Origin of the sequence: Arthrobacter sp. MYb229 (genome assembly GCF_002975405.1) — a bacterium.
Taxonomy (GTDB): domain Bacteria; phylum Actinomycetota; class Actinomycetes; order Actinomycetales; family Micrococcaceae; genus Glutamicibacter.
Map to the genome: position 1 here is coordinate 862,113 of NZ_PCPS01000002.1, position 56,465 is coordinate 918,577.

The 56,465-nt window shown below is 62.1% G+C and carries 51 protein-coding genes and 1 tRNA gene (2 of these 52 cut by a window edge); 30 read left to right on the forward strand and 22 right to left on the reverse strand.

Going from position 1 to position 56,465, the window contains the following annotated elements; all coding sequences use genetic code 11:
* Nucleotides 1–372 carry the 5' portion of an Lrp/AsnC family transcriptional regulator gene (locus CQ019_RS10310; protein ID WP_105552906.1) on the reverse strand. Its footprint begins 117 nt before the window's first position, so 372 of the gene's 489 nt are visible here — the first part of the coding sequence; it begins with the start codon at nt 370–372; its stop codon lies off the left edge, out of view.
* Nucleotides 373–614: 242 nt separating this feature from the next.
* Here CQ019_RS10310 and CQ019_RS10315 point away from each other — a divergent pair, with 242 nt between their 5' ends.
* A complete protein-coding gene (locus CQ019_RS10315) occupies nt 615–809 on the forward strand; it encodes a helix-turn-helix domain-containing protein (RefSeq protein WP_105552907.1) in 195 nt (64 codons plus the stop codon).
* A 73-nt stretch (nt 810–882) separates the two neighbouring features.
* On the opposite strand, the gene CQ019_RS10320 is transcribed toward CQ019_RS10315, so the two are convergent.
* Nucleotides 883–1,659 (reverse strand): MerR family transcriptional regulator, encoded by a 777-nt coding sequence (locus CQ019_RS10320; protein WP_105569628.1) that lies wholly within the window; start codon nt 1,657–1,659, stop codon nt 883–885.
* A 146-nt stretch (nt 1,660–1,805) separates the two neighbouring features.
* On the opposite strand from CQ019_RS10320, the gene CQ019_RS10325 reads away from it, so the two are divergent.
* The 3 genes from CQ019_RS10325 (at nt 1,806) to CQ019_RS10335 (ending at nt 4,790) form a co-directional block, all read left to right on the forward strand.
* Nucleotides 1,806–3,029 (forward strand): MFS transporter, encoded by a 1,224-nt coding sequence (locus CQ019_RS10325; protein ID WP_258133510.1) that lies wholly within the window; start codon nt 1,806–1,808, stop codon nt 3,027–3,029.
* A gap of 446 nt (nt 3,030–3,475) precedes the next feature.
* Nucleotides 3,476–4,330 carry a hypothetical protein gene (locus tag CQ019_RS10330; RefSeq protein ID WP_146113357.1) on the forward strand — a complete coding sequence of 285 codons (855 nt, stop codon included), beginning with the start codon at nt 3,476–3,478 and terminating at the stop codon, nt 4,328–4,330.
* 112 nt (nt 4,331–4,442) lie between these two features.
* Complete coding sequence (locus CQ019_RS10335; protein ID WP_105552911.1) at nt 4,443–4,790, forward strand: cupin domain-containing protein; 348 nt, start codon at nt 4,443–4,445, stop codon at nt 4,788–4,790.
* On the opposite strand, the gene CQ019_RS10340 is transcribed toward CQ019_RS10335, so the two are convergent.
* Nucleotides 4,787–5,554, reverse strand: a complete 768-nt coding sequence (locus tag CQ019_RS10340; protein WP_105569630.1) for a 4'-phosphopantetheinyl transferase superfamily protein — start codon at nt 5,552–5,554, stop codon at nt 4,787–4,789. The two genes, CQ019_RS10335 and CQ019_RS10340, sit on opposite strands and share 4 nt — an antisense overlap.
* Before the next feature lie 324 nt (nt 5,555–5,878).
* Between CQ019_RS10340 and CQ019_RS10345 the strand changes: the two genes are divergently transcribed.
* Together CQ019_RS10345 and CQ019_RS10350 are read left to right on the forward strand one after the other, a co-directional pair.
* Entirely contained in the window at nt 5,879–7,717 is a 1,839-nt protein-coding gene (locus CQ019_RS10345; RefSeq protein ID WP_105552913.1) for an SH3 domain-containing protein, read from the forward strand.
* 377 nt (nt 7,718–8,094) lie between these two features.
* Nucleotides 8,095–9,657, forward strand: coding sequence for an arylsulfotransferase family protein (locus tag CQ019_RS10350; RefSeq protein ID WP_105569631.1), 1,563 nt, complete (start codon nt 8,095–8,097; stop codon nt 9,655–9,657).
* Nucleotides 9,658–9,974: 317 nt separating this feature from the next.
* Here the strand turns inward: CQ019_RS10350 and CQ019_RS10360 are convergent, their stop codons facing one another.
* From CQ019_RS10360 to CQ019_RS10380, 5 genes are all read right to left on the reverse strand, one after another.
* A complete protein-coding gene (locus tag CQ019_RS10360; protein ID WP_105569632.1) occupies nt 9,975–12,086 on the reverse strand; it encodes a S8 family serine peptidase in 2,112 nt (703 codons plus the stop codon).
* A gap of 105 nt (nt 12,087–12,191) precedes the next feature.
* The gene (locus tag CQ019_RS10365) at nt 12,192–14,684 is read right to left on the reverse strand and encodes a CHAT domain-containing tetratricopeptide repeat protein (protein ID WP_105569633.1); all 2,493 of its coding nucleotides are present in this window, start codon (nt 14,682–14,684) and stop codon (nt 12,192–12,194) included.
* 2 nt (nt 14,685–14,686) lie between these two features.
* Nucleotides 14,687–15,169 (reverse strand): hypothetical protein, encoded by a 483-nt coding sequence (locus CQ019_RS10370; RefSeq protein WP_105569634.1) that lies wholly within the window; start codon nt 15,167–15,169, stop codon nt 14,687–14,689.
* Nucleotides 15,166–15,753 carry an RNA polymerase sigma factor gene (locus CQ019_RS10375; protein ID WP_105569635.1) on the reverse strand — a complete coding sequence of 196 codons (588 nt, stop codon included), beginning with the start codon at nt 15,751–15,753 and terminating at the stop codon, nt 15,166–15,168. Before CQ019_RS10375 ends, CQ019_RS10370 begins: the two co-directional genes overlap by 4 nt.
* Entirely contained in the window at nt 15,750–17,219 is a 1,470-nt protein-coding gene (locus CQ019_RS10380; protein WP_105569636.1) for a S8 family serine peptidase, read from the reverse strand. Before CQ019_RS10380 ends, CQ019_RS10375 begins: the two co-directional genes overlap by 4 nt.
* 220 nt (nt 17,220–17,439) lie before the next feature.
* Between CQ019_RS10380 and CQ019_RS10385 the strand changes: the two genes are divergently transcribed.
* From CQ019_RS10385 to CQ019_RS10410, 6 genes are all read left to right on the forward strand, one after another.
* Nucleotides 17,440–18,093: a peptidyl-tRNA hydrolase gene (locus CQ019_RS10385; protein WP_105552919.1), complete on the forward strand. Its 654-nt coding sequence runs from the start codon at nt 17,440–17,442 to the stop codon at nt 18,091–18,093.
* Between the two features lie 152 nt (nt 18,094–18,245).
* Nucleotides 18,246–20,408 carry an SH3 domain-containing protein gene (locus CQ019_RS10390; protein WP_105569637.1) on the forward strand — a complete coding sequence of 721 codons (2,163 nt, stop codon included), beginning with the start codon at nt 18,246–18,248 and terminating at the stop codon, nt 20,406–20,408.
* Between the two features lie 156 nt (nt 20,409–20,564).
* Nucleotides 20,565–21,545, forward strand: coding sequence for a formimidoylglutamase (hutG, locus tag CQ019_RS10395; protein ID WP_105569638.1), 981 nt, complete (start codon nt 20,565–20,567; stop codon nt 21,543–21,545).
* A gap of 104 nt (nt 21,546–21,649) precedes the next feature.
* Nucleotides 21,650–22,618, forward strand: a complete 969-nt coding sequence (locus CQ019_RS10400; RefSeq protein ID WP_105552993.1) for a metal ABC transporter substrate-binding protein — start codon at nt 21,650–21,652, stop codon at nt 22,616–22,618.
* A complete protein-coding gene (locus CQ019_RS10405; protein ID WP_105552922.1) occupies nt 22,615–23,355 on the forward strand; it encodes a metal ABC transporter ATP-binding protein in 741 nt (246 codons plus the stop codon). Before CQ019_RS10400 ends, CQ019_RS10405 begins: the two co-directional genes overlap by 4 nt.
* The gene (locus tag CQ019_RS10410) at nt 23,352–24,230 is read left to right on the forward strand and encodes a metal ABC transporter permease (protein WP_105552923.1); all 879 of its coding nucleotides are present in this window, start codon (nt 23,352–23,354) and stop codon (nt 24,228–24,230) included. Before CQ019_RS10405 ends, CQ019_RS10410 begins: the two co-directional genes overlap by 4 nt.
* Nucleotides 24,231–24,249: 19 nt before the next feature.
* Here CQ019_RS10410 and CQ019_RS10415 read toward each other — a convergent pair whose 3' ends face one another.
* Nucleotides 24,250–24,927, reverse strand: a complete 678-nt coding sequence (locus tag CQ019_RS10415) for a metal-dependent transcriptional regulator (protein ID WP_105552994.1) — start codon at nt 24,925–24,927, stop codon at nt 24,250–24,252.
* A 225-nt stretch (nt 24,928–25,152) separates the two neighbouring features.
* Between CQ019_RS10415 and CQ019_RS10420 the strand changes: the two genes are divergently transcribed.
* The 8 genes from CQ019_RS10420 to CQ019_RS10455 all read left to right on the forward strand — a co-directional run bounded on the left by CQ019_RS10420 (nt 25,153) and on the right by CQ019_RS10455 (nt 32,491).
* A complete protein-coding gene (locus CQ019_RS10420; RefSeq protein WP_105552924.1) occupies nt 25,153–26,229 on the forward strand; it encodes a LacI family DNA-binding transcriptional regulator in 1,077 nt (358 codons plus the stop codon).
* Nucleotides 26,226–27,740: a sugar ABC transporter ATP-binding protein gene (locus tag CQ019_RS10425; protein WP_105552925.1), complete on the forward strand. Its 1,515-nt coding sequence runs from the start codon at nt 26,226–26,228 to the stop codon at nt 27,738–27,740. Before CQ019_RS10420 ends, CQ019_RS10425 begins: the two co-directional genes overlap by 4 nt.
* Entirely contained in the window at nt 27,740–28,708 is a 969-nt protein-coding gene (locus tag CQ019_RS10430; protein WP_105552926.1) for an ABC transporter permease, read from the forward strand. Before CQ019_RS10425 ends, CQ019_RS10430 begins: the two co-directional genes overlap by 1 nt.
* 47 nt (nt 28,709–28,755) lie before the next feature.
* Nucleotides 28,756–29,694: a substrate-binding domain-containing protein gene (locus CQ019_RS10435; RefSeq protein ID WP_105552927.1), complete on the forward strand. Its 939-nt coding sequence runs from the start codon at nt 28,756–28,758 to the stop codon at nt 29,692–29,694.
* Between the two features lie 64 nt (nt 29,695–29,758).
* Complete coding sequence (locus CQ019_RS10440) at nt 29,759–30,682, forward strand: ribokinase (RefSeq protein WP_105569639.1); 924 nt, start codon at nt 29,759–29,761, stop codon at nt 30,680–30,682.
* A 32-nt stretch (nt 30,683–30,714) separates the two neighbouring features.
* Entirely contained in the window at nt 30,715–31,098 is a 384-nt protein-coding gene (gene rbsD / locus CQ019_RS10445; protein ID WP_096283090.1) for a D-ribose pyranase, read from the forward strand.
* A 290-nt stretch (nt 31,099–31,388) separates the two neighbouring features.
* Nucleotides 31,389–31,580, forward strand: a complete 192-nt coding sequence (locus tag CQ019_RS10450) for a hypothetical protein (protein WP_105552929.1) — start codon at nt 31,389–31,391, stop codon at nt 31,578–31,580.
* A 101-nt stretch (nt 31,581–31,681) separates the two neighbouring features.
* Nucleotides 31,682–32,491: an oxygenase MpaB family protein gene (locus CQ019_RS10455; protein WP_105552930.1), complete on the forward strand. Its 810-nt coding sequence runs from the start codon at nt 31,682–31,684 to the stop codon at nt 32,489–32,491.
* Here CQ019_RS10455 and CQ019_RS10460 read toward each other — a convergent pair.
* Nucleotides 32,488–32,985 (reverse strand): DUF6328 family protein, encoded by a 498-nt coding sequence (locus CQ019_RS10460; protein ID WP_096283087.1) that lies wholly within the window; start codon nt 32,983–32,985, stop codon nt 32,488–32,490. The genes CQ019_RS10455 and CQ019_RS10460 overlap by 4 nt on opposite strands.
* A 165-nt stretch (nt 32,986–33,150) precedes the next feature.
* Between CQ019_RS10460 and CQ019_RS10465 the strand changes: the two genes are divergently transcribed.
* Together CQ019_RS10465 and CQ019_RS10470 are read left to right on the forward strand one after the other, a co-directional pair.
* Nucleotides 33,151–33,519, forward strand: coding sequence for a hypothetical protein (locus tag CQ019_RS10465; protein WP_105552931.1), 369 nt, complete (start codon nt 33,151–33,153; stop codon nt 33,517–33,519).
* Nucleotides 33,520–33,619: 100 nt separating this feature from the next.
* Nucleotides 33,620–36,085, forward strand: coding sequence for an excinuclease ABC subunit UvrA (locus CQ019_RS10470; protein ID WP_105569640.1), 2,466 nt, complete (start codon nt 33,620–33,622; stop codon nt 36,083–36,085).
* Here CQ019_RS10470 and panD read toward each other — a convergent pair whose 3' ends face one another.
* Nucleotides 36,086–36,508 carry an aspartate 1-decarboxylase gene (gene panD, locus CQ019_RS10475; RefSeq protein WP_096283085.1) on the reverse strand — a complete coding sequence of 141 codons (423 nt, stop codon included), beginning with the start codon at nt 36,506–36,508 and terminating at the stop codon, nt 36,086–36,088.
* 72 nt (nt 36,509–36,580) lie between these two features.
* Nucleotides 36,581–38,125 carry a histidine ammonia-lyase gene (gene hutH, locus CQ019_RS10480; RefSeq protein ID WP_105552932.1) on the reverse strand — a complete coding sequence of 515 codons (1,545 nt, stop codon included), beginning with the start codon at nt 38,123–38,125 and terminating at the stop codon, nt 36,581–36,583.
* 388 nt (nt 38,126–38,513) lie between these two features.
* Between hutH and CQ019_RS10485 the strand changes: the two genes are divergently transcribed.
* The 4 genes from CQ019_RS10485 to CQ019_RS18505 all read left to right on the forward strand — a co-directional run bounded on the left by CQ019_RS10485 (nt 38,514) and on the right by CQ019_RS18505 (nt 42,610).
* On the forward strand, nt 38,514–41,249 hold the full coding sequence (locus tag CQ019_RS10485) for an aminotransferase class I/II-fold pyridoxal phosphate-dependent enzyme (protein ID WP_258133512.1): 2,736 nt from the start codon (nt 38,514–38,516) through the stop codon (nt 41,247–41,249).
* A 235-nt stretch (nt 41,250–41,484) separates the two neighbouring features.
* On the forward strand, nt 41,485–41,994 hold the full coding sequence (locus tag CQ019_RS10490; protein ID WP_105552934.1) for a Dps family protein: 510 nt from the start codon (nt 41,485–41,487) through the stop codon (nt 41,992–41,994).
* A 173-nt stretch (nt 41,995–42,167) separates the two neighbouring features.
* Nucleotides 42,168–42,437 (forward strand): Rho termination factor, encoded by a 270-nt coding sequence (locus CQ019_RS10495; RefSeq protein ID WP_105552935.1) that lies wholly within the window; start codon nt 42,168–42,170, stop codon nt 42,435–42,437.
* A 20-nt stretch (nt 42,438–42,457) separates the two neighbouring features.
* Nucleotides 42,458–42,610 carry a hypothetical protein gene (locus CQ019_RS18505; protein ID WP_181148400.1) on the forward strand — a complete coding sequence of 51 codons (153 nt, stop codon included), beginning with the start codon at nt 42,458–42,460 and terminating at the stop codon, nt 42,608–42,610.
* Nucleotides 42,611–44,079: 1,469 nt separating this feature from the next.
* Here CQ019_RS18505 and hutU read toward each other — a convergent pair.
* The 6 genes from hutU to CQ019_RS18510 all read right to left on the reverse strand — a co-directional run bounded on the left by hutU (nt 44,080) and on the right by CQ019_RS18510 (nt 50,461).
* On the reverse strand, nt 44,080–45,750 hold the full coding sequence (hutU, locus tag CQ019_RS10505) for a urocanate hydratase (protein WP_105552938.1): 1,671 nt from the start codon (nt 45,748–45,750) through the stop codon (nt 44,080–44,082).
* A gap of 101 nt (nt 45,751–45,851) precedes the next feature.
* Nucleotides 45,852–46,640 carry an IclR family transcriptional regulator gene (locus CQ019_RS10510; protein ID WP_105552939.1) on the reverse strand — a complete coding sequence of 263 codons (789 nt, stop codon included), beginning with the start codon at nt 46,638–46,640 and terminating at the stop codon, nt 45,852–45,854.
* A gap of 76 nt (nt 46,641–46,716) precedes the next feature.
* The gene (locus CQ019_RS10515) at nt 46,717–47,631 is read right to left on the reverse strand and encodes a carbohydrate kinase (protein ID WP_105569641.1); all 915 of its coding nucleotides are present in this window, start codon (nt 47,629–47,631) and stop codon (nt 46,717–46,719) included.
* 242 nt (nt 47,632–47,873) lie between these two features.
* The gene (locus tag CQ019_RS10520; protein WP_105569642.1) at nt 47,874–48,995 is read right to left on the reverse strand and encodes a uroporphyrinogen-III synthase; all 1,122 of its coding nucleotides are present in this window, start codon (nt 48,993–48,995) and stop codon (nt 47,874–47,876) included.
* Nucleotides 48,992–50,005 carry a uroporphyrinogen-III C-methyltransferase gene (gene cobA / locus CQ019_RS10525; protein WP_105569643.1) on the reverse strand — a complete coding sequence of 338 codons (1,014 nt, stop codon included), beginning with the start codon at nt 50,003–50,005 and terminating at the stop codon, nt 48,992–48,994. Before cobA ends, CQ019_RS10520 begins: the two co-directional genes overlap by 4 nt.
* Nucleotides 50,006–50,212: 207 nt before the next feature.
* Nucleotides 50,213–50,461, reverse strand: coding sequence for a hypothetical protein (locus CQ019_RS18510; protein ID WP_181148402.1), 249 nt, complete (start codon nt 50,459–50,461; stop codon nt 50,213–50,215).
* 45 nt (nt 50,462–50,506) lie between these two features.
* Here CQ019_RS18510 and CQ019_RS10530 point away from each other — a divergent pair, with 45 nt between their 5' ends.
* Nucleotides 50,507–51,229 carry a sirohydrochlorin chelatase gene (locus tag CQ019_RS10530; protein ID WP_105552943.1) on the forward strand — a complete coding sequence of 241 codons (723 nt, stop codon included), beginning with the start codon at nt 50,507–50,509 and terminating at the stop codon, nt 51,227–51,229.
* Between the two features lie 56 nt (nt 51,230–51,285).
* Nucleotides 51,286–51,954, forward strand: a complete 669-nt coding sequence (locus CQ019_RS10535) for an alpha-ketoglutarate-dependent dioxygenase AlkB (protein ID WP_105552944.1) — start codon at nt 51,286–51,288, stop codon at nt 51,952–51,954.
* A 4-nt stretch (nt 51,955–51,958) separates the two neighbouring features.
* Here CQ019_RS10535 and CQ019_RS10540 read toward each other — a convergent pair whose 3' ends face one another.
* Complete coding sequence (locus tag CQ019_RS10540) at nt 51,959–52,903, reverse strand: endonuclease/exonuclease/phosphatase family protein (RefSeq protein WP_181148404.1); 945 nt, start codon at nt 52,901–52,903, stop codon at nt 51,959–51,961.
* A 170-nt stretch (nt 52,904–53,073) separates the two neighbouring features.
* Here CQ019_RS10540 and CQ019_RS10545 point away from each other — a divergent pair, with 170 nt between their 5' ends.
* Complete coding sequence (locus CQ019_RS10545; protein ID WP_105552946.1) at nt 53,074–54,318, forward strand: MFS transporter; 1,245 nt, start codon at nt 53,074–53,076, stop codon at nt 54,316–54,318.
* 67 nt (nt 54,319–54,385) lie between these two features.
* On the opposite strand, the gene CQ019_RS10550 is transcribed toward CQ019_RS10545, so the two are convergent.
* Complete coding sequence (locus CQ019_RS10550) at nt 54,386–54,820, reverse strand: VOC family protein (protein WP_105552947.1); 435 nt, start codon at nt 54,818–54,820, stop codon at nt 54,386–54,388.
* Between the two features lie 193 nt (nt 54,821–55,013).
* On the opposite strand from CQ019_RS10550, the gene CQ019_RS10555 reads away from it, so the two are divergent.
* Nucleotides 55,014–55,086: transfer RNA gene (locus tag CQ019_RS10555), tRNA-Ala, on the forward strand.
* Nucleotides 55,087–55,145: 59 nt separating this feature from the next.
* Here the strand turns inward: CQ019_RS10555 and CQ019_RS10560 are convergent.
* Nucleotides 55,146–56,036: an integrase core domain-containing protein gene (locus tag CQ019_RS10560; RefSeq protein WP_105569645.1), complete on the reverse strand. Its 891-nt coding sequence runs from the start codon at nt 56,034–56,036 to the stop codon at nt 55,146–55,148.
* Nucleotides 56,037–56,168: 132 nt separating this feature from the next.
* Nucleotides 56,169–56,465 carry the 3' portion of an NADPH-dependent FMN reductase gene (locus CQ019_RS10565; protein WP_105552948.1) on the reverse strand. Its footprint extends 303 nt past the window's final position, so 297 of the gene's 600 nt are visible here — the last part of the coding sequence; its start codon lies off the right edge, out of view — the gene reads right to left on this strand; it ends in the stop codon at nt 56,169–56,171.

Sequence of the window (56,465 nt, forward strand, 5' to 3'; positions counted from 1 at the left end):
GGAGACTCGATATAGATCATCTGGATCGGTGGCCGAGACGCGGATCAACAAGTCGGTTTCACCGGCCGGTGCAACACATTCGAGTACCTCTGGGATGCCGCGAAGTGCCTCGATGGCTTCATTCAAACTTGACTGGTTGAGCTCTGCACTGACGAACGCGCTGACTCCGCGCCCCATCGAGCTTGGCAGGATCCGTGCGGTATTTGGACGCAACGCGCCAGAGTGGGCCAGCCGTTCCAGCCGGGTCTGCACGGTGCCGCGGGCCAAACCCAGCTGCTGTGCCAGCATCATGATCGGCACTCGGGGATCGGCATCCAGGGCCAACAGGATTCGGCGGTCGGTCTCATCGAGCTGATACGTTTCCGAATGCATATGGAGTTTCTCCTGTGCTGGCAAGTTGGGTGGGCGGCGGCGTAAGTGCCTTCATAGGATTTTAGTCAAAATGACCAGCCGCACCCAAGTGTGTTGCACGGTCTGACCGGTTTTGTTGCGTCTAACTCATTATGTGTCATCGCCCGGATGCAGTCGAATCTTCGAACACCGACTTATCCACAACTTGCCTATTCCCACACCAAATAACCGCAAATAACAGTAACCTATCAAGTATGAGGTTTATGAGATTGGAAGACGTCGCCGAAGAGTTGAACGTCAAGCTTCCGCAGGTACGCGCACTGGTGAAAAGCGGCGAGCTTCCGGCGATACAGATTGGTGGACGTGGCATGTGGCGGGTCGAAAGGGTCGAATTGGAAAACTACATTCAGCACCGCTATGCCCAAGCCCGCGACGAAATCAGCGACGGCAGCGAATAGCGCATGTGTAGGCGACAGCAGTAAATCCCGACCGAGGGACAGCCCCGGACGGGATTTACCTCTAGGAGTGCAACTACCCCTGCATAAAACGTTCCAAAGATGCCTTCACAAAGGGAGCTTGGTCTACGTAGTTCTTCGCGAATCGTTCATCGGCCACGTACATCTCGGCCAACCCCAATACATATTGCCTAAGCTGTGCTTCATCTCCCTCATGGCCCGGGGTTCCGGGGATGCTATTGAGCCAAGCTACATGCTCCGCAGCAATTTGTTGGGCTCGGTCACCAGTTGGGTCTATGCCTGAACGCCCAGCCTGTATCCACTTTTCATTTAGGTCTTTCACCTGCTGCAGCTGTGCGGCCTGTTGGTCCTTCGACTGTCCGCGCCACCACTGATCCGACTTTACGTAGCTCTCTTGGCCCCAACGGGCGACTACCTCGTCTTTGTATTGTTCGTTGAAGCCGTCGAAGGCTTGATCTACATTCATGCTCTCTCCTGATCTTAGCGATTGGATGGTGTGCCTCAGGGCGTTGATTTGGGCATCTAAAGCAGTGCGTTGGTTCCACAACTCGGTGATATGGGTTTGGAGGGCAGAAATCTCATCTTGATGCTCATCAATGATTTCGCCAATGGTTTCCAGCTTCAGTCCCAACTGACGCATTAGAAGAATGCGCTGCAGGCGCACCAACTCATGCCGGGTGTAAAAACGGTACCCATTGTCTGCGGTCCAGCTCGGATGGAGTAGACCGATATGGTCGTAGTGGCGCAGGGTTCGACTGCTCACACCTGCGGCCCGTGCCACTTCACTGATCGAGTGCGCACCACCGGGATTGGTCGACAGAAAATCGTTCATGGCTACCACGCTAAGGGTTGACGCAGCGTCAAGGTCAAGGCGTAATGATGTTTCTGCAGACAAAGTTGTCCTGCAAATGCCAACCTTGTGTAGATTTACTATGAATGCCGATTTCGGCACCGACTGCACCCGCACCAGGAGCGGACTTGGCACCGACCATTACCCAACGCCGTTGGGCGCTGTATACGCTGTTTTTCCTCCCCGGGCTGACGATGTCCTCTTGGGTAACCCGTACACCGGCCATTCGCGATCTGCTCGAAGCTACCCCCGCCAAGATGGGGCTTGTGCTCTTCGGCTTATCCGTAGGATCGATGCTTGGAATTATCTTCTCCGGAAAGCTCGTTGCGCGTTTCGCGGCCCGTCCGGTGATCCAAGCAGGCTCATCCGCCGTGGTTATCTCTATGCCGCTGATTGGAATAAGCGCCCACTTCCAATTGGAATGGTGCGTCGCCGCGGGTCTATTCATCTTCGGCGCCGGAATGGGCAGTGCAGAAGTTGGCATGAACGTGGAAGGCGCCGAGGTGGAACGAATCACCAAGAAGCCATTCCTTGCGAGCCTGCACGGCTTCTTCTCGCTCGGTACCGTCATTGGGGCGAGCCTCGGGATAGTCTTCACGTCGCTGGCCTTCCCTGTAATTTGGCACTTGGTGCTCAGCGGCCTGCTTTCCCTCGCGCTATTCCTCTACGTCAATCGCTATCTTCCGCAGGGAACCGGAAAAATCGATACGCACAGGCAGGATGGAGAAGTGCCGCAGCGCACCGCGCGGTTGTGGCTGGATCCTCGCTTGTTGCTGATCGGCTTCATCGTCTTGGCGATGGCGCTCGCCGAAGGGTCCGCCAATGATTGGCTCCCGCTGGTCATGGTGGACGGCCACGGGTTTGACCCGGCCGCGGGCTCCCTGATTTTCACCGGCTTCGCGTTGGCGATGACCATTGGCAGGTTCTGCGGCGGCTGGTTCATCGCACGTTTCGGCGCGAGCCGGACCTTTGCCGTGAGCGCCTTCCTCGGTGCGTCCGGCCTGTCCGGCGTCATCTTTCTCGATAACCCGGTTCTTGCAGGCAGCGCAGTCATTCTGTGGGGAATCGGCACCTCGCTCGCATTTCCGCTGGCGATTTCTGCCGCTGGAGCCTCAGGAAATGATCCTGCAGGACGCGTCGCCGTAGCAGCAACTATTGGATACATCGCATTCCTGGTCGGCCCGCCACTCCTCGGATTCGTGGGTGATGAATTTGGGCTGCGTCAGGCATTGATCCTGCCTTTGGGGTTTGTCATCGTGGCGATGTTCTTGTCCTCCGCGGTGTCCGAGCGAAAGATCAAGATTGAAAGAGTCCATAGCGAAGCCGTTGAAGACAGTGATCCACGACACTAAATTCAGTGGATTCGGCAGAATGTCGACTCTAAGGTACCTCAAAGTATTAGGACTGATCATATTGATCACTCATCAACAGGTCGGTTGCACACAGTGATTGATTTGGTATTTACTGGTTTCAGTTGAAGTCATCGGGTTACCACCTGGCATGGCTTACGCCGGTCACCGTAAAGATCACCCACATCTTCGCGGGCGCATCTAGACACGGGACAAATACACCGTCGTCGGGCATCAAAAGGTCTGATCAAGAGACCCGTACACGCTTCCCCGTTTGAGGGGAAACGTGTACGGGTCTCTTTGGCGTTGTGCCGCGGGGCAGTGCAGCCCAAAACGATCCGAACCGCCGTATGCGGTGAACTTGTCGACGCTGTGACACCGGTGGCCGACGCGCTGAAATAGCTCCTGAGGTCCTAGAATCAGACTCGCTCCTCTGACAGAATGAGCCCGTGGGAGCACATACGTTGAATATGAGAAGCAGCCGGAACTTCTGGAGTCCCTGGTGGGCCCAGATCGTTGCGGGGTTATTCGTTGTACTTCTTGCGGTTGCTCCTTGGCTTTGGTTGTGGCTTGGCCAACGAGACGAGTCGCTGTTGCCTGCTCCGGATTCCGACGCAGCGGGCCTGATTATTGTTTTGTCCCTTGTCGCTCTGCTCGGTGGTTGGTTTGCCCGAGCCATAGGGCGGCGCGCGACGAGCTTCGCGATTCTGACCGATGTGGGCATGATGCTCTTCCTCTTGGGACTAGCGGCGCATTGGATATTGGGCGGCGAGCCGAATTTTCTGCAGGGGGGTGCCAGCCCCGAAACTCAAAGGGAGCTATGGGTTTTCGGAACGCTGCTGGTGATTTCCCAGATCCTCTATTTTGTCATCGCAAAATTGCGGCTGAGCGTGGTGGCCCTGCTGGTCGCAGTGCTCGCATTCAGCGTGGGGCAATGGATGCAAATGGTGGCGACGTATACTCCGGCCGATCCAAACATCTATTCCTCGCTGACCTATGCCGGCCCGTTGCTGCTCGGATTCGTGCTGGGATTCCTTGGTTTTCTCCGAGCCTGGCATCTGGTTCTCTGGATTATTGCCTTGGCAATTCAATGGATCATGCCCGCGGTGATCTCCGCGGTGGTCACGATCTTGGAAAACCCTGAGGGGTCATGGGGCGCATCCTTGAGCAGATTCGGCGAGCTGACCGTAGCTGCCGTACGGCAATCCGACTGGATCATTCCGGCGTTGGTGACGCTTGCGACGGCGATGCTGGTGAGCGTCATTCTGCTAATTGTCCGCAAGGTCAGGCGGCGCTCCTACTAGCCCCGCTGCGGCCAATGCGCTCGCAGCCTTGGAATGCAGGCAAATTCTGGAATACTCGAAGGAGATTGGACCTCCAGCACCGGGCACCACCTGACGTAAAGGAAGATTCGTGATGGACAAGAACTACACCAAGGTAGCAAGTTCCCTGTTGGCTCAGGAATTGGGCGATCTTGAATTAGCGAATCCGATTAAGCCAGGGAGCTACTCGGCCCAGCGGATCAGTTCCGCTTCCGGCGCCACGCTCGTGCAGATCGCTTTTGACGCAGATGTCGAATTGGCCGAGCATAAGGCAGCCACTCCCATCATCGTGCAGGTTCTCGACGGGCAAGTGGACTTCAGCGTCGGTGATCAGACCCATCAACTGAGCTATGGCGGAATGATCCAGTTGGAGGCCGGTGTGGTCCACGCCGTTTATGCGGAAAACCCTGCCCGCATTTTGATTACCTTCATCGACGTTTAGCGCTGTAGTAGCTGGCCGTTCCCATCTCCGAATAATTCTGCGCTGAGTTCCACGACCGGCAGCGACACAGAAGCGGCCAATGCCGAGACATGGGTGGCAGGCACGGGCAGCCAGCGCAATTGGTATTCGGCCGGGCGCTTCACCTCGGTCCACTGACCTTTACGCTCGGCGCGAAGCGCACGCGCCGATAGCACCGGGACGGCGGACGGCTCTTGGCGTAGCCCCGTGCCGGAGGCTTTGAGCAGAGCCTCCTTGGCCGACCATGCGATGAGGCGCACCCTATCCGCATTGGCCTCTCGACGAACCAGTCTGCGTTCCGCGGCGGTGAGCGCCACGTCATCAAAACCGGCAAAGACGCCTTCGGGAGAAAAGCCGGGCCCCCGCTCAATGTCGACTCCAAGGTCGATCCTCTTCGGGCCGACTGCCGCGATGAACATTTTGCGGGTGCGCGAAAGCGAGATGGAATGCTCTGGGGATGCAGGTTTCCCATGCTCTACAGAACCGCACGAAGTGCAGCGACGTGAGATCCGCAGCTGCGCGGCCATCGCCAGATCGCCGTGCTGGACATGCGCCAGCAGTAAGCGCAGCAGCGTGCGTGCCCCGAGGAAGGCCTCGCGGTCTTCGGCCTGCAGGAAGTCGGTTGCGCGCCTCGCTTCGGTGCCAAGAATCTGCTCTGGACCGCCAAAGTTCTCCGCCGCCAGCTCGACCTCGCGGGCGGTAGCCACCGCGTAGAAAATCTGTGACTGAGAATTATCGATGCCCATGTGCTCAAGCCTACGTGCTGGAATTCTGGAGGGGACGCACAACGGGTCACGCCGGTCGAGGACCGGCGGAGCGCCTAGTGCATCGGAAAAGTAAGCCACCTTACCTCTGCGTGTTTTAAGACGTCGATCTGGGAAAATGATGTGCGAGTCGGGCCCGATTGTGGGAGGGTGTTGCGTAGAAGTACTTTCGGTGGCGAGCTTGGGGCGGCTCTCCTTGTGGGGTGGGTGCCGATTGAACGAACTAGCACAAGCCGCTCGGACATTGCCAGATGCCTTATGAACCGTGATGGATGAGCGTCGCCGACTGATATCAGGTAGGGACTTATGAGGAATCCGGGACGCACCGCAGCACTGGCCTTGGCCGTGACCATGACAATCGGAACCGGCGCTCAGGCAGCCGCAGCGCCACCGGCATCCGCAGATGTGCCGAACTCCTTGCCGACGGCGAAGCTCACCGTCCAATCCGCCAAATCGGCAACAATCAAGCGCACCACGGCAAACCTGCGGTTGCGCGAACGGGCCACAACCTCCTCAGCCACGTTGCTGGTGATCCCGATGGGCACCAAAGTCAGCGTGCTGGCGACCAGCCATGGTTGGAACAAGATCAAGTACGGCGGGAAAACCGGGTGGTCCGCTGGCTCATACCTGGAAAAAGACTCGTCCACCACGGATTCCAAGGGCGGTTCGGTGCGCTATACGACGGCGAACCTCAACCTGCGCACCGGGGCCGGGACCGGCTACCGTTCGCTCGGTGTGATCCCCAAGGGGGAGAAGGTCACGGTTTCGAAGACGTCCAGGGGATGGGCCAAGGTGACCTCGTCAAAGGGGACCGGTTGGTCCAGCGCCAGCTACCTGACCTCGAAGGGTTCTTCGTCGAAGCCGAGCATCCCGAAAACGGAATCTTCGGAGGGCTCGCGCTATACGACCGCCAACTTGAATCTGCGCACCGGGGCCGGAACCGGCTACCGCTCGCTTGGGGTGATCCCGGAGGGCGAAAAGGTCAATGTCCTGCGCACCTCGGGCAACTGGGCCCAGGTCTCGTCCTCGAAGGGGACCGGTTGGGTCAGCCGGACCTACCTGGGCGGTGGCGCCTCCAATTCCGGACCAGAGACCCCGCCCACCGCCAAAAAGTCAGCGTACACCACGGCAAACCTGAACGTGCGCTCCGGGGCCGGAACCAACCACCGTTCGCTCGGCGTGATCCCCAAGGGCGAGAAGGTCACTATCCACACGACCTCCAGCGGCTGGTCGAAGGTAAGCTCCTCTCAAGGCACCGGTTGGGCCAGCAGCGCGTATTTGTCCACGAGCGCCAAGAGCGACAGCCAGCCCAAGGATGACGACGACAGCGTCCGCCCTATCGGGGGCAGCACCCAGTGGACCACCGCGAACCTCAACCTGCGCAGTGGGGCCGGCACCAGCCATCGTTCGCTCGGCGTGATCCCGAAGGGGGAAAAGCTCACCGTCCACCTGACTACGGCGGGCTGGTCGAAGGTGACCTCCTCGGAGGGGACCGGCTACGTCAGCGCCGACTACCTGAGCGACGAAAAACCGTCCAGCGCGCAATACCGCTGGACAACCGGCAGCTTGCATCTGCGCACCGGCCCGGGGACCAATTATGCAAGCAAGGGAATTCTCCCGGCCTATGGGCGAGTGCAGCTGATCAGCGCGCAGAACGGCTGGGCCAAGGTGACCAGCGGCGTCGGCACCGGATACGTCAGCTCCCGCTACTTGAGCACCGCCGAGCTGCACCCGGTGCGCAGCGATACCCAAGGGGTCATCAAGCAGCTGCGGCAGCTGTTCGCCGGTGACTTCACCTCGCTGGGCACGGTGCGTCCCGGATCCGTTGGCCACAGCTCCGGCAAAGCCGTGGACGCGATGATCGGCAATTACCACAGCGCCGCCGGAATCGCCGCCGGAGACCGCATTTCCCAGTTCCTGCTGGACAACCGCAAGCAGCTGGGAGTCCACTACCTGATCTGGCAGGACAAGATCTGGCTATCTGAGGCGAAGGGCTGGGAGCCGTACTCGACCTCTGGCAAGTACGGCACCCAGTTCACCGACAACTGGAATGACACCACCCGGCATATGGACCACGTCCACGTGGAAACCTACGGCGATTCCGCCACCGGAGGCGCTCTGGATTACAGCGCGCTGAACGGCTAGGCAAGTAGAGGGCTGCGGATCCTGTCCCCTGAGGGCAGGGCCGCAGCCCTTGCGTTTCCCTGCAGGGGTATTGTGTCTCACCGCACGCGCAAGGACAGACTCTGCTGCGCTTCAGCCGCGGAATACGGCATGTTGGATCTCCACCGAGATCCTGTATTTCTTATTGCTTCGAGGAATGGAATGACCTGAAGCGATCATCCGGAAAAAGCGCCAATCGGTAAATCAGCAGTCCGGGCTCCGACCGGTGCCTGGCATGGGCGCTCTTAGCCGGGCGCAGCAATGGTAGTTGATAGCTGCCCGCGGTTACCTATCCAGCCATGACGGTGCCGCAGCGCTCAGCCCTTGTTATCCTCGGCCCAACGGTGTCATTCTGAGGTATGGGTGCGAACATCACTTGGTATCAACCTCGCCGCCGCCGGGCGTCGGCTGCAGCCATCGTGGCGGCGCTCGCCGTGCTGCTCTCCGGCTGTGCTCCCACCGAAGGGGCCGAGGACTACCCCGTGCCGCATCACAGCTTCGTCAGTCGCCCGGATCTGACGCCGCCGAAATTGGCAACTTCGCACGGCGAAACCGCGGCCGCGAAGCACGGGGGAATGACCGAGTATATTTTCTTGACCCCCGGCTACGAGACCGGCATTCCCTCATCCGGGGCGATGATCTTCGACGCCCAAGGCGAACTTGTCTGGATGGAACCGATCGACCCGGAGGACCCTAAGGACAACTATTTTGACCTTCGCCCGCAGGAATACCGCGGCGAAACGGTATTGACGGTCTATCAGGGCACCAGAGACGGAGGCCGCGGCAATGGCGAGATCCTCGTCCTCAACGCCGCCTACGAACAGATTGCCAGTGTCACCACCGGCGGTTCTCTAGGTCCGGGCAAAGCAGATTTCCACGACTCGACCATCACCGCAGCCGGCACCATGCTGATCGCTTCCTATGTGCCCACCCCGGCCGATCTGTCTGCCGTGGGAGGCCCGGAGGATGGAAACATCGAAGATGCGGTGATCCAAGAGGTCGACATTGCCAGCGGCGAGGTGATCTTCGAATGGAGCGCGCTGGATCATGTTCCGCTGACGCAGACGATGCTGGATTTCGACTCCGAACGGGCCGCGCAGACGGAGGACGAGGACGAACTGGGCACCGCGGAAAAGCCTTTTGACTACTTCCACATTAATTCGATAACAGAAGACCACGACGGCGCAATTCTCGTCTCGGCCCGGCATACTTCTGCGGTCTACCGGCTGGACCGCACCACCGGGGAGGTGGCCTGGACGTTGGGTGGATCGGCCAGCGACTTCGATCTCGATGAGGATGCCGTGTTCGCCTGGCAGCATGACGCGCAGCGAGCACCCGACGGGACGCTGACGCTGCTGGACAACCACGCCAAAGGAGATGAGAGCGAACGGTCCTCCCGGGGGCTGCGGCTGTCACTGGACGAGCGGGCAATGACCGCCTCGGTGGTCACCGAGTATGCTCCGCCGCAGGAACGGGCGGCCGGCAGCATGGCCAACGCCCAAGAACTGGCCAACGGCAACATGCTCATCGGCTGGGGCTCGCAGTCCTATTTCTCGGAATACAACCATGATGGTGAATTGCTCTACGATATCTGCCATGGCGATGCCTGCTACCCGGAAGGATTCTCTGGGGGAGGCACCAGCTACCGGGCGTACAAGGCTGCGTGGCACGGGCAACCATCGACCGACCCGCAGCTCACGCTCCGGGATCGCACCGCATACGTCTCCTGGAACGGTGCCACCGAGGTCGCGCAATGGCGCCTGCTAACCGGGGACGACGCGGCAACCGCAAGCGAACAGGCCACCGTCGAACGGGAGTCCTTTGAAACAGCCATCCCGTTGCCCGGCGATGCACGGTACGTCGTTGTTGAAGCCTTGGACGGCAACGGTGAGGTGCTTGGCAGCGCAATGCACCAGGAGTAAGCGACTGGCAGGTAGGCCGGTGTGGATTTCGACAGCTCGGCTCGTCGGGTTAGCTCGCTGACTCCGACACAAGTGGCCGCTGCATCGCCGAAGGCCCGGAGCAAGGCCATGGCCTTGTCTTCGGCGGTGCGTGCATCGCGGGATTCCGGATCCTGGGAAGTCAAACATGAAGTGGGCCGATCTGCATGCAATTCATTGCCTGAAATCGGCGGAATCCACCATTACCGGATTCGGCGATCTAACCGCGGCGGGGATCCGACATGCATCCCCCAAGATTGCATGTCGGATCCCCGATTTCCGCCCCCAGCGGCGCCGGCTCAGCGCACCACGATGGTGATCGCCTTGCTGGTCCGATCGACGGTGATCTGGTCCCCGCCGGCTCCATTGAGCGCAGGCAGCGCCGCGGGCTCGGCGTTCGGCACCGGCTCGACCGGGCTATCCGCGCCAGCGTCCGCACCTTCTACCGGTGGCACGGTCTCGCTCACGCCCTGTGCTTCGTCCAGGACGCCGGCACCGGCGTCGGCCGGCTCCTGGGCCCCGAGCGGATGCAGCGGTGCACCCGGCCGCCAGAAGGTGTAGCCCCAGTTCGCCGACCACTTATAGGACCACCGCGAGCGGTTCCCGTTGGCCCGCAGCAGCACGTTCGTGAAGCGCACGTCGTGCCCGCTGCGCGCCAGCATCACCGGGCCGGGATTGCCCGCGAAGCTGAACTGGTCCAGTACGGATCCGTTCGGAGCGTGCGAGCGGAAGGTCAGTCCGTTCAGCCGCACCGTGTTGATGCCCGGGTTGTAGAGCCGGATGTTGGCGCGGATATAGGTGTCGCGGCCGGAGCCGAGGAAGACCGGGGTGACCTGGATCGAGTACCAGATCCGGGAAGCGGCCTCGAGCGCCTTGCGGGCGTCGATCCGGCCGAACCCGAAATGCTGGTCCCGGCCCCCGGAACCCAGGTCCCGCGCCGTCAGCTTGATGATGTCCTCGACCTCCCAGGAGCGCAGCGCCGGATCGACGGCAAGGATCAGCGCCATCAGTCCCGCGACATGCGGTGTCGCCGAGGAGGTGCCGTTGAACGTGTTCACATAGTTGCCGCCGGAGTAGCCGCCGGATCCCATGATGTCGGTGGTCGGGATCTTGACCCCGGGCGCCACCACGTCGACCTGCGGGCCGTAGTTCGAGCCCCACCAGGTCTCGCCGTCGAGGCTGGTCTTGCTCTTGCGCTGGTCCCACTGGTTGCTGGCCCCGACCGCGAGGAAGCCGCGGATCGAGGGGGAGAGGCGGGCCGGGTAGCCGACCCCGAGAATGTCGCCGTTGCCGGTGGCCGCCGCGATCGGGGTGCCCCGGCCGCCGCGCCCGGTGGCCTGGGCGTAGCGGAACGCGTTGGTCACCACGGTGCTGGTGGGGCTGCCCCACGAGTTGGACAGCACATCGGCCCCGAGGTCGACCGCCTTGCGGACGCCGGCGGCGATGATGGCGTCGGTGGTGGACCAGAAGCCGTTGCCGATGCCGTAGGCGATGCGGATGTGCCGCACCCGGCTGTTCGGCGCGACACCGGCAATGCCGCGCCCGTTGTGGGCGGTGGCCGCGACGATCCCGGCGCAGGCCACCCCGTGGCCATCGGCCGACCTGGGGGCCGGGTTCGGGTCGTTGAAGCGCGCGTCGTAGCCCGGGGCCAGGACGTAGTCCTCGTGCGCGTTGCCGCCCTCGTCGATGACCGCCACCGAGATGGCGGAGCTGCCGCGGGTGATGTCCCAGGCCTCGGGGCAGCGGATCTTCCTGATGCCCCACTGCGCCGGCAGCAGCGGGTCGTTGGGCGTGAACGCCGGGCCGGTGCCGTTCGGCTCGGCCGTTTCCACGAGCTCCTCCAGGGTGCTGGTCAGCCGCGGGGCGATCCGCACGAAGTTCGGCACGGCGTACTCCACGCCCTCCTGCTCGTGCAGCTCGTTGGCGATGGCCAGCGCGGAGTCCGGCGCGCGGGTGGTGCGCAGCAGGTAAGCGCCGGGCTCCGGGTAGTCCTCCCGGACGGTCTGAAGATGGTGCTTTTTGATGAGCTTCGCCGCGGCGTCGGCGCCGGGCTCGAACTTGGCGATGAGCTCGCCCTGGTCGATCAGCGCGCTCGGCGCGTCTTCGCCGTCCCCGGCCTGCGCGGCCACCGGCTCGTAGATGTCCACTGCCCCGGCCTCCGCGGCGGCTTGCGCCCCGGCTGGCCGCGCGAGCGGCGCGTCCTCGACGCGCATGACCACGAGGTTCTGGTCGGTGACCCGCAGCAACTGGACCGGGTGCTGCGGGTCGTGGGATGCCGCCGCGGCGCGGGCGTTCATGGCCTCGGCCTGATCCGCGTCTGCATGGATGGCGACGAAGTTCGGTGATGCGGCCAGCGGAACCCGCTCGCCGTCGGCGTAGTAGTAGGCCTGCGCCTCATTGTTCTCTGACATTGGATTGCTCCTGGAGCCGATAACGGATGCGGCGCCCCTTTGCGCCGCACCCCCTAGGAGCGCCGGCGGCGGCCGGTGATACACCGCCGCGCAAAAAGTTTCCGCTCAGCTGCCCGGGCCGGCCCGCCAGTCGGAACCGAACCAGGCGAAGCTGCGCTCCAGCGGCCCGTCGCAGGCCGCGGCGAGCGCCGCGGGCCCCTCCTGCCCGGAGGCGAGCCGGCGGTGCAGGCCTGCCATGGTCCGCTCGGCCAGGGCGTCGGGGATGTCGGTCAGCGGCGCCACGACGGCGCCCACCCCCATGGCGAGCAGGCTCGAGGTCAGGCCCAGCGCCTCGTCCCCGGGGCGCAGCCGCCCCCGCCCGGCGCTGCAGGCGGAGAGCACCACCAGCGAGGCGCGGATCGGCACTTGCTCCAGCTCGTGGGCGAACAGCGAACCGCCGTGCAACCGCAGCGAGGAGAAGAGCGGGCTGTCTTCCCGGTGCTGCCCGTGGGCGGCGATGTGGACGACGTCGTAGGCGGCCAGGGCGGCTTTGAGCGCGGCCGGTTCGGCGGGGACCGGCCGGGCGCCGGCCCAGCAGCCGGCCACCGCCGCGCATTCGGTTTCGGCCAGCGCCAGCCCGGGACCGGCAATCACGGCCACGCTGGGTGGGCCGGCAAGCCTGACGCCGCCGGCAGCCCAAGCCGCAACCGAGCGGCTCAGCGTGAAACCGCGGTGCCGCAGCCGCGGCAGCATGCCCCAGGGCAGCCTGGCCAGCTCCCCGCTGGGGATGATCACCAGCGGGGCGTTGCCGAGGTCCTCGGGCAGCACCAGTTGCTCGAGCCGTTGCAGCGCGGCGTTCAGCGAGGAGCGCACCGCGCGGGACAGTGGGCCCGCCGGCGCGTTGCCGGCCGCCGCGGTGTCGGCCAGGGCGGCGGCGATCAGGTCGGAAACCTCTGCCCGCCCGGCCAGCGGCAGCAACCGCGCCGGAGCGCCAGGTGCCAGCTGCACCAGATGCAGTGCGTCCGCGGACCAGAAGTAGCTGAGCACGCCCACCGCTGACAGCTCGGCACGGCCCACCGGCCCGGGCAGGCCTTCCGGTTCATGGGTGCGGTGGGTCCAGTGGTGCTCGCGCAGCTGCCTTTCGATTCTGCCGGCCGCGACGCGCAGGGCACCTGCCGGACCCGGTGCGGCGGTGCGCAGCTCTTCGCGCAGCCGGCGCAGCGTGGCGAACAGGGCGGCGGCCGCGTCGTCTGCGGGCGGCAGGACGGAGGGCACCTCGGCGAGCGCCGCCCGCCAGCGTTCGGTGGCCCGCAAGGCGGCCCAGCCGTCGCCGCTGGCAGCCACCCGCTCTAGATCGGAGCGCATGATGGGGGCCAGATGGACCGCGACGGCGGTACGCAGATCCAGGCTTGCCATGCCGGCCCGGGCGGCGGCGGTATCCCGCGCCGCGGCACGCAGCAGGCGGCCGCGCCGCGCCGGGTCCGTGGTGGTGCAGAGCCCTGCGAGGATGGCCAGCAGGCGCGTGGAAAGGTAGGGGGAAGCACGCATGCGGCGCAGGCCGCGCAGGGCCTGCGGATCGCCGAGCTCCGGCTCGGGTCCCTCCGCGGCGGCGATCAGCTGCAGGGCGGCGGCCCGATCCGCGAGCCAGGGCCGTCCGGTGGCTCGGGCGTCGGCGGCCAGGGCCGCGCCCTGCGCCGCAAGCTGCGCTTTCCCGGGCCCGGAGCCCAGGACCAGCGCTTCGAGCCGTGCGGCCCGGGCCTCCTGGGTGCGGGCCGTTTCGCCGCGCCCCGCGGCCTGCGCCAGGACCTCCTCGGCGAGGCGGACCGCCTGGCCGGGGTCTCCGGCGAGCGCGGCGCAGCGGGCCTGGTCCAGCCGGGCTTCGGCCCATTCTTCGGCCAGCCCGGCCAGCTGCAGCTCGACCACGGCCTGCTCGAAGAGCTCGGTGGCCTCCTCGATGAGCCCGGCCTCCAGCAGCACGCGCGCGCGGTCGTGGCGCGCGACGGAACGGTCCACCTCGACCTCGAGCCCGTCGGCTTGTGCCATGAGCTGCAGGGCCGCTGGCAGATCCCCGCGCAGATACTCGACGAATCCCAGGTTGTGCAGCGCCATGAACCGGTAGGCCGGCAGGTCCTTGCCCAGCTCCGCCGCCGCGCGCAGGTCCGCGGCGGCCTCGGCCAGGGCGCCGGTCTGCGAACCGATGGTGCCCTTGTTCAGCAGCAGCCGCACGCGGTCATCGAGCGGGAGCCGTGTTGCGTACTTCACCGCGGGCCGCAGCTGTTCCAGCGCCTCCTCGAAGTTTCCGGCTCTGGCGTGGAGCACCCCGGCCTGGATGCGGGCGAGCGCCACGAGATTGTCGTCTGCGGCGGTGGCGGCTTCCTGCAATACCGCCTCGATCTGCGCCAGCGCCGCGGGAAGCCCGCGCGCATCGCAGATCAGCCAGGATTCGGTGAGCCGGATCCGCTGATCGAGGTCCATGCGCTCGGGCCGGGGCAGCGCGGCCAGGTGCCGGCGGGCGGTGCCCAGCAGCGCGCCTGCCTCGGGCAGCCGGTACGCAGCGATGGCCGCCCGGGCGCCCCGGTAGGCTTCGGTTGCCGGCGACAGGTGGTCCTCAAGCGGCATAACTAGAACTCGATGACTGGTGTCAGCACCGGCTTCGCCTCCGGGTCCGCGGGCCGCAGCAGGAACCGGATCGGCCCGTGCGGGATCGAGCGCCAGAGCAGCCGGCCGTTCACATCCGAGGTTGCCCAGTGCGCGGTGTTGCCCGCGTAGAGCGCCACGTCGAGCCCGCCGCCGGTCACCCAGCCATCCACGCGCAGCGACCCGTCCGGCTCCGGCGCGGTGGACACCATCAGCTGCAAGGCCGAGCTGGTGAAGGTGACCGAGTCGGTGGCACTGGTTTCGGCGGCGCGCAGCGCCGGAGCCTGGCCTTCCAGCAATGTGGCAAGCTCCGCATTGAGGGTGGCCAGGGAGAGCGCAAAGAGCACCGTGTCGTCCAGCGTGGGCGGCGGCGGGTCCAAGGTGTCATAGATCGCCGCGAGCTGCTCCAGGATCGCGGTATCCAGCCCGTCCAGGGGCCGCTGGTGCGGCTCGAATTGCTCGTTCATTGGGTGCTCCAAGCCGGGTCGGCGGTCAGGTAGGTGCGCAGGGTGTCCAGGCAGCGCCCGCGGGTGGGGCCGATGGACCCGACCGGGATGCCCAGCGCCGCGGAGAGGGCGGCGTAGTCCGGCGCTCCGCCGCGGCTGATGACGCGCAGGATGGCCTGGCAGCGCGGCGTCAGCCGGGAAAAGTGCGCCCAGAGCGTGCGCCGGGCCTCATCGCGCAGCAGCGCCTCGACCGGACCTGGCATGGGACCGGGGCCGAGGTCTGCTGCACCGGGTTCCGGGTTCTCCCAGGGTTGGGTGCGCCCGCGTTCGCGGGCCACGCGCCAGGCCTCGCGCCGCACCGTGGTGCCCAGCCAGGCGAGCACGGTTTGCGGGTCCCGGATGGTCTCCGCCCGATCCACCAGCCGCAGCCAGGCGGTCTGGACCACATCCTCGGCGTCGGCGCGCTCGAGCCGGCAGCTGCGCGCCAGATGCCACAGCGTGGGATTCAGCAGCCGCACCAGCTCTTCGAGCAGTTCGCGCCGGCCGCCGCGGAACTCTTCGAAGAGGGTTGCGGCCCGATCGACGAGGTCAGTATCCCCGGTCATGGCCGTTTCCAGCCCAGCGTGGTTCCCAGTGCCGTCCATCCGCGTTCCAGGCGTTCGGCCAGCCCGGTGGCGGCGGTCTCGGCCAGGGCGCGGGCGAGCTCGGCGGCGAGCACCGGGGCGGAGAAGGAGGTGCCGCTCCACACCCCGAAGCCGCCGGTGAAGTCATCTGGGTCCAGCGTGGCGCGCGGCAGCCCGGAATTCTGCAGGGCGGCGATCATCTGCCGGTCCCCGCCAAGGTGCGTGGGCATCGTGGAGACCAGCGCCGCGCCGGGGCGGTGGCAGCTGACCCATGGCCCGGCGTTGCTGAAGTAGGCGACGCTGCCGTCCGGGTTCAGCGCGCCGACCGAGCACAACGGAAGCAGCCCGGCGGCGGCAGGTCCGGCGGCGAAGCCTGCCGGGTACATCGGGGCGGTCGTGGAGTTATTGCCGGCCGAGGCGACGACCAGCACGCCGAGGCGGCCGAAGTCCTCGAGCAGCGTGCGCAGCGGGGCATCGGCAAGCCGGTCCGCCGGGGCCTCGTGGTAGTAGCCGAGCGAGAGGCTGAGCACGTCGATGAGCTCCGCCTGGTCTCCGGACGCAAGGGCGGAGAGCTGGCCGGTGCGCAGCGACTGGAGCGTGGCGATCAGGCAGGATTCGGAAACCACGCCGTCGTCGGCCATGACCGGGATGCCCAGGATGCGGGCCTCGGGGCAGCGTTGGCGGATGAGCCCGGCGATGAACGTCCCGTGGCCGGCGAAGGGCGGCAGCGTGCCGTCCAGCGGGTTGCGCACCGGTTCGGGGACCGCGCAGCCCGGTACCGTCCCGTGCCGCCCCAGCAGCTGCCCGTCGACGTGGACCTCTGCGGTCGCGGTGGCCGGGTCCTGGAACCAGGGATGCTGCTCCAGGCCGGTGTCCGGCACGACCACCACGGGCGCGCGCTTGGTGCGCGGGCGGCCGTCGAGCGGGTCCGGCAGCACCACCGACACCGGGGTCCGACCGCCCATCCCCGGTGCTCCGTAGCTGGTGGCCGGCGCCCCGGCGACGCCAGCGTAATAAGGCACGCCCGCATAGTAGGGCACCCCGGCGTAGTACGGGGTGGCGACCAGCGCGTGGTCCAGGGCCACCCCGTCAGCGGCCCCCGCCCGGCGCAGCCGCCTCAGCAGCTGCCAGGCGTCGACATCCTCCGGGTCGCCATGCAGCACCAGCCGGCTGACCGGCGGTGCGAGCTTCACCGGGGCCTGTTCCCGGCCGGGCTCGATGCCCAGCGGCGTGGCCTCCACCTTGATCCCCAGCTCACCGGCCACCTTGTTGATGGCTGCGAGGCGGCCGGCGATCGTGCTCGGCTCCGCTAGGAGCAGCAGGGAATTGGCCACATAGGCGGTCGCACCGCCGGAATGCGGCACCACCGTGCGAAAGTTCCAGGCCGCTGCGACCAGCGGGTCAAGGTGGGGGAAGGGATTGCTGGCGACGGTCAAGTGCTCGGTCATGATGGTCCTCTCAAGGTCGAGTTCTTGAGACTTAGGAGGGATGAGGCTCCGCGGTGATACATCAATGCTGGAACAGAATTTTCGGCACCATTCCAATATGCCTGCATCCTACGCCGGATCCGGGTTCCGCGCACCGCTGGAGCGCCTGCTCAAGGCGCAGCCCCGGCCCATGCAATGGGCTAGCGGAGCAGGGCAGGGGCGCCGCACATAGAATGAAGTGGTGAGCGAGCAAACTGAACGAGAACTTTTCGAATTAGTGCAACCCATCATCTTGCGGATCGATAAGGAAGATCCGTCTACCGAGGATGAAGGGATCTCGGCGGTGGCCCGGGCCGCGGTCATTGCCTACCTGCAGAATCCGCAGAACCCGGAATGGCAGACCTGGGCTAGCCAGGCCTTCGCGAAATCGGTGCGCCGCGCGAATCCGAAGATGTTCGCCAAGGTCTTGGAAATGTTCCCCGAACAGATGATCAGCGAGGTGGGCAAGGCCCAAGCCGTCGGGTTGCCACCGCTTCCCGCCACGGACTTGCCCAAGCTGATCGCCAAGCTGCAGGTCTCCGGAACCGAGCTGCCAAAAAGCGACGAGGCGCTGGTCGCCTCGGTGAACATCGTGCTGAACAAGTCCTTGGACATGTCTACGGGTAAAGCCGCCGCGCAAGCAGCCCATGCGCTCTTCGCCTGGCTGACCGAGGCACGGCCAACCATCATCGAAGGTTGGCTCAAAGTCCACGCGCCGGTTGGCATCAAGCAGCTGCCGCGCAACGAGTTTGATCGGCTCTCCGCTCAAGCGTCCGGTCCGGTGATCCAGGACGCCGGGCGAACCGAAATTGAACCCGGCTCGACCACCGCATTTGTTCTCTGCGCTGAGTCGTAGAGCTCAGCTTTAGCTCGGGTATCCGCGAGCCTCATTTGTGTGTCATGATTCTTTTTGGCGGTAACAGTCATGTCACCACAGCGGATGGCTGTTCACTTTCGTGAGCCACTGAGGATCGGCAGAAATGCCTTGTCACGAAGGTAAATAATTTCATGCATGCCAACCGTGTACTGAGTCTTGCGCTCGCAGCGGTATTAACCGTGGGGCTGGGAATGCCGGCTGCCGCTTCAGCGCAGATTCGACCGGAATCCGCGGTGGAAATTTCCGCGGTGAAAGCGAAGATCTCCAAGAAGACCACGGCGAATTTGATTCTGCGGAAAACCGCGTCAAGCACATCCGCCGCGCAGCTGGTGATTCCGAAAAATACCACGCTATCGGTGATCCGGAGCAGCTCCGGATGGGACCAAGTAAGTTTTGCGAAGAGGACCGGATGGGTCTCATCAAAATACCTGACCACGGTTGGGGTTCCCAGCGAGTCCAAGCCCAAGGCAAGCGTTTATCGCTACCTGAAGTCTTTCCAGCCCCTGCGTCAGAAGGCCTCTGCCGCAGCGCCTTCGCTGACCGGTGTGATCCGTAAAACCAAGGTTCAACGACTCGGGTCTTCGGGAGCTTGGACACGCATTAAGGCCGGACGCACGATCGGGTTCGTACCGACCAACCAGCTTTCCACGTCCCTTCCGGCCGCAGTGCATCGGTACACGAAGTCCGCGCAAACGGTCTACAAATCAGCTTCCACGAAGGCATCCACCGTCACCCGTGTCGGGGCCGGTGCAAAGCTCGAATGGTTGCGCACCTCGGGAAGCTGGGCTTATGTCTCCGCGTCCGGTGCCAGGGGATGGATATCCGCAAAGCAGCTATCCAGCACGAAGCCAAGGGTCGATAAGCTCATTGGGAATCGGTGGATGATCACTCATACCGTGGTGCGCCAGGGCAACTGGAACAAGGCCAAATCCTTGGGGATGATCAAGGCCGGCGACAAGGTCGGCCTCTACCTGAGCAAGGGGTCTTGGTCCAAGGTGCAGACAACGCGCGGGACCGGTTGGGTGCCCACCAGCAGCCTCGTGAGCAGTTATTACAAGCCCCATTCCGCCGCATCCCGCTGGACCGTGAAGCAGACGGCACTGCGCTCGGGCAACGCTGGATCGAGCCGGCGGCTAGGCACCGTGGCCAAAAACGAAAAGGTGTCCCTGCATGGCACCTCCAACGGTTGGTCCCGAATCAAATCATCCAAGGGTACCGGCTGGGTGGCCACCCGGGACCTGACCGCGAGCAAGCCCGTCGGCAACGTCCTCAAAGGCCATCGTTGGACGGTGCAATCCGTGGCGGTGCGCGCCAGCGCTTCGGCAAAAGCCAAATCCTCTGGCACCATCCGTGCCGGGCAGAAGGTTGGGTTCTACACCGCCAGCGGCTCGTGGTCCAAGGTGAAAACCTCCCGAGGCACCGGCTGGATAGCATCCAGCGCGCTGGTCAACAGCGCCTACAAACCGCTGAACAGGCTCAAACGCTGGACTACAAGCAACGTGCACTTGCGCGCTGGCTACTCCAGGGCGCACCAGTCCCTGGGGGTGATCACCTTGCACCAGCCGGTCACCGCACACGGAAGCGCCAACGGCTGGACGCGGGTGAGCACCTCCGAAGGCATCGGGTGGATCAGCTCCGGCTACCTCTCGGCTGCCGAGCCCACGAAGCCTGCGCCCGACAAGCAGCAGAGCAACAGCTACCGATGGACAACAGCCAACGTCAACCTACGGGCTGGCGCCGGGGTCCACCACCGGGGCAAAGGCGTCGTTCCTTCGGGCGAGAAGGTCACATATTTGACGTCCAGCACTGGCTGGACGAAGGTGAAAACTTCCAGAGGCAGCGGATGGATCAAAGAAAGCTACCTATCCCGGCGGGCCCCGGCGGCCCTCCAACCGGATGCGCGACGCGTCATGAAGGCAATCGACGGCCGATTCCGCGACACGGTCAGCGGCATCCACACGATTCGCAGCGGCTCGGCCGGGCATAGCGCAGGCAAAGCAGTGGACTTGATGATCCGGGACTACAAGAACAAGCGCCGGATCGCTGAAGGCGATGAGCTGGCCCAGTTCCTGATCGACAACCGCGCTCAACTGGGTATCTATTACCTCATTTGGCAGGACCGGATTTGGCTTCCGACGACAGGCTGGACTGCGTACTCCGGGTCCGGCAAGTACGGAAACCAGTTCTCGAATAACTGGAACGACACCACCCTGCATTTGGACCACATCCACGTCGAGGTCTACGGGGATTCGGGCACCGACGGCAGGCTGGATCTCAGCGCGCTGCGACGCTGAGCGTGAAAGCTGCTCCGCCGGAGGGGCTCGCGGCATTGCCGCCGAGGGCCCCAAAAGTGCCGCGAGGAGCCAACCCAAGGAGGGTAGTCCGAAATCTCGGACTGGCAACGGTGGCAGGCCTAGTGCGCGCCGGCATGCATCTGGTCTGCTGGTGAGATGGACAAATATGTGCACAATCCGGAAATTCAGGTAGACCGACCAGCCGCAGGCTGGAGCGGTCGCATCGATGGGACCGGCAAGCAGCACCTGCGCTGGCATCAGCACGTCGCCACCGGGCCCTCCGGGATGCCCGCACCGCAGGCAGGTGGCCGACCGGTGGCCCTCCTCGGCTTCGCCTCGGATGCAGGAGTGCTGCGAAACCAGGGAAGAATCGGCGCAGCCAAAGGGCCAGCCGCCCTGCGTGCCGCGCTCAGCTCGCTTGCCATCCATGAATCGCGCATGGTGTGCGACGCCGGTGACATCGTGGTGGTCGGCGACGAGCTTGAGGCAGGCCAGCGGCGACTAGCCCAGAGCGTGAGCCAGCTGCTCAAGTCCGGGATGCTTCCCGTAGTCCTCGGGGGCGGGCATGAGACGGCCTACGGATCCTTCGGCGGCCTTTTTGATCGGCTTCAGCACCAGCCGGATGCCCGCATCGGAATTCTCAATCTTGATGCGCACTTCGACCTGCGCAGCGCACCACGGCGAAGCAGCGGGACACCGTTCAAGGACATAGCCAACGATATGCACGCCGCCGGACGAGAATTCAACTATGCGGTTCTTGGCATCAGCCAGCCGAATAACACGCGGCTGCTATTCGAAGAGGCAAAGGCCCTCGGCGTCACGTATCTGCTCGACGAGCAATGCGGGGCAGGATCTTTGGGGCAGGTCGCCGAGTTCGTAGATCTTTTCCTGCAGGGCATCGATCAGCTGTATCTGACGATCGATCTCGACGTCTTGCCCGCCGCGGTTGCGCCCGGGGTGAGCGCGCCAGCAGCCTATGGGGTTCCGCTAGAGGTAATCCATGCGGTCTGCCGGCAAGTTGCACAAAGCGGAAAGCTTGCCCTGGTCGATGTGGTCGAACTTAACCCGCGCTTTGATCTGGACGGACGTACCGCGCGCACCGCAGCGCGGCTGATCAACACGCTGGCAGGGGTCTAGCAACCACATATATTTCACAATAATTGCGTCACCAAATTTGAATGTTTGACCCCTCAAACATTATGCTGTGTGCAAGCGGATTTTTCGTGGCGATCAAATGTGAAATGGTGTGGGCAACGGTGCAAACAGCGCAAAGTAGACGACATGGGTCGCGGCTTCTGCGCGCCCTGACCCTGACCTGCGCTTTAGCGCTGGTGCTCGGCGGATGCGGTGCGTCCAAGGAGCCGGAAGTGAAGCCCGCGCAGGACGGCCGTCCGGTGGTGCTGACGACTTTCACGGTCCTTGCGGACATCGCAGAAAATGTTGCCGGCGAACATCTGCGCGTGGAATCGGTGACAAAGCTGGGGGCCGAAATCCATGGCTACGAACCAACCCCGGACGACCTGCGACGTGCCTCCCACGCGGATCTGATCCTCGACAACGGGCTGAATCTGGAAGCCTGGTTCGAGCAATTTGTCCACGACAATCCGGCACCGCACCTGACGGTCAGCGACGGGGTGGAGGTCATCTCCATCGCCGAAGATGCCGGTATCGGCAAACCCAACCCGCATGCCTGGATGAGTCCGCTGAATGTCAAGATCTATGTGGACCATATGGTCCAAGGCTTCAGCGAACTCGATCCCGAGCACGCGGCGGACTTTGCCGCAAATGGCGAAATCTATAAGAACAAGCTGCAAGCGGTCCAGGACCAGCTAGCGGCAGACCTCGCCCAAGTGCCGGAGCGGCAACGCGTGCTCGTCTCCTGTGAAGGGGCCTTCAGCTATTTGGCCCGCGATGCCGGACTGCGCGAAAAATATCTCTGGGCGGTCAACGCCGAATCCATGGCCACCCCGCGCAAGGTCGCGGCAGCCATCGACTACATTCGCGAGCACGAGGTTCCCGCGGTCTTCTGCGAATCGACGGTCTCCGACTCCGCCATGCAGCGCGTGGTCGAATCCACCGACGCCGCGTATGGCGGAACGCTCTTCGTGGATTCCCTCTCCGAGCCCAACGGTCCGGTGCCCAGCTATCTGGACCTCATCACCCATGACGCGCAAACCATCGCCCGTGCCCTCCGAGGAGAACTCAAATGACACTTGCAATCGACGTTGACGCAGCGACGGTTCACTATGGAACGGTCCTCGCCCTCGATAAGGCCTCGGTGCAATTGGAGCGCGGATCCGTCTGCGGATTGGTCGGCATGAACGGTTCCGGAAAATCTACGCTATTCAAAACCATTATGGGGTTGCTCAAGCCCGATACCGGCAAGGTGCTGGTCAACGGGTCCAGCCCGCTGCAGGCGCGGAAATCCGGGGCTATCGGCTACGTCCCGCAGAATGAGGCGGTCGACTGGGACTTCCCGATCTCGGTGCGCGAGGTCGTGATGACCGGACGCTACGGGCATATGGGCTTCACCAGGCGTCCGAAAAAGGCGGACCAGATCGCGGTGGACGCCGCGCTCGAACGCGTGGACCTGGCCGAGCATGCGGGACGGCAAATCGGGCAATTGTCCGGCGGGCAAAAGAAGCGCGCCTTCGTGGCCCGCTGCATTGCCCAGGAATCAAACATCATGCTCCTGGATGAACCATTCGCCGGAGTGGATAAGCGCAGCGAAGCGACAATCACCAAGCTCTTGCGCGAGGTGGCGGACCAGGGCGGAAGCGTGCTGATCTCAACCCATGACCTGCACGCCTTGCCGACCTTGGCGGACCAAGCGATCCTCTTGATGCGCAAGGTCTTGATGCAAGGAGACCCGCAATTGGTCTTGCAACCTGAAAATCTTGCCATGGCCTTTGGCCTGGATCCGATGAACCGAGGCGGCGCAGCATGAATCTGATCGAGTTATTAGCCGAACCGCTGAGCTACACCTTCATGGTGCGAGCGCTCGCCGTCACGGTCATCGCGGCGATCCTGTGCGCGGTGCTCTCCTGCTGGCTGGTGCTGATCGGCTGGTCGCTGATGGGAGATGCGGTCTCCCATGCGGTGTTGCCCGGGGTTGTGCTCGCTTACATTGTCGGCGCGCCCTTCGCTTTGGGGGCCCTGGTCTTCGGCTTCCTAGCCGTGGCGCTGATCGGGGGAGTCCGGGACACCTCCCGGCTGAAGGAAGACGCGGCCATCGGCATCGTCTTCACCACGCTCTTTTCCTTCGGCCTGGTGCTGATCTCGGTCACCCCGAGCCATCTGGATTTGAACCACATCATCTTCGGGAATCTGCTGGGAGTCTCGGCCGCAGATCTCTGGCAGGTCATCATCCTTGGGGCCGTGACCTTCCTGATTCTGGTCTTGAAGCGCAAGGACTTCACCTTGTACGCCTTCGACTCGACCCACGCGCACGCGCTGGGGATGAATCCGCGGTTGATCGGGGCGGTGCTCCTGGGCCTGCTCGCCATGACCTCGGTGGTGGCCCTGCAGGCAGTGGGGGTCATCCTGGTGGTGGCGATGCTGATCATCCCCGGGGCCAGCGCCTATCTGCTGACCAACAGCTTCGGCAAGATGCTGATCATCGCTCCGGGCCTTGCCGCGTTGGCTGGGATCATCGGAGTGTACGTCAGCTACTACGTGGATGCTTCAACCGGTGGCATGGTGGTGCTCTCGCAGGGCGCGATCTTCGTCTTGGTCTACCTGTTCAGCCCGCGGCAGGGACTGGTGGCGCACCGGCTCATGTTGCTGCGCCGCCGCAAAACCTTGGAAGCCGCCGCCAAATAGCGGCGCATTCGGCGACGGATCAGGGCAGGGAAGAAACCCAGACCGATTCGGTGGCCCGGGTGCCGAGCCGGATCACCGAGTCGCTGCCGTTCGCCGAGACCTCCAAGGTATCGGAAAACGGGGCGCCGGTGGCGATGGTTAGCCGCGCGCCGACCGTGATGCCGTTCTCGGAGAAATACTGCAAAAGTTCGGAATCCGAGTCGGAGATCCGCTCCACCGTCACCTTTTGCCCCGGCTGCGCTTCGGCGAGCAGGATTGCGACCGGAGTGGAGACCGCGCCCTCCGCGGTGGGAATCGGATCCCCATGCGGATCACGGGTCGGGTGCCCGAGCAGCTCGTCGATGCGCTGAATCATGAATTCCGAAACCGCATGTTCAAGTTGCTCGGCCTCATCGTGGACCTGGTCCCAGCGGTAGCCGAGCATCTGCACCAGGAAAGTCTCGATCAACCGGTGCCGGCGCACCATGGTGACGGCGTATTCACGGCCGCGCGCGGTCAGCGAGACCGCGCCATAGGGCGCGTGGTCCAATAAGCCTTGCTGACGCAGCTTGGCCATGGCACCGGATACCGTGGACAGCTTCACCCCGGCCTTCTCGGCGATGACGGTTGGGGTCACCGGCTCATCAGACCATTCATTCAGACTGAAAATGATCTTGAGATAATTCTGCGCACTATCCGAAAGCTGAGTTACCGACACGCTTTCATCATAGTCAACTGCGCGCACCGGGCGCAGGGGAGCCGCCGATCCGGCGGAATAAATCTGAGTTTTTCGGTGACCAATTCGTGCTTCCTTCGAAACTTGCTGGTCGCGGGCGGGTCCCCGGCGTGCGCCGGGTTTGCTCATGTGGATGACGCAGGGCCGGCCTTGACTAGAAATCTTTCGTAGGGAAGACTGTGTAATCGATTCCATGGAATCGATTACATGAGTAAGCAAGGGAGCTTATCGGCCATGAATGCGGTCACCATCAAGGACGTCGCCAGCGCAGCAGGTGTATCTGTTGCCACCGCCTCGCGCGTCCTCTCCGGTCACCCGGCCACCTCTCCGGCCTCCCGCTCCAAGGTCGAGGCAGCAGCCAGCGAGCTGGGCTTCATGCCCAACGCGCAAGCCCGCTCCCTGCGCTCCACTAAAACGGACTCCATCGCCTTGCTCATCTCCGATGTGCGCAACCCCTACTTCTCCGACTTGGCGCACTCTGTGGAACAGCATGCGCGGGCCGCGGGCCTGATGACCTTCATGGGCAACGCCAACGAAGACTCCACCCAGCAAGACGACTTCCTGGCAACCATGCTTTCGCGCCGCGTGGACGGGCTGATCATCGTCCCGCAAGGCCTGGACGAAGAAGCCGATGCGCCCAGCTTGATGATGCACCGTGTCCTTTCCAGCGGCATCCCCACGGTCTTCGTGGACCGCGCGCTGCGCGGAAGCAGCGTCCCGGCAATCACCACGGACAGCACCGAGGCGGTCCACCAAGCGGTAGCCACGCTCAAGGATCTGGGCCACACCAAGATCGCGTTCATCGGCGGGCCGAAGCACGCTTCCACCGCGCTGGAACGCTACAGCTCCTTCAAGTCGGCGCTTGCCGCGAACGGCCTGCAGCACGACGAAGCGCTGCACTTCGTCGGCGACTTCAAGCCCGCCTCCGGTGCCGAGGCGGCGCGCTGGCTGCTGAACCACGGCGCCAAGCCAAGCGCCGTGATCATCGCCGACGCGCCGATGGCCATCGGCGCGCTCACCGTCTGGCGCGAAGCGGGCCTCCGCGTGGGCGCCGAGCTGTCGGTGATCACCTTCGATGAGGTCGACGCGATGCTGCTGCATGACCCGCCGATCGCCACGATCAGCCACGATCTGGGGCTTATGGGAAAGCTCGCGGTCGCCTCCCTGACCGCGGTCATGCAGGGCGAGAACCCGGCACCCCACGAGCTGCAAAGCAAATTTACCGCGCGCGCCTCGGTGGCCGCTCAAGCAACACCAGTGATGGAAGGAAAGCCACGCCCATGAGTAATGACGCTCTACTGGTCCTGGACCGGGTCTGCAAATCGTTCGGCCCCGTCCAAGTGATCGACGAGGTCACCGTGGAGGTCCACGCCGGCAAGGTCTCGGTCCTGCTCGGCGAAAACGGCGCGGGCAAGTCCACCCTGATCAAGATGATCGCCGGAGTGCACACCGCGGACTCCGGGCGCATCCTGATGGACGGCAAGGAAGTGAAGATCCCGGATACCAAGGCCTCCGAGGCCCTGGGCATCGCCACCATCCACCAGGAACTGAACCTGGTGCCTTCGATGAGCATCGCCGAGAACATCACTCTGGGCCGAGTGCCGCGCCGCTTTGGCATCATCAACCGCCGCGAGATGCGCCGCATCGCCCGCGAGGCTCTGGACCAGCTGGGGTTGAACCTCGATGTGAACACCCCGGTGGGGGACCTCGGCCTGGCCGAGCAGCAGCTGGTGGAGATCGCCAAGGCACTGTCCCTGGACGCCCGCGTGCTGATTCTCGACGAGCCGACCGCGGCGCTGACCAACGCGGAAATCGCAGGCCTCTTCGAGGTAGTGAACCAGCTCAAGGCCAAGGGCGTGGGCATGGTGTTCATCAGCCACCACCTGGATGAGATCGCCGAGATCGGCGACTTCGTCAACGTGCTGCGCGACGGCAAATTCATTGCCACCGTGCCCGCGGACACCGACGAGAGCGAACTGGTGCGCCTGATGGTCGGCCGCGATATCGACGCCCAGTTCCCGCGCCAGGCAACCGTTCCCGGGGACACCGCGCTGCTGAGCGTGGAAAATCTGTCCCTCGGCGCGCTGGAGAACATCTCGCTGTCGGTCCGCCCCGGCGAGGTCGTCGCCCTGGCCGGGTTGATGGGAGCCGGGCGCACCGAACTGATCCGCGCGATCGCCGGCGCGGACAAGTACTCTTCGGGAACCGTGAAGATCGCCGGCAAAAAACTGCCGAGCAACGACGTCGCGGCAGCCACCCGCGCGGGCCTGGGCCATGTGCCCGAGGACCGCAAAACCCAGGGGCTGGTGCTGGACGCCTCGGTAGCCGAGAACATCGGCTACGCCACGATGGCGGCCACCGCCAAGGGCGGGCTGGTGGACCGCAAGGGCCAGCGGGCGCGCGCCGAGTCCGTCGCCGTCCGGCTGCGCATCCGCATGGGAAATATCGACCAGCCGATCCGCTCGCTCTCCGGTGGCAACCAGCAGAAGGCGGTGTTCGGACGCTGGTTCTCCGCCGGCGCGAAGGTGCTGCTGCTCGATGAGCCAACCCGCGGCGTGGACGTCGGGGCAAAGGTGGAGATCTACGAACTGATCAATGAGATCACCGCCTCCGGGGGCTGCGTGCTGATGGCCTCCAGCGAACTGCCCGAAGTGCTGGGCATGTCCGACCGCGTCCTGGTGATGAGCCAGGGGCGCATCGCCGGGGAACTAGCCACCGAACAAGCCACTCAAGACAGCATCATGGCCTTGGCCGTGAGCAATGTGCACCGCGAAGATGAAATGGGAAAGAAGTAATGAGCAGCGTAGCCACCACCCCCAAGAAGGGCTTTGACTTCAAGGCATTCCTTGCCAACAACGGTGCCCTAGTCGGCCTGGTTGTTCTTTGCCTTGCCATGTTCATCGCGACCCCGCGCTTCTTGACCGGGCCGAACTTGATGAACATCGGCATCCAGGTCTCCACCATCGCGGTGATGGCCTTCGGCATGACCTTCGTGATCGTCGCGGCCGGCATCGACCTGTCCGTCGGCTCCATCGCCGCGATCTCGGCGATGACCTCCTCCTACTGGGTGACCACCGCCGGACTGCCCGACGGGCTGTCGATTATCGTCGGCCTGGCCATCGGCGGACTGTGCGGGTGGGTCACCGGGGCGATGAGCGCCTTCGGCAAGCTGCCCACCTTCATCGCTTCGCTGGCGATGCTCACCATCGTGCGCGGGTTGACCTTGGTCATCTCCGACGGACGGCCGATCGCCACCGGCGACGCGGTGTCCTGGCTGGGCGGGGACCTGGGCTTCATGCCGGTGCCGATCCTGATCCTGATCGTCTCGGGCCTGGTCGCGGCGTTCGTGCTGAACCGCACCATCATCGGCAAAAACGCCTTCGCCGTGGGCGGCAACACCGAAGCCGCCCGGCTCTCCGGAATCCCGGTCAAGCGCGTGCTGGTCACCGTCTTCGTCATCTCCGGCATCTTCGCCGCGCTCTCGGGCATGATCCTGGCCGGACGCCTGGATTCGGCGCAGCCGACCCTCGCCAGCGGCTACGAGCTGGATGCGATCGCCGCGGTAGTCATCGGCGGCGCCTCGCTGTCCGGCGGCGTCGGACGCATCTCCGGCACGCTGATCGGCGCGCTGGTCCTGGCGGTCATCCGCAACGGCCTGAACCTGCTCTCGGTCTCCGCTTTCTGGCAGCAGGTCGTCATCGGCCTGGTCATCGCGATCGCCGTGGGCTTCGACGTGCTGCGCCGCAAGAACGTGCGCCACTAAGACTTTTATTGATCAACCACCCAACATTTAGTTCAAAGGAGAACCCGATGAAGCACATCGTACGCAAGACCACCGTCCTGACCCTGGGACTAGCCCTCGTACTCGGCGCCAGCGCCTGTGGCCGCGGCGAAGCGGCCGCCGAGGGCGGCAAGGCGACCCTGGCCGTATCGACCCTGAACAACCCATTCTTCGTAGACCTGCGTGACGGCGCAGAAGCCGAGGCCCAGGCGCAGGGCATCGAGCTGTCGGTGGTCGACGCGCAGAACGACTCGGCCAGCCAGGCGAACCAGCTGGCCACCGCCGCCACCGACGGCAGCGCCGGGGTCATCATCAACGCAGTGGACACCGAAACCGCGGAAGCCGGTCTGGCTCCGGTAGTCGCGGCCGAGCTTCCGATCGTCGCCGTTGACCGCTCGGTGGGAGAGACCAAGGTCGCTTCCTTCGTCGCCTCGGACAATGTCGCCGGCGGCGAGCAGGCGGCCAAGGCACTGGCGGAAGCCCTCGACGGCAAGGGCAAAATCATCATCCTTGAGGGTGTGCCAGGGGCTTCGGCAACCAACGAGCGCGGCGAAGGCTTCACCAAGGGCCTGAAGGAATTCGCAGATATCGAGGTCGTTTCCAGCCAGACCGCCAACTTCGACCGTGCCGAGGCACTGGACGTGGTCACCAACCTGATGCAGTCCAACCCGGACGCCGCCGGCGTGCTGGCCATGAACGACGAAATGGCCCTCGGAGCCATCCAGGCGCTGGGCGACAAGGCCGGCGAGGACGTCAAGGTTGTCGGCTTCGATGGCACCGAGGACGGCTTCAAGGCAGTCGAGGCAGGAACCCTCGTTGCCACCATCGCGCAGAACCCAGCCGAGCTGGGCAAGCAGTCGGTGCAGATCCTGGCCAAGGCCATGAAGGACGAAGCCGTCGAAGAGACCGTTCAGGTCGCGGTAGACACCGTTGACACCGAAAACGTCGCCGAGTACGCCACCAAGTAATTCCAGGCAGCACCCCTTTCGTCGGTCGAGAGCCAATGCGGCTACAACAAGCTAAGGAAAAATCATGAAGGACAACGTACAAGTCACCATCGTTGGATCGAGCAATGTGGACATCACCGCACTGATGAACCGCCTGCCCGGCCCCGGTGAGACCGTGTTGGCCGATTCCTACCAGCTCTCGCCCGGCGGCAAAGGGGCCAACCAGGCGCTGGCCGCTGCGCTGGCCGGCGCCGCCACCGAATTCATCGGCGCCGTTGGCAACGACTCCCACGCCGAAATCGCTCTGGGGCAGCTCGAAGAGGCCGGGGTGAAGCTGGATCGCGTGGCCCGCGCCAGCGAGCCCACCGGTGTGGCGATCATCCAGGTGGATGCGGCCGCGGAGAATTCCATCGCGGTGGTTTCCGGAGCCAACTCGACGGTGACCGCGGACACGGTCAGCGCGGCCGGCGAGTTGCACGGGATCCTGGTGCTGCAGGGCGAGATCCCTGCCTCCGGCATCAAGGCAGCCATGGATTCGGCCACCGACCGGGTTGTGCTCAACCTGGCGCCGGTGATCGAACTGGACCGCGAGTACCTGCTGAAGGCCAACCCGCTGGTGGTCAACGAGCATGAGGCCGAAGCCGTGCTGCAGCAGCTGAACCCGCACCCTGCCCGCCGCTTCGACAGCAAATATGAGCGCCTCGCCGGAATGCTGGTTGATGAGGGCATCGCCAGCGTGGTCATCACGCTCGGTGCCAACGGTTGCCTGGTCGCCGACCGGGTCCCAATAGAAAACGGCGGAGTCCAAGTTCGCGTGCTGCCAGCGGTCAAGGTCAAGGCCGTGGACACAACCGGTGCCGGCGACGCCTTTACCGGTGCGCTGGCCGCCCGCTTGGCCAACGGTGATAGCTTGGCTCAAGCCGCAGAATTTGCGGGCAAGTTCGCAGCCCTGACCGTGCAGGCGCACGGTGCCCAGGCCTCCTACCCGCGTTCGCTAGAGAACCTCTAAGACCATTTCGAGCAAGACCTAAGGAAGCCTTCGTGCTGAAATCCGAAATCCTCAACGCCCCGCTGCTTGGCGCACTGGCCAAGTGCGGGCACACCGACACCGTGGTGATCGCCGATTGCGGCCTGCCGATTCCGGAAGGTCCGGTGGTCATCGATCTGGCGCTGACTCCGGGTCTGCTCAGCTTCGAGCAGGTGCTTCAGGTGCTGAGCCGCAACATGGTGATTGAGCAAAGCACCCTGGCTGCAGAGGCCGAGGGCGGGGTGGTCCAGGAACTGTGCGTGTCGCGGGGGCTCGAGCCGGGGTTCATCTCCCATGAGGAGCTGAAAGCCGCATTGCCCCAGGCCAAGATCGTTGTGCGCACCGGGGAAGCGACCCCCTACGCAAACGTGATTCTGCACTGCGGCGTGGCTTTCTGATCGACCAGCTTCCAGTCGGTGCCAACAGCCTGCCGGCACCGGCTTTGCTGTCTGCCAGACAGAGAAATGCATTGGAACATCAACTGATCGGCAGTCCACTGCAAACCTAATTCGCGTGCACCCGGTAGCTCAGTAAGGGGATATGTGCTTGGTTCTCTTCTGGTGGGTTAGTCGAGACGAGCTGCTGTTGACGGGAGCTTGGATTAGCATCGCGCACAGCGCTTCACTCGCAAGCGCACCGGAATGAGCATGGTGTTAGCGTCATGCCGATCTTTTATGGAGGATAGCCAATGAAGATAGCTTTTTATGCAGCATTTGCTGCTATGGCGATCGGCGCGGCAACTGTGATCCTGACCGTGCCAGCACTATTCCATGAACCTAGCCAGTTGCAAGCAGGCTTGGTAATTTGGGCGGGAATAATATTCTTGGCTGGGCTTACCATCGTGAAGCTGCTGAAGTACGTGGCCACGAACGAAGCTTGATGCTTCTGTTCCCAGATTCTGACAGGGCTTCCTCATGTTTGCCGGCTACGCGGGGGAAGCCCAGATAGTTGTTTCACAAGCTGGTCCCTAGAATTGGCCTCATGAGGCAACGCAAGATGGCAGGACGACACGGTGAGGTTTTTTCCCTTATTGCGCCCGAAGCCGGGCTCTTGCTCGGCGCCGGACGGGCGATCCTGCTGCAACTCGCCCACCCGCAGATTGGCTTGGCCATCGCCAAGCATTCTGATTTTGCTTCGAATCCGCTCGGCCGGTTGATCCATACCCTTGGCTATATTTACGCGCTGAGCAACGGGACCCCAGAACAGCAAAGAACCATCATCGACTACGTGAACACCGCGCATCAACCGGTACACGGTACGCGAAACCCCGATCGGGAAACTCCGGCCTACTCGGCGATGGACCCAAAATTGCAGATGTGGGTTGCCGCAACCCTCTATGACTCGGCACGGGTTATCGCCGCCGAAATCCTCCCCATGGCTGAATCCAGCGACAACGAGAACCTGTACCGGCAGTACGCCGCTCTGGGTGATGCTCTGCAAATGCCGGCTCACTTCTGGCCGGACAGCCTTGGCGAATTTGATGAGTATTTCGACCGAACCCTCAACACGCTGAGCGTCACTCCACAGACTCGTCGCCTGGCCGATGAACTCTTTTTGGGTAGCAACGCCCCGTGGTGGATCCGCATTGGACTGCCCTTGATGCGCGATGTGACCATCGCCCAGCTTCCACCCACGGTGCGCGAACAATTCGGCTACGAGCTTTCCGCGAAGGCCGCCAAACGCAACGCGCGAGCCATCTCCTTCGTGCGGTTGGCCACGCGGATATTGCCCAAATTTATCAGGCACGCGCCAATGCGATGGATGCTACGTCATGTGGACCGGATGGGCTAGCCGCCGGTCTTTGCTTGGCCAACATCTTGGAGTCTGCCTGGAAACAGGATGCGTGGCAAGGCAAGCAGCAAGAACAACGTCACCAGGATCAACGAGCCACCGATCCAAGCACCGGTTTCCCAGCCGAAGAATACCTGCAACACGAACCAGACGCAGCCAGAGACAAGCAATCCCACCCCGATACCCACGATTTTTAGCACGATATGGCCAAGGTTTACCGTTTTTTCCTTCAGCCGCTGGCCAAAGAAAAAGCGGTGAACGGCCACGGGGGTAATCAGTAGCAGGATCAGCAGGGTCGCAGCGACCAGCAAGACGACGTAAACAATTTCATCCTTGTGGGTGAGCACTTCAAATCTCGCCTGGAAAGGCAGGACCACCAAAAAAGCTGCCAGAATCTGCAGACCTGTCTGCATCACGCGCATTTCCTGGAGCAATTCGTTCCATTGGCGATGCGGGGCACCATCGCTGGTATCTGGATGGGAACGCTTATTCATCACAGCTCTCCTCGATCAGAAGGCGACCGCCAGCGGAACAGGTTCGCCAGCTGAGGCTACGCCAATTTTCTTGAAACTAGACAAGACGTCGGGTTGCAGACTTTCCAAACTGTCGGCCTTCATGGGTAATTTGAGTATCCCAGTAGGAAAACTATAAGGGAGGTCATGATGAAACTCGAGAACGAAGCACGCATTCAGCCAGATATCTGGACCATGCCTGACAAAGGACTCTCGTGGTGCGACTGCGGCGCGGCGCATGAACTCAGCGCCGACATTGTGTACGGATTCGCCGAAGTGCTCAGGCTGGATACACGTGGGGCGATGACGCACCCCCAGCTGGTTGAACTCACCATGGAGGTATGGAACTTTGAAGCGGTTTGTCGTTTCTTCCACCTCGCCTTGAACGAAGCGACACAATTTATCCACGGCACCGTAGCTGAGGAATATCCGTTCGCCGAAGGGATCGATATCGTCGGATACTTCTCGAAAACCTGGCAAGGCTGCCCGGCGGCAGAGTGCCGTGGCGATGACTAGCCAGAGCGACCGGACAGGTTCGGGTAACTAGCGTTCACAAGAGCCAATCGCACGGCGTGGAAATTGGGCGGTGAGGCTCGCGGCGCATACTGTGGGGAAGATGAAGAGTATTGCACCGAGCCAGGCGGCGGCAAACCATGACGGATACATCCATGTGCGCGGCGCAAACGAGAATAACTTGGATAACGTGGAAGTGCGGATACCGCGCGACGCGATTGTGGCTTTCACCGGGGTCTCCGGCTCAGGAAAGTCTTCCTTGGCCTTTGGCACAATTTTCGCCGAATCCCAGCGGCGCTTCCTCGAATCTGTAGCGCCCTATGCGCGCCGATTGATCGCCCAAGGCCATGCCCCGAAGGTTGAATTCATCTCTGGTCTGCCGCCGGCGGTCGCCTTGCAGCAGCGTCGGGGGACCGCCAGCTCCCGGTCCAGCGTCGGGACGCTGACCACGTTGTCCAACTCGGTGCGGATGCTCTACTCACGTGCCGGGGATTACCCGCAAGGAGCGGCCCGGCTCGATTCGGATGCCTTCTCCACGAATACCGCTGTCGGCGCATGCCAACAATGCCATGGAGTGGGCACGGTGCACTCGGTCAGCGAGCAGTCGCTGGTTCCCGAACCATCGCTGAGCATCCGGGACGGCGCGATTGCCGCCTGGCCGGGAGCCTGGCAGGGTAAAAACCTGCGCGATATCACCACCCACCTCGGCCACGACATTGACGTTGCCTTCGGCAGCTTGCCGAAGGAAACGCGTGACTGGCTGCTCTTCACCGAGGAGCAACCGGTGGTCGAGGTGACCCCCGAAAGAGATCGTGTAGCAAAACCATATAAGGGACGGTTCTGGAGCGCCGAACGCTATGTGCGCCATACCGTGGCGACCTCCAAGAGCGAGAATTTACGCGCCAAGGCGTTGGCCTTCATGCATTCGCAACCCTGCGCCGAGTGCTCCGGGACGGGGTTCCGCCGCGACTCGCTTCGGGTGAAGTTCGCCGAGCTGGACATTGCCGAATTCAACGCGCGCTCGTTGCAATCCTTGGCTGAGCTCTTGCGCCCCTTCGCGACCGTGACCGGTGGCGAGGCCCAAGCCGATGTGGTGAGCATGATCAGCACCGACCTGCTCGCCAGAATCGAAGTGCTCCTAGAACTCGGGCTGGGGTACCTGAGCCTAGACCGCAGTACTCCAACCCTTTCACCGGGGGAGATGCAGCGGCTACGCATTGCCACGCAGCTGCGTGCCGGATTATTTGGCGTCATCTATGTGCTGGACGAACCCTCGGCGGGGCTGCATCCGGCCGATGTGCAACCGCTGATCGAGGTGCTTTCCGCCTTGAAGGACGAGGGTAATTCGGTGTTCGTGGTGGAACACAATATGGATGTAGTCACCCGCGCCGAGTGGATCGTTGATGTGGGACCCGGGGCGGGCAGCGGTGGTGGCCAGGTGCTTTATAGCGGGGAGGTCGCCGGTCTGGCTCAGGTCGAAAAGTCGGTGACTCGCCGGTTCTTGGACGCTTCTCCGGCACCGGCGCGCAACCTGCGCAACGCCACCGACTGGCTGGAACTGCGCGGGGTGAACCTGCACAACCTGGTGGATGTCGACGCGAAATTCCCCTTGGGTGTTTTCTGCGCGGTGACCGGTGTATCAGGTTCGGGAAAATCCAGTCTGGTCTCCGGGGCGCTGGCCCAAGGCGCGGGCGGTTCGACCGTACCAGCCCAAGATGAACCCGAAGATGCACCGGTGCAGGCTGTCATCAAGGAAGTGACCGGGGCGGGTCAGATCAATCGGGTGGTGCTGATGGATCAGAAACCCATCGGACGTACCCCGCGTTCCAACGTGGCCACGTATACCGGCCTGTTCGACGCGGTCCGCAAGACCTTCGCCGACCAGCCACTGGCGCGTGAACGCAGTTACGGGGCAGGCCGGTTTTCCTTCAACGTCGCCGGCGGCCGCTGCGAGAACTGTCTGGGCGAGGGCTTCTTGGAGATCGAGTTGCTCTTCCTTCCCGGCACCTATGGACCATGTCCGCAGTGCCAGGGAACCCGGTACAACGAACAGACCTTGGAGGTCGAATACCAAGGGAAGAACATTGCGCAGGTGTTGGAGCTGAGCGTTGCTCAGGCAGAGGAATTCCTGGCCGGAATTCCGGCCGCGGCCCGTGCGCTGGCGACTTTGCGGGAGGTCGGGTTGGGCTACCTGTCATTGGGACAGCCGGCCACCGAAATGTCTGGTGGTGAGGCCCAGCGGATCAAGCTGGCCACCGAACTGCAACGCCAGCGCCGTGGTCATACCCTGTATCTGCTGGACGAGCCGACCACCGGGTTGCACCCTGCCGACGTGCAGCTGTTGGTGGCGCAACTGCACCAGCTGGTGGACCAAGGACATACCGTGATCGTGGTGGAACACCATATGGATGTCGTCGCAGCCAGCGATTGGGTGATCGATTTGGGGCCAGCCGGAGGGGACGGAGGCGGACGAATTATCGCCGCGGGAACACCGCACCAGGTGGCGCAGAACCAGGCCAGCCGGACCGCGCAATTCCTCGCACTTCGGCTGGCCGGAGACGACAGCTAACTAGTTGCCGCGAAGCTGCGCGTACGGCGGACTCTGCACGCCATCGGCAATTGCTTCGGCTGGGTCATCACCGAGATGAATCATCTTGTTTTGACCATCCACGTGGACCACGCTTGGCACGTAGGCGCGGGCCTCGGCGTCCTGCATCTGCGCGTAGCTGATGATGATCACCAGGTCTCCCGGATGAACTAGGTGGGCGGCGGCACCGTTGATGCCGATCACGCCGCTGCCTGGCTCGCCGGCAATGGTGTAGGTTTCCAGACGTGCCCCATTGGTGACATCCACGATGCTGACTAGTTCGCCCGGCAGGATATCCGAGGCCGCAAGCAGTTCGGAATCGATGGTGATCGAGCCGACGTAGTGCAGGTCGGCCTGGGTGACGGTCGCCCGATGGATTTTGGACTTAAACATGGTGCGTTGCATGGAACGAGTTCCCAATCTAAAAGAAGGTTTGCCGTGCCAGTTTACTACCCGGCACGGCAAACTTCCTGTGGGCTATCGTCCCTGTGCGCGATGCAAGGCCTCAAGTACCGTTCCGTCGGCTACCAATCCGTAGGCCGCTTCGAGCTCTGCGGAGAGGAACCGATCCTCGCCGGGGCCGGCAACTTTGGTGCGCAAAACGTCGTGCACGGCTCCGGTGACCGGTGCCGGGGTCAGCGGCTGGCGCAGGTCCAAGGCCCGCGCGGCAACCACTAATTCGATGCTCAGCACTCGGCGCAGATTGTCTACCGCGGTGCGCAGCTTGCGGGCCGCGTGCCAACCCAAAGACACGTGGTCTTCCTGCATGGCAGAAGACGGAATCGAATCAACGCTCGCTGGCACAGCCAATCGCTTATTCTCCGCAACCAGTCCGGCCTGCGTGTACTGTGCGATCATCATGCCCGAATCAACTCCGGGATCATCGGCGAGGAATGCTGGCAAGTCCCGCGAACGTGCCGGATCAAGCATTCGGTCGGTGCGGCGTTCGGCGATGGACCCTAGATCGGCCACGGCGATTGCCAGGAAATCCAATACGTAGGCAACCGGGGCACCGTGGAAGTTTCCGTTGGAAGAAACCTCACCGGTTGACAGCACCACCGGATTGTCGATGGCGGCGGCCAATTCGCGGGTGGCGACCATGCGGGCGTGGGTGATGGTGTCGCGAACGGCCCCGGTGACTTGCGGAGAGCAGCGCAACGAATAGGCGTCCTGCACCCGGCCATCGCCCTCGCGGTGCGAGGCGACCAGCTCGGAGCCGTCCAGCGCGGCGAACATGTTGGCGGCGCTCACTGCCTGGCCGGGGTGCGGCCGCAATGGTTCGTGGAGTTCGGGGCGGTACACCTGATCGGTGCCGAACTGGGCCTCGACGCTCATCGCAGCGCTGAGATCGGCAATGTCAGCCAAATCTTCCAGATCGGCCAATGCCATCAGCAACATGCCCAACATTCCGTCGGTGCCGTTGACCAGCGCAAGACCTTCCTTTTCTGCAAGCTCCAAAGGCGTAATGCCCGCTTCTGCAAGGAGTTCGGGAACCGGACGGATCACTCCATGCTTATCGGTGGCCTCACCTTCACCCATCAACACCAGCGCACAGTGCGACAGCGGTGCGAGATCACCGGAGCAACCCAGCGAACCGTATTCGCGCACCAGCGGTGTGATCCCGGCATTAAGCAGCGCCACCATGGTCTCTAGAACTATCGGGCGCACACCGGTGTGGCCGCTCGCCAGGGTTTTGGCGCGTAAGAACATCAAGGCACGAACCACTTCACGTTCCACCGGTGCACCCATGCCAGCAGCGTGCGAGCGAATCAGCGAGCGCTGCAGCTTGGCGCGGTCTTCCGGAGCGATGTGCCGGGTGGCCAATGCACCAAAGCCCGTGGAAATCCCGTATACCGGAGTTTCGGATGCAGCCAACGCATCGATATGTGCGCGAACCTCGGCCAATTTCTCGCTGACTTCAGCTGAAATATCAACGTGGATATCCTGACGAGCCACGCGCAATACATCCTGTGCGGTGGCGTTCGATAGGCGAAGCGTCACCGAAGGTTGGTTGGAATTCATTGAAGCTCTTCCGTTCGTTCGTGAAGTTGTCTCTGCCATCTATTCTTCGCCAGATACCTCACAGATTCTCGTACTCTGGTGCTCATCTGTCTGGTATCTCGGACATAGCGGCGAAGCGGATTCTAGATTTATAAATTTCAAAAATGTTCACCTCGTTGTCGCAAATCAATTCCCTAATTTCGCATATTTCATTCTGTGGCAGAAAGCGTGAGTGATAGTTACGAGAATTTCGCGAATTGACTTCATGAATACCAAAACTATGTTGAAGTTGACGTAAGCTCTGGAGACCAAAGCACAAAGACGTGACATGGCTTTGTTAACAAACCGGTTAACGATGCAACGAAGAACGAGCGAAGGACCGGCAACCGTGAGCGCAAGGTTGACCACAATGAAGAATCAAGTAACAGCAACACCAGAAAGCGCTTGGCGAAAGCGCAAGGATGCATGGGAGCACCTGGGATATGTACTTGGCGAGATCATTCGCGGTATCGACGACAAGGTCTCCGGCGAGCAGCATGAGCACGAGGCTACGCAACTACTGAGCCTCCTTTCTGCCATTGAACCCTACTGGGCCACGCCGGGCTTAGACTACTTCAACGAAGTTGAAACGTTGATGCACGAAGGCCACTTCCGTGATGCGCTGAGCAAGGTATATCTGGCGAATCAGTCCTTCCGGACGCAGACCCAATACATCGACGGCGAAAGCAACGACAGCGACGCGGAGGAAGCCGAGGCTGCTGCCCAAAGCAACGAGCTGGGCGGTGGTGAACCACGAGCAATCCATCGGAAGTTCGTCCCCAAGGTCGAAATTCTGTTGGTGGACAATGGTCCATCCGATGAGATTGAGCGATTCAAGATCGAGATGCTCGAACAGCGTCAGCGAACCGATTCATTCAACTACAGCTTCGTTGTCGTGCCCAGCGTCGAGGACGCGCTGGCCGCGATTGTCATCAACCCGACCATTCAGGCGGTTGTACTCACCGCCCGCTTCGAATTGGACACTCGGCGCCGGCTGAGCTCCACCCTAGGAAAGTACGTGTCACGGCATACAGCCGGACACTTTTCCACGGCAAGGCAAATCGACCGGATCTTGGATTTGGAAGAGATCATCGATCTGCTCCGCCCAGAGATCCCGGTCTACCTGATCGCCGGCGTTGCACTTGAATCTATCGCGCACGAGATTACCGGTCGCTTCAAGCGCATCTTCTCACGCAACGACGGCATGGATCTGCATCTGTCGATCATCGCCGAGGTGCTCGAACGCTACAACACTCCGTTCTTCCACGCGCTACAAAAGTACGCCAAACGCCCCGGCGGGGTATTCCACGCGATGCCGATTTCTCGCGGCGGGTCGGTGCAGAACTCGCCATGGGCACGAGACTTGGTGGACTTCTACGGGAAGAACCTGCTGTTGGCCGAAACCTCTGCCACTTCCGGAGGATTGGATTCCCTCTTGGATCCGCAGAGCTCCATCAAGGAAGCCCACGAGCTGGCGGCCCGCGCCTTCAACAGCCACCGCACCTACTTCGTCACCAACGGCACTTCCACCGCGAACAAGATCGTTCACCAGTCGATCCTTGCGCCCGGTGACATCGTGCTAGTTGACCGCAACTGCCATAAATCACACCATTACTCCCTGGTGCTCGCCGGTGCAAGCGTCAGCTACCTGGAGGCCTACCCGCTGAACGAGCACTCCATGTATGGTGCCGTATCGCTGGAAGAAATCAAGGGACGGCTGTTGCAGTTGCGCCGCGAAGGCCTGCTGCACAAGGTCAAAATGCTCACATTGACCAACTGCACCTTCGACGGGATTATTTACGATCCGCGTCGCGTGATGGAAGAGTGTTTGGCCATCAAGCCAGATCTGGTCTTCCTATGGGATGAAGCGTGGTTCGCTTTCGCCGGATTCCATCCTGTCTACCGTCAACGCACCGGTATGTCTGCGGCCCAACGCATGCAAACGGCGTTTGAGACATCTGAATATCGTGAGCGTTTTGCCGCGCAGCGTACCGAACTGCCCGAACCAGGAACGCTGGATGACCCGGCAAACGATGATGCCTGGCTGAAGACGCGACTGCTCGCCGATCCTGCCAAGACCCGCCTGCGCGTGTATTCGACACAGTCCACGCATAAGACGCTGACCTCACTGCGCCAAGGGTCAATGATTCACATTCACGATCAAGATTTCGCAGAACGTAACCGCAATACGTTCCGCGAGGCCTATATGACGCACACCTCGACCTCGCCGAACTATCAGATCCTCGCCTCGCTTGATATCGGGCGGCGCCAGGCTGAGTTGGAGGGCTATGCGTTGGTGCAGCGCCAGGTTGACTTGGCTCAATCGATCGTCCGGGCGATGTCACGCAATAAGCTGCTCAGCAAGTACTTCCAGGTACTCGATACGAGGGACCTGATCCCGCACCAATACCGTTGCAGCGACACCGGCAACCCAGTTCGTGACGGGTTGGAAGTTTGGGACAGGTCTTGGTCTGAAGATGAATTCGTCGTTGACCCATCAAGATTGACCCTGGACATCAGCCGCACAGGAGTGGATGGAGACACCTTCAAGCACACCTATCTGATGGACGGTCATGCAATTCAGGTCAACAAGACCAGCCGCACCTCGGTCCTGTTGATGACCAACATCGGCACTAACCGTTCGGCGGTGGCCCACCTGATTGAGGTGCTGGTCAAGATCGCCGAAGAGCTGGAGCATAAACGCCGATTGGATGGCCGGGCGCTAGCGGACGGGAAAAAGGTTCCGCCGACGCAGATCCCAATGCCAGATTTCAGCTATTTCGCCGAGGAGTTCAGCGGCGGCGGTGGCAGCGGCGATATGCGTTCGGCCTACTATCTGACCTATAAGGATCCGGCTACGCACTTCATTTTCTCACCAGAGATTCGTCAAAAAATTCAAAGTGGCGAACAGGTAGTCTCGGCGGCGTTCGTTACTCCATATCCTCCAGGATTCCCGGTATTAGTTCCGGGGCAGGTCGTGTCGACGGAGATCCTCGATTACATGGATGTGCTCGATACCCGAGAAATCCACGGATACCACCGTGACTACGGGTACCAGGTCTTTACCCGTGAAGCATTGGCCGAGGTGGCAGCGAAGAAGTCTTGATTCTTCGTATGGGCAGGAATCTCAGCTGAGATTCCTGCCCAAACGTTTAGCCCATCGCCGTACATGCAGCTCTTCGAAGCTGGCACTGACAACTGTGAAATTAGTCAGAGGGACGTGTGAGTAATTGGTCTGAGCTGGCTTCATTGACGCGTTGCGGGTAGCGTCCGTAATGAGGGCTCGGCCCCGATGGCTGAGTCAGATGCACGGTAACTTCACTGTAAAAGGAGAAGGATCTATGACAAAAACCAAGAACACACCGGCAAGCAAAACCTCGAAGGAGAACGCTGAAGGTGGTTTCGTTGCCACCGCTGCCCTCGGAGATGCCTTGCAGTCCGTGTTGGTGCAACTGCTGGACTTGCAGCTTGTTGGCAAGCAGATCCATTGGAATGTTATCGGCCCGAACTTCCGCGACCTGCACCAGAACCTCGATGAGATCGTGGATATCGCTCGCCGCGGCTCGGATGAAATTGCAGAGCGTATGCGCGCTATGCACATCACTCCGGATGGCCTGGCCGGCACCATAGGTAAATACAGCGAACTCGAGCAACCAAACAACGGAGAGATTCTGACGACCAAGGCCGTGGATATGGTGGTCAAAGCCCTGCAGAACACCGTCGGAGTCATCCGAGACGTACATGACGCAGTCGATGAGGAAGACCCGACCAGCGCTGACATCCTGCACGGGTACATTGCTGGCCTTGAACAACAGGCGTGGTTCATTAGCGCCGAAAATCGCACACCATAGCATCACTGATTTAGGGGGAGCCGAGGCAATTGTTGCGTCGGCTCCCTCGCGGTTTTCGGGTGCCGATCGGAAACTCGAAATACCCCTAGAATCTGCAGCGCGAAGAGCCTACCGTTGAAGATAGACGGGGTGTTCTCGCAACGTCTACACGTCAATTGAGAGGCGATTCATCTATGGCTATGGACAACGGTTCAAACCCAATTAAGGACGAAGAACTCTACGAGAAATTGCGGGAAGAAGGGAACTCCAAGCAAAAGTCTGCGCGCATTGCCAATGCCGCCGCCCGGGACGGCCGATCGACCGTCGGGGAACGCGGAGGCGAGTCTGGCAATTACGAGGACTGGACGGTCGAAGAGCTCAAACGCCGGTCGAAAGAGATCGGTCTGACGGACTACTCCGACAAACGAAAGGCCGATTTGATCCAGGCCCTTCGAAACTCCTAGTGAACTAAGGACGTCGCGTCATGAGTAACGACGGCATCATCGAAGACCAGTCCGAGCCGATTGAAGGAGAGGAACTCAAGGAGCAGTATGTTGCCCGTCGAGGTCCGATTCACCACCCGTCGGTCGAGGAGCTAGAGAAAGACGCCAACGACGATAGATTCGACGCCGGTTAATTCAGCTCCGGTAGCTGATGGATCTGTGTGAACCCTCGTTGGAACGTCTTTTCGGGAGTATCGTAGTAAGTAGTGGCCGTGTTCGGATGGCATGGCTGCTTGACCATTTAATGGTCGAAAACTCACCCGGAAGGGACCAAAATATGGGAGTTCAAAACAACGACGGTGACTAGGTCATCGACGTAATTCGCGAGTCTCATCGTGAATTAACGATATTCACGTCGAGGCCTTTTCGCTTCGCAGGCGGAGCCATTCTTGCTGCACCGCCAACCCAATGGAAGATAGCCGATTCTATGCCGGGAATACCGGTAAGAACAGGAGAGACGCCATGTCGACAATTCACGGAGCGTCCAGACCGCACAGTAAACATTTGGGTTTGGGACTAGCCGCGGGCGGTGCCCTGCTTGCAGCCATGTTCTTAGCCATCATATTTTGGGTTCCCATGGGACTCATTCCCAGCATGAATCCCATGTGGATCGTTGTCGCATGGGGCGCGATGCTCATGTGTTGGGGTGTTTTCCGGTTGATTGCCGGGCCCAGCAGCCTAGACCATCTTAACGGCGGTACCAGCGCAGGCTCTTAGCCTAGGAGCCGGTGTTTTCTGCCCAGAGCCGGAACACAAGCGCACAGCTTAGAAAAACGAAGCCACTGTGCCACTTCAAATCGAAGTGGCACAGTGGCTTCGTTAAACCGCAGGCAGGCAATCTGCGTGCCTTGCCACGCCGTAGTGGAAGTATCGGTTGCTTCTATTCCTACTACTGGGCGTTGCCCCTTGAGGCTTCACCAGCCGATGAGCGTTCAAACTAGTCGCAGATCATTGCGATTCTAGTTTCCGAATTGGTTGTGTTCACCATCTTCGCTGTCGAAATCATTGCCACGGTTGACTGATTCTGTTGAACCGAACTCATTTTCTTCGTTGGCGCCGCCGCTGTAGGATTCCTGGCCGGATTCTTGGTTGCTGTTGCTGCCGTAGGATTCCTGGCCGGATTCTTGGTTGCTGTTGCTGCCGTAGGATTCCTGGCCGGACTCTTGGCCGCTACCGCCGCCGTAGGATGACTGTCCACCGTCGTTACCGAAATCATTGCCTTCGTTAGCACTGTTCTCGGAATAGGTCTGGCTTTCGTCGTTGCCACTGCTATTCTCATAGCCGCTTTGAGAGTCGGAGTGGCTGGTGCCCTCAGCATTGTTGTTGTCGAAGTTCCCGAACTGCTCACTTGAATCGTGCTCGGACGTGGAGTCCTCCTTGATCGTGGTTCCTGACGAGTCCCACGCTATGGCCCCACATTCGCAGTGCCCAAGGTATGTGCAAGTTCTAACCGTGAAATGCTATGTAACGGTCAGGTAACGCTCACCTTTGTTTCGAATTGCCTAACGGAACGGCAAATTTCCCATGAACAATAGAGAGCCACGAGAACTTTCAACATTAGCGCTGAAGATCCCCGTGGCTCTCGAAAACAAACTATATATTGCTATTTCTGGTTCATCGGTATGCGTACGCCGCGTTCGGCGGCAACCTCAATTGCGCGGTCATAGCCAGCATCAACATGGCGGATGACCCCCATCCCAGGGTCGTTGGTTAGTAGGGCCTCTAGCTTTGCGGCGGCCATTTCCGTGCCGTCGGCTAGGGACACCTGACCAGCGTGGATCGAGCGTCCCATGCCCACGCCACCGCCGTGATGAATCGAAACCCACGAAGCACCGGAGCTCGTCGCGGTCAGGGCATTGAGCAGCGGCCAATCGGCGACGGCATCCGTGCCGTCGGCCATGGCTTCGGTCTCCCGGTATGGGGAAGCCACCGAACCCGAGTCCAGATGATCGCGTCCAATGACGATTGGCGCAGAGACTTTCCCTTCGGCGACCAGCTGGTTGAATAGCAGGCCCGCCTTGTGGCGTTCCCCGTAGCCCAACCAGCAGATGCGTGCAGGCAGGCCTTCGAATTCGACACGGTCCGCCGCGGCATCCAGCCAACGGTGCAGGTGATCGTTTTCTGGAAACAGTTCCTTGAGCGCTTGGTCAGTTACGCGAATATCCTCTGGATCGCCGGAGAGCGCAACCCAACGGAATGGGCCTAGACCCTCGCAGAACAACGGACGGATGTAAGCCGGAACGAAGCCAGGGAATTCGAAAGCACGCTCGTACCCGCCCTTGCGTGCTTCATCGCGGATTGAGTTGCCGTAGTCGAAGACCTCGACGCCGAGGTCCTGGAACTCGACCATCGCCTGTACCTGCTTGGCCATCGATGCTTGGGCCTTGAAGGTGAAATCGGCGGCGTCTGCGGCCGCAGCGGGGGCCCACTGGTCCAGCGTGTATTCCACCGGCAGATAGCTCAGCGGGTCGTGGGCACTCGTCTGATCGGTGACGACGTCAATCGAGATCTCGCCTGCCTTCTGGCGGCGCAATAGCTCCGGGAAAACTTCCGCCGCGTTGCCGACGAAACCTACCGAGTGCCCACGGCCTTCGGCCTTAGCCGCTGCTACCTTGGCTAGAGCCTTATCGAGATCCAGCTCCACCTCATCCAGGTAACGCTTCGAAACGCGTCGGCGCAGACGCGACTCGTCCACATCCACAATCAGGCAGGCCCCATCGTTCAGGGTCACCGCCAATGGCTGGGCACCACCCATACCGCCGCAACCGCCGGTGAGGGTCAGCGTGTTGGCCAGCGTACCGTTGAATCGTTTCGCGCCGATTGCAGCAAAAGTTTCATAGGTTCCCTGCAAAATGCCTTGGGTGCCGATGTAGATCCACGAGCCGGCGGTCATCTGGCCATACATCATCAGGCCTTCGGCCTCTAGCTTGCGGAAGTGCTCCCAATTCGCCCAGTCGCCCACCAGATTCGAGTTGGCGATGAGCACTCTAGGTGCCCACTTGTTGGTGCGGAAGACGCCGACGGGCTTGCCCGACTGGACCAGCAAGGTCTCGTTTTCTTCGAGGTCCTTTAGCGTCTCGACAATTGCATCGAATGCTTCCCACGAGCGTGCTGCCTTGCCGGTTCCCCCATAGACGACGAGGTCTTCGGGGCGCTCGGCAACTTCTGGGTCGAGGTTATTCATCAGCATGCGCAGCGGGGCTTCGGTTGCCCAAGACTTGGCGTTTAGCTGGGTACCGCGCGGGGCGCGGACGACTCGTGGTTCATGATTCATGATGGGCTCCTTTGGCAGCAGCGGAAGTAACTTTCTACCTTCCATCATTGGCCAAAGTGGGCTAGGAGGGTACGCCCTAGCAGAGGGTGGTGTCCGGAATTTCAGACTGGGCGTACCGGAGCGAGGCGTCGCCCATGCACCCGGCTGGTCAGCTGCCCGGCGGTTTGCCTAATCTGTTCGAGCAACGGATCCCAACGTTCCTCGGGGACCCGATCACCGAGGAACGTCACCGCAACCGCGGCTACCGGCCAACCATTCGCATCCTGTATTTCCACGGCAAGGGAATGGAAGTCCGCCGTGACATCCCCGCGTTCTACGGCGAACCCGCGTTTTGTTGTCTGGTCCAGCTCGCGGCGTAGCTGCTGATAGGAATTGATCCCGCTATCTTGCGCGCGGTTGCTGAAACTTGATGTGCCCGGGTACAGCGCACGAACCTGCGACTTCGGCAGGGCAGCCAGAATCGCGCGGCCCGAGGCGGTCAAATGCGAAGGCAGGCGCACACCGACGTCGGTGACCAGCGAGGGGCGACCCTTGGCGCGTTCCTCTACGATATAGAGCACATCAGGCCCGTGGAGCACTGCCAGGTGGGCGCTTTCGCCTACCTTGTCCACGAGTTGCGCAATCAGCGGTGCTCCGAACCTAGCCAGAGGTTCCTGTCTGGTGTAGGCACTGGAGAGCTCGAAGGACGATACCCCCAAACCGTAGGCCTTCTCCTCGGGGTAATGGGCGATAAAACCTTGTTCGAGCATCACATTCAGCAGCTGGTACACACTGGATCTGGGCAGCTCCAGCAGCTTGGCGATCATTGCCGCCGGGGTCGGCGACTTCCGGCTTGCGAGTAATCGCAAGACACGGAGCGTATTTTCCGCTGCCGGAACCTTGCTGCCCATGAGTGACCCCTTAGTCGAAAACGCTTATCTGCTAGGGAACTCTAGCAAGTCTCTGAGCAAAGAAGCGTTTTCTTCCCTAGGAAATTTGGTCTTGAAAAGACTCGTTGAGCTGTTCAAGCCTTGGCGGGTTGGCCCCGGAAACCAGTACTGTCAGCTCCGAACAACGAGTCGCCTGAGTCAGCGCAGACTCCAATTCTTTCTGGTCCAGAGCTCCACCCTTCGTGGTGAGCGCCTGCGCCAACGAGCTATTGAGCAGCCCATGAAGCAAGCCAGACATGAAAGCGTCGCCTGCGCCGATTGAGTCCACGACCTTCACCGCACGGGAATGGACCAGTACCTCGGTGTTCTTCGTGCGGGCGGTGGCGCCGCGAGCCCCGAAGGTCATGATGGCAAGCTTGGCGCCGCGTTCCAGAATATGATCCAAGATTCGCTGGCAGTCCCAACCGGGGTAGAGCCACAAGGCATCGTCATCGCTGAGCTTGACCACATGGGACAGGCTCATCAGTTTTTCTACCTGCTTCAGCGCAGCGGCGCGCTTGGGAATCAGCTGCGGGCGCAGATTTGGGTCATAGCTGCGCAATTGCGTTGCCGGAGAGCCTTGGAATGCTTCCAATACTTTCTCGCATCCCGGTGCCAGCCATCCGGCGATAGAACCTGAATGCAGGAGTTGCGCCTCGGAACTTGGAACGCCGCTTGGAAGTTCCCAGGACAAATCGAATTCATAGCTCGCGTCGCCAACTCCGTCGACGGAAACTGTGGCGGTGTTCGTGGGCCGCTGCGCGACGCTGCCGGCCGCGAGCGCTACACCGGAATCTTCGAGGTGCGCGGCGATCAACTTGCCGTACGCATCTTCGCCTAGCTCTGTATGCAATGTGACCTGATGGCCCAAGCGTCCTAGACCCACCGCGACATTCATCGGGGAGCCACCTGGATGAGCCACGTCATCAACGATATCGGCTAGAGCTTCGCCAACCACCTGTATCTGTGCCATGACTCGATACTACGGAAATTCACTTAAATAGCCATTTCCGGGGCGTGGGTTCGGCGCTTATTGCGCGGAACCTCACAAATGCAATGCAGGACCGTGGGAAATCGGTGAGCTAATTCGCGCTGGGCAACCAGGAACCACCGCCGTCGTGAGTCGCCTTCGGCACCGTGGCCCTGAACCGGCGGGGCAGGAAGTCCCGGCCCGCTGAATCCTGAACGTTTCCGGGATTCAGCAGGCCGGCGGACTCAATAGCGCGCGGCCTCGACATTCAGCCGGTAGCCGCGCTTGATAACGGTGGTGATCAGGTCCGGGTGCGGGAGCGTGCGCCGCAGCCGGCTGAGCGTCATGTCCAGCGCGTGCTTCGAAGACACCGTGGGCAGCACAGCGCCGAGCTCGTCGCGCGAGACGACCGACCCTCCGGCCTCCAGCAGGCAGCGCAGGATCTCGGTCTGTGCCGGGGTGAGCTCGCAGCGCTCATCGTTCAGGCTCAATGTGCGTCCCCGAAGTTCGCATTCCCCGAAGACCGTCGGCGCGCTGAGCGTGCCCAGCGCGCCCAGATGCTCGACCAGTTGCAGAATCATCGCGCCCATGCGGTGGCGTTCGGGAACCAACGCGCCGTGCACACCGGAGGACTGCAGCGGGGCCGCCGTCACCGGGCCCACCGTTGCCACCGCCACTCGTTCGTTCAGCGAGCGAATCAGCGCCTGGTAGCGATTGCGCGTGCGGGCCGCGGCGAACAGCGCATGCACGCTCGGCGCGCTGGTGAAGGTGATCGCGTCGAAATGCGCGGCGCAGATTCCTTCGACCAGAAGCGAAAGGTGCTGGTCAGAGCTGGTGTCCAGCCAGCGGTACGGCTCGACCTTCAAAACCCGCGACGCGCCCAGATCCCGCAGCGACTGGGCGAGCCCATGGTCGCTGTCCGCATGCAACTGCACCGCCACGGTTTGCCCCGCGATCGAAGGCCCCAGCAGCGGAAGCAGCCCGGCGGTGGTGCCGTCCTGGGCGACACCGGCGGCGTGGAATCCCAGGGCGCGCACCGCACCGTGGGCCTTCGCACCGCGAACGTAGAGCTTCGCCGCCTTCATGGACTGGCACAACTGGTGGCCGAGACCAGCGGCCTCGGCCGAATCGAACCAGCGCCGCAGCCCATAGGCGGTGGAAATGATGGCCGCTTCCGGGCGCAACTCGATCAGCTTCCTGGTCTGCTCCACGAGCAGCGCCTCGTCGTCCAGCGGTGCGAGCTTCAGCAACGGTGCGTGCGTGACCTCGGCGCCGCGGCGCTCCAGCGCTTCGATGAGTTCGGCCGAACGCCGGTCGCTGGTCACCGCGATCCTGAAACCAGACAATGGCAGAGCCAGCGCGCTCATGCGATGGCCCCAAAATTTGCCATTTCCTCGGCCAGCAGCCGCTGCGGCAAGGCCGTCACCTCGCCGATGACGATCACCGCCGGATTCGCGCAACCGCGCGCCCGGGAGGTCGCCGTCAGGGTCGCCAGCGTTGCAAAGGTGGTGCGTTGGTCGCCGGTGGTCCCGGATTCGACGATTGCACAGGGCATGGTGGCTGCCATGCCCTGGCGCAGCAGGCCGGAAGCGGTGCTTTCCAGGGTTCCCATGCCCATCAGGATGATGATGGTGCCGCCCAGCCCGGTGAGCTGCTCCAGTTGCTGGCTTTCCAGCGGGTCGTGGCCCGAAATGACCGAGAATACCCGGTTCACACCGCGTGCCGTGACCGGAATGCCGGCGGCCGCGGGAACCGTGATGCAGGAACTGAGTCCGGGCACCACGCTGATGGCGATGCCTGCCTTGGAGGCCGCGGCCATCTCTTCGAATCCGCGGCCAAATACGAATGGGTCTCCGCCTTTGAGCCGAACCACATTTGAACCGGCCTTGGCGGCGGTCAGCATCTGCTCTTCGATCTGGGATTGGCTGACCTTGTGGTGCCCGGGCTGCTTGCCAACATCCACGATCACCGCCTGCGGGGCGAGCTTCCGCACGAGATCGCCGGGGCCCAACCGGTCAACGAAGACCATGTCGGCGTCGGCTAAGGCGCTGACCGCTCGCACGGTCAGCAGATCAAGTGCGCCGGGGCCACCACCGACCAGGGTGATTAGGCCGGAGCCGGCGGCCGGTTGGCGCGTCAAGACCGGCAGTCCCCGCCGCTGGGCCGCTTCGCGCAGCGGCTGGAAGCGCTGGGGCAAGGCATCGCAGATGACCAGCAGGTTCGCGGTTTCGAGCGCCACGAGTCCACCTTCCGGGGTATCCGCGGAAAGTACCTGCGCCCCCTGCGCGATGAAATGCTCCGCTGCCCCGCGTGCACCCCTCAGCCCGCCGGCGAGCAGCAGCGTGCAACCCTTGACCTCGAACGCTGTGCCGTTCATCGGATCGACTCCGCCGCGAGTTCGCAAGCCGTGTGGTCGGCGCCGAATAAGCCTGCTTGTCCAACAAAAACCTTTTTTCCGCTCGCCGCTTCGGTGATGCGGTGAGCGGGCAAGCAGTCGCCGGCAGTATGGGTCGTTTGATCATTTGAACGGTTTGACATGGGAAGTCAGCTCCACTTGATTCTCGATGGCTCGATGCTGACAACACTATCGAGGAACCTTTGCCCCGAAATTTCCCATTTGTTTCCATAGGAATAATTCATACATAAACTCGACGAGAACTACGGGGGTCGTGTTTGCGCCGCCGCGCAATGAAGCCTGGCCGTGGCCAATGCCGGTGAAACGAGATTTACCTGGGCGCAACAGAACCGTGCGATCGGCCGTAACAGGCGCTTCGTAGACTGCAACCACAGGCTCGTGACAACGAGCCTCGAAACTACCGAAGGGAAGAATCATGGGCCTACTCATTGCCCGCGAAATGCCGGAGCCCGGTCAGCCCGCATGAGCGGGGGATCAACAACCGAACCGCGAACCGAGTCCCTGGTGGCCGTCTCGCACGGCACCAGCGATCCGGCAGGCCAACGGGCGATCAACTCCTTGGTGGAGGAAATCCGCCGGGCGGCCTCAGTGGCCGTGCACCAGTCATTCGTCGACGTCCAAGAGCCCCGGGCAAGTACGCTGCTCCTCGGGCTGCCGGACGAAGAGCAGCACGCGGTCCTCGTGCCGCTGCTGCTTTCGCGGGGTGTGCACGTGGATCAAGATCTCACCGAGGCGGCGGCGCTTCGGCCCAATACTCGCATTGCACCGGCCCTCGGCCCGCACCCGTCGCTCGCTCTGGTTATCGAGCACCGACTCGTGCAGGCCGGATGGCGGCGCGGCGAACCTGTCATCCTCGCCGGTGCGGGGACACGGCTGGCCCAGGGCGTGCATGACTGCCAACAGGTTGCCAACCTGCTGGCCGGCCTGCTGGGGGTGCAGGTTACCGCCGCCTTCGTGGCCGCGGCGACCCCGTCGCTGGGGGAAGCGGTCGCCGCGGCCCGGGCGGCGAGCCCGCAACACCGCGTGGTCGTGGCCAGTTACCTGTTGGCGCCCGGCTACTTTCAGTCCCTGATCGAGCGCTGCGGCGCAGATCTGGTCAGCGATCCATTGCTTGCCCCGGACGCTGAGGTGCCCGCAGAATTGGTGAACCTCGTATTGCATCGCTTCCTGGCGGCGTTATCCTAGGCCCGGACCAACCTTCAGCACTTGCCGGCAAGGGCCAAGAACGGCACAGTGTAAACATGCAGTCGCTTTTCGATGACGGCGCCTTCGAGCGTCGGCCCCATACCGTGCGCGCGGGCGCGGTCCATCTGCCCAGCTGGCTAACCCGCGAGCAGCAGGACTGGATGACCGAACGCTTCCTGGATTGGGGCAATGGACCGGTCCCGCCGCATTCCACGCTGGTCAATGGACACCCGATGAAGGTCAAGACGGTATGCCTGGGCTGGCATTGGGGAAACTACACCTACACGCGCACCGCCGAAGACCTCAACGGCCAGCCGGTGCCACCGATGCCCGATTGGCTGGCGTCACTGGGACGGCGCGCGGTGCTGGAAACGACCGGGGACGGAGCAAAAGCCGCGGGCTACAACCCCGATGTGGCGATCATCAATTACTACCCGCCGGGCTCGACCATGGGCATGCACCAAGACGCCGAAGAGAAAATCAACGCACCGATCGTCTCGCTGTCCATTGGCGAGAGCGCGAACTTCCGCTTGGGCAACAACGAGACGCGCACCAAGCCCTACCAAGATGTGCGTCTGGCTTCCGGAGACTTGTTCGTCTTCGAGGGTCCCGCCCGGTGGGCCTTCCATGCGGTGACGAAGATCTATCCGGGTACGGCTCCGGCCGGCTGGTCGCTGGGCAGCGGCCGGATCAACATCACGCTGCGTGAGACGGGGATGGGCTAGGCCGCTATTCGGAGGCCAGATCGAGGGTGGCAATGACCGCCCGGTGGTCGGAATCTCCCACCGCCAACGTGTCCGAGGAGCCGGTATCGAGGCCGCGAACCAGCACGTGGTCGATGCCCAACATGGGCATCGGACGGTTCGGCCAGGTCATCCCGAACCCCCAGCCCTCATGCGGCACCTTGTTGAGCTGCTCCGAGACCGGCGAGAAATGGCGGTCGGCATTGGTCGCATTAAAATCGCCCAAGGCAATAATTTTCGCGCTCCGATCGGCGGCGAGCGTGCGTCCAAGATTGCTTAGCATCAGGTCGCGTTCCGCATGCTCCAGGGGCCGGGCCGAAGCCACGTGGACCGCGTACACCGTCACATCCCCGGCGTCGGTTCGAACGCGCAGCTTCACCGCCCGGGACCAACCCAACCCAAGGTCCAGCGGCTCTTCGTCGAGGATCGGATACTTGCTGTAGACCCCCACGGTTCCCACGGTGTACTGGTGCGGGTGGGTTTCTTCCAGCAGTGCAGCGACTTCCTGGGCCTGTCCTTCACCCAGTTCCTGCAGGCTTATCAGATCTGCGCCCGTGGCGAGGAGACCCTGTGCGGAGCTGTGCGCCCCGTCTTCGTGCACATTCTGCGTGGCGACAATAAATTTGGCGGCCGGTTCGGGGGCATTGGCCGGCAGGAACGCCGCGCCAAAGATCCACGACCAAGCCACCAACGGAAGCAGGAGCACCAAAAAAGAGATGCGGCCACGCGCCGCCAGCGCCCAGCAGAACAACAAGGGCACGCCGAGGCCTAGCCAGGGAGCCAAATTGTCCAGAAACAGTCCGAGCCCACCGCGTTCGGGGAAGCTGCGGTGGGCAACTAGCACTATGGTCAGTGCCAATGACAAAAGAACTATCAATAACCGGGCGGCCATCCGGCCGGCGGTGAGGCGTTTATGAGCTGCATGGGACATGAGAATTCCACAGTGCCACATGTTCCTCGCCCAGCCGTGGATTGAGCGTGGAATACCCGCGCCGCGTTCTCTGTTGGGTACCCGAGAGGTATTGTCATTACGATTGATACGGGCGCCAACGTAGCCGTGCCATGAACACACCCGAATCGCAGCAAAGTAAGAGGCCCCCAATGAACCGTTTAGCGCCCCCGCGGTATTTAGAAGGCAGGACACTGCTCTTCGCAATTATTGCCCTAGGCATGGGTGGCTTTGGCATCGGTGTGACCGAGTTCGCCATGATGGGCCTGCTCCAGGAAGGCGCTGAGGACCTGAACGTCACGAATTCCCAGATGGGGCTCGTGATCAGCACCTACGCGATCGGCGTGGTTGTCGGTGCGCCGCTGTTGACCGCGGTCGCCGCAAAAATCCCGAAAAAGCGTGCGGTGCAGCTACTGATCCTGCTCTTTGCCGTGGCAAATCTTTCCTCATTCTTCGCTCCGGATTACGGAACCATGCTGTTCACCCGGTTCCTTTCCGGACTGCCGCACGGGGCCTACTTCGGGTTGGCAGGTGTGCTGGCAGGTAATTTGGTGCCCGGCAGCATGCGTGGGCGAGCCATCGCGTGGGTAATGCTGGGCCTGTCGGTGGCAAACGTCGGCGGTGTCCCCTTGGTGACCTTGCTGGGCCAGGAAGTCGGATGGCGTTCGATGTTCCTTGTGGTCACCGCGGTGGGGCTGCTCACCTTTGCCTTGATCACTATTTTCGTCCCACTGCGCAGGGCCGAAGCGGGAGCAAGTATGCGCCGCGAACTTTCGGCGCTTAAAAGCCTGCAAGTCTGGTTGGCCATGGCAACCGGCATCGTAGGCTTCGGTGGGTTCTTCGCGGTCTACTCCTATATTTCTCCAACCCTCACCGACGAAACCGGGCTGGATATTGTGCTGGTTCCACTGGCCCTGGCGCTCTACGGGGTGGGCATGGTGGTCGGCTCGTTGATCGGAGGACGGCTGGCCGACTGGTCGGTGTTCGGAGCGATCAAGCTGGCCAGTGTGCTCATGGTTATCAGCATGCTGGTGTTTGCCGCCGTTGCCTCGTGGGTGATCCCAACACTCATCATGGTGTTCGTCCTGGGCAGCGTCGGTTCGCTGCTGATCCCGAGCCTGCAGACGCTGCTGATGGATTCGGCCCCACATGCGCAGTCGTTGGCTGCGTCGCTGAACCACTCGGCGCTCAACGTGGCCAATGCCCTCGGCGCTGCGCTCGGCGCGATCGTGATCAGCGCGGGCCTGGGCTACCGTGCGCCGTCGGTGGTCGGGGCCGGACTTGCGGCCTTGGGCTTATTGATCGCGTGGATTACCCAGCTCCGAGCCCAAAAGCTTGGCCTGGTTATCGGCGCGGCAGCGGTTCTCGAGCGGGTCGACGCGCCGGAACAACACTAAACAACAAATGCAACTAGGTGCGGGGCGTGGATCCATTGGATCCACGCCCCGCACTCATCTGTACTGGTTAGCCCTCTTGGCTTCCTACGGCACCGATATTGAACATCCAACACACCCCGAACTTGTCGGTCAGCATTCCGAACGAGTCACCCCACGGGGCCTTGGCCAGCGGTTCATCGATGCGCGAACCGTCGGAAAGCTTCTCCCACCAGGCGGTGAGCTTCGCTTCATCTGCGGGGTCGGTGGCATCGTTGCTCAGGGCAATGGTGCCGTTTCCGGTCACATTCATTTCCGGCATGGCATCGGAACCCATCAGGTGCAGTCCGCGATCGACGAATAAGGAAGAGTGCATGATCAGGTCGGCGGTGGCGGGATTGCCGTCATCCATTCCTTCTTTGAATGTCATGGCGGAGTATTCTCCGCCGAAAACGGAGTGGTAGTACTCCATTGCCTCGCGGGCGACGCCGCCAAATTGCAGATAAGGGGTCATAGCAACGGACATTGGGAAGTTACCTTTCGCCGAAGTTCGTAGGACTGATCCGTCCACGAGGCACATTCTTCCACCGGAACTCGAGGATGGGAAGAGGCGCTGTGATTAGCCTCTCGGAATCCCGATTGGTATTTATCTGCAGGCTCCGGTAGAGTTATATCTCGGTTCGGAGGTCCAAAAGATCGCAAGAACTAAACCTTCATCTGGGGGTATGGCGCAGTTGGTAGCGCGTCTGCATGGCATGCAGAAGGTCAGGGGTTCGAATCCCCTTACCTCCACAGTGTAATGTCTCGGGACATCGGTAGAACGATGTCCCGAGACATTAGTCTTTTAACTGTCACCTATTCAGGCGAGAAATTGCTTTTTGGTAGTTCTTCGATGGATCGATTTTGAAGTACCTGATGATTTCTCCGGTTTTTCTGTTGATGACGGTTACGTCCCGATCATCAATGAGCATCCGGACCGGAACGCCTGAATAGGTGCGTCCCATTCCGAGGTGGCGAAGCTGCCCTCCGTAACGTAGCGTCAGCTTTCCGTCCTTGTCCACGGTGTCTGTTCTGATGCGCCGTTCGTCCTTTGGAAGCGGTTTCGGAACGGCTTTCGCTGTTGCCGTGTAGCGCAGATATGGTGGTTTCCTCCCCGCTGCTTTGTGTGGCCTTTCCATGTTGTAGACGTGCTTGAATTCCTCAAGTTGCTCGTTGAGTTGGGCGACGGTTTTGGCCCGTGGTTGGGCATTGAGCCAGAGCTTGAGCGTGCGATGGAATCGTTCAATCTTGCCCTGGGTTTGAGGGTGGTTCGGTGAGCCGTTGATCTGCTTGATGTCCCATTCCTGGAGCAGCTTCTCGAACTGGTTCTTCGCTGGTTCATCTCCGTTGATCTTGCCGGTGAAGCGGGTGGTGAAAACCAGTCCGTTATCGGTCAATGAGGACTGTGGTCGGCCGTGTTCCTCGCAGGCTTGGGTGAACTGTTTTGCTACGTGGTGCCCAGTCACGCGCCGGTATGCGCGGATGCTGATGAGGAATCTGGAGTGGTCATCGATGTAGTCCAGGATTTCGGTGTCGCTGCCGTCGGCCAGTCTCCAGTGGGTGAAATCCGATTGCCACATTTCGTTGGGGAGCGCGGCTTCGAAGCGGATCAGGGAGCTTTTCGGGCGTTTTTGGGGTTGGTCGGTGACGTGGTTGGCTTGGCGCAGAATGCGGTGGACGGTGGATTTTGAGGGTGCCGACACCCTTACCTCCACAGATTAAAATCCCGGTATCACTTGCATAAAGTGATACCGGGATTTTTTCGCTTAAACTTCTGCGACCCTTTACCGAATTCCGCTGGGGCCAGCCGAAGGAACTCGGGACGCGCCGGGCGCCTAGCCGTGCTGCGGGCTCGGGTCGCCGATATGGCCCTCGGCGCTGGCGTCCAGCACGCGGGCAACAAAAGCCGCGTACTCGCCCATGTAGTGCTTCAGGAAGTCGGCCGTCGAATGATTGTGCACATTGCCCTCGGCATCGAAGTCTTCTTGGTTGAATGCCAGATAGACCTCGGGGGAGTTCAGTTGCGGGGAGTCGAGGAAGCTGAGCACGCCGCGCATCGAGGACTGCATCACCGCGGTGCCGATGGCGCCCATTGAGGCTCCGACCAGTCCGCTGGGCTTGCGGGCGAATGA

Excerpts from the sequence above, each read along its gene's own strand:
- CQ019_RS10315 (WP_105552907.1), top strand. The coding sequence starts at position 615 with ATGAGATTGGAAGACGTCGCCGAAGAGTTGAACGTCAAGCTTCCGCAG.
- CQ019_RS10320 (WP_105569628.1), bottom strand. The coding sequence starts at position 1,659 with ATGAACGATTTTCTGTCGACCAATCCCGGTGGTGCGCACTCGATCAGT.
- CQ019_RS10335 (WP_105552911.1), top strand. The coding sequence starts at position 4,443 with ATGGACAAGAACTACACCAAGGTAGCAAGTTCCCTGTTGGCTCAGGAA.
- CQ019_RS10340 (WP_105569630.1), bottom strand. The coding sequence starts at position 5,554 with ATGGGCATCGATAATTCTCAGTCACAGATTTTCTACGCGGTGGCTACC.
- CQ019_RS10345 (WP_105552913.1), top strand. The coding sequence starts at position 5,879 with ATGAGGAATCCGGGACGCACCGCAGCACTGGCCTTGGCCGTGACCATG.
- CQ019_RS10350 (WP_105569631.1), top strand. The coding sequence starts at position 8,095 with ATGGGTGCGAACATCACTTGGTATCAACCTCGCCGCCGCCGGGCGTCG.
- CQ019_RS10360 (WP_105569632.1), bottom strand. The coding sequence starts at position 12,086 with ATGTCAGAGAACAATGAGGCGCAGGCCTACTACTACGCCGACGGCGAG.
- CQ019_RS10365 (WP_105569633.1), bottom strand. The coding sequence starts at position 14,684 with ATGCCGCTTGAGGACCACCTGTCGCCGGCAACCGAAGCCTACCGGGGC.
- CQ019_RS10370 (WP_105569634.1), bottom strand. The coding sequence starts at position 15,169 with ATGAACGAGCAATTCGAGCCGCACCAGCGGCCCCTGGACGGGCTGGAT.
- CQ019_RS10375 (WP_105569635.1), bottom strand. The coding sequence starts at position 15,753 with ATGACCGGGGATACTGACCTCGTCGATCGGGCCGCAACCCTCTTCGAA.
- CQ019_RS10380 (WP_105569636.1), bottom strand. The coding sequence starts at position 17,219 with ATGACCGAGCACTTGACCGTCGCCAGCAATCCCTTCCCCCACCTTGAC.
- CQ019_RS10390 (WP_105569637.1), top strand. The coding sequence starts at position 18,246 with ATGCATGCCAACCGTGTACTGAGTCTTGCGCTCGCAGCGGTATTAACC.
- hutG (WP_105569638.1), top strand. The coding sequence starts at position 20,565 with ATGGACAAATATGTGCACAATCCGGAAATTCAGGTAGACCGACCAGCC.
- CQ019_RS10400 (WP_105552993.1), top strand. The coding sequence starts at position 21,650 with ATGGTGTGGGCAACGGTGCAAACAGCGCAAAGTAGACGACATGGGTCG.
- CQ019_RS10405 (WP_105552922.1), top strand. The coding sequence starts at position 22,615 with ATGACACTTGCAATCGACGTTGACGCAGCGACGGTTCACTATGGAACG.
- CQ019_RS10410 (WP_105552923.1), top strand. The coding sequence starts at position 23,352 with ATGAATCTGATCGAGTTATTAGCCGAACCGCTGAGCTACACCTTCATG.
- CQ019_RS10420 (WP_105552924.1), top strand. The coding sequence starts at position 25,153 with ATGAGTAAGCAAGGGAGCTTATCGGCCATGAATGCGGTCACCATCAAG.
- CQ019_RS10425 (WP_105552925.1), top strand. The coding sequence starts at position 26,226 with ATGAGTAATGACGCTCTACTGGTCCTGGACCGGGTCTGCAAATCGTTC.
- CQ019_RS10430 (WP_105552926.1), top strand. The coding sequence starts at position 27,740 with ATGAGCAGCGTAGCCACCACCCCCAAGAAGGGCTTTGACTTCAAGGCA.
- CQ019_RS10435 (WP_105552927.1), top strand. The coding sequence starts at position 28,756 with ATGAAGCACATCGTACGCAAGACCACCGTCCTGACCCTGGGACTAGCC.
- CQ019_RS10440 (WP_105569639.1), top strand. The coding sequence starts at position 29,759 with ATGAAGGACAACGTACAAGTCACCATCGTTGGATCGAGCAATGTGGAC.
- CQ019_RS10450 (WP_105552929.1), top strand. The coding sequence starts at position 31,389 with ATGAAGATAGCTTTTTATGCAGCATTTGCTGCTATGGCGATCGGCGCG.
- CQ019_RS10455 (WP_105552930.1), top strand. The coding sequence starts at position 31,682 with ATGAGGCAACGCAAGATGGCAGGACGACACGGTGAGGTTTTTTCCCTT.
- CQ019_RS10460 (WP_096283087.1), bottom strand. The coding sequence starts at position 32,985 with ATGAATAAGCGTTCCCATCCAGATACCAGCGATGGTGCCCCGCATCGC.
- CQ019_RS10465 (WP_105552931.1), top strand. The coding sequence starts at position 33,151 with ATGATGAAACTCGAGAACGAAGCACGCATTCAGCCAGATATCTGGACC.
- CQ019_RS10470 (WP_105569640.1), top strand. The coding sequence starts at position 33,620 with ATGAAGAGTATTGCACCGAGCCAGGCGGCGGCAAACCATGACGGATAC.
- panD (WP_096283085.1), bottom strand. The coding sequence starts at position 36,508 with ATGCAACGCACCATGTTTAAGTCCAAAATCCATCGGGCGACCGTCACC.
- hutH (WP_105552932.1), bottom strand. The coding sequence starts at position 38,125 with ATGAATTCCAACCAACCTTCGGTGACGCTTCGCCTATCGAACGCCACC.
- CQ019_RS10485 (WP_258133512.1), top strand. The coding sequence starts at position 38,514 with ATGAAGAATCAAGTAACAGCAACACCAGAAAGCGCTTGGCGAAAGCGC.
- CQ019_RS10490 (WP_105552934.1), top strand. The coding sequence starts at position 41,485 with ATGACAAAAACCAAGAACACACCGGCAAGCAAAACCTCGAAGGAGAAC.
- CQ019_RS10495 (WP_105552935.1), top strand. The coding sequence starts at position 42,168 with ATGGCTATGGACAACGGTTCAAACCCAATTAAGGACGAAGAACTCTAC.
- CQ019_RS18505 (WP_181148400.1), top strand. The coding sequence starts at position 42,458 with ATGAGTAACGACGGCATCATCGAAGACCAGTCCGAGCCGATTGAAGGA.
- hutU (WP_105552938.1), bottom strand. The coding sequence starts at position 45,750 with ATGAATCATGAACCACGAGTCGTCCGCGCCCCGCGCGGTACCCAGCTA.
- CQ019_RS10510 (WP_105552939.1), bottom strand. The coding sequence starts at position 46,640 with ATGGGCAGCAAGGTTCCGGCAGCGGAAAATACGCTCCGTGTCTTGCGA.
- CQ019_RS10515 (WP_105569641.1), bottom strand. The coding sequence starts at position 47,631 with ATGGCACAGATACAGGTGGTTGGCGAAGCTCTAGCCGATATCGTTGAT.
- CQ019_RS10520 (WP_105569642.1), bottom strand. The coding sequence starts at position 48,995 with ATGAGCGCGCTGGCTCTGCCATTGTCTGGTTTCAGGATCGCGGTGACC.
- cobA (WP_105569643.1), bottom strand. The coding sequence starts at position 50,005 with ATGAACGGCACAGCGTTCGAGGTCAAGGGTTGCACGCTGCTGCTCGCC.
- CQ019_RS18510 (WP_181148402.1), bottom strand. The coding sequence starts at position 50,461 with ATGATTCTTCCCTTCGGTAGTTTCGAGGCTCGTTGTCACGAGCCTGTG.
- CQ019_RS10530 (WP_105552943.1), top strand. The coding sequence starts at position 50,507 with ATGAGCGGGGGATCAACAACCGAACCGCGAACCGAGTCCCTGGTGGCC.
- CQ019_RS10535 (WP_105552944.1), top strand. The coding sequence starts at position 51,286 with ATGCAGTCGCTTTTCGATGACGGCGCCTTCGAGCGTCGGCCCCATACC.
- CQ019_RS10540 (WP_181148404.1), bottom strand. The coding sequence starts at position 52,903 with ATGTCCCATGCAGCTCATAAACGCCTCACCGCCGGCCGGATGGCCGCC.
- CQ019_RS10545 (WP_105552946.1), top strand. The coding sequence starts at position 53,074 with ATGAACCGTTTAGCGCCCCCGCGGTATTTAGAAGGCAGGACACTGCTC.
- CQ019_RS10550 (WP_105552947.1), bottom strand. The coding sequence starts at position 54,820 with ATGTCCGTTGCTATGACCCCTTATCTGCAATTTGGCGGCGTCGCCCGC.